40 protein-coding genes and 4 pseudogenes are annotated in these 46,667 nt (G+C 34.9%); 20 read left to right on the forward strand and 24 right to left on the reverse strand.

The genetic code is table 11. The annotated features are described in order from the left end of the window. The 13 genes and pseudogenes from C6H17_RS05390 to lysA all read right to left on the reverse strand — a co-directional run. A pseudogene (locus C6H17_RS05390) lies at window positions 1–666 on the reverse strand (hypothetical protein); the annotation flags it as partial. Further along, a complete protein-coding gene (locus C6H17_RS05395) occupies window positions 663–1,907 on the reverse strand; it encodes an exo-alpha-sialidase (protein WP_020995382.1) in 1,245 nt (414 codons plus the stop codon). The gene C6H17_RS05395 and the pseudogene C6H17_RS05390, both read right to left, overlap by 4 nt. A 169-nt stretch (window positions 1,908–2,076) precedes the next feature. Beyond that, on the reverse strand, window positions 2,077–3,276 hold the full coding sequence (locus tag C6H17_RS05400; protein ID WP_005217365.1) for a hypothetical protein: 1,200 nt from the start codon (window positions 3,274–3,276) through the stop codon (window positions 2,077–2,079). Window position 3,277: 1 nt separating this feature from the next. Next, window positions 3,278–3,367, reverse strand: a pseudogene (locus C6H17_RS13530) (type II restriction endonuclease); the annotation flags it as partial. 66 nt (window positions 3,368–3,433) lie between these two features. Continuing rightward, a complete protein-coding gene (locus C6H17_RS05405; protein ID WP_005217367.1) occupies window positions 3,434–3,661 on the reverse strand; it encodes a hypothetical protein in 228 nt (75 codons plus the stop codon). Window positions 3,662–3,706: 45 nt separating this feature from the next. Beyond that, entirely contained in the window at window positions 3,707–3,973 is a 267-nt protein-coding gene (locus tag C6H17_RS05410; RefSeq protein WP_005217369.1) for a helix-turn-helix domain-containing protein, read from the reverse strand. Then, window positions 3,970–4,289: pseudogene (locus tag C6H17_RS05415) on the reverse strand (type II toxin-antitoxin system RelE/ParE family toxin). The gene C6H17_RS05410 and the pseudogene C6H17_RS05415 overlap by 4 nt, the downstream one beginning before the upstream one ends. 56 nt (window positions 4,290–4,345) lie before the next feature. Beyond that, window positions 4,346–4,468: pseudogene (locus tag C6H17_RS13535) on the reverse strand (type II restriction endonuclease); the annotation flags it as partial. A 160-nt stretch (window positions 4,469–4,628) separates the two neighbouring features. Further along, a complete protein-coding gene (locus C6H17_RS12155; protein WP_005217373.1) occupies window positions 4,629–5,177 on the reverse strand; it encodes a hypothetical protein in 549 nt (182 codons plus the stop codon). After that, window positions 5,170–6,297, reverse strand: a complete 1,128-nt coding sequence (locus C6H17_RS05430) for a ComEC/Rec2 family competence protein (protein ID WP_005217375.1) — start codon at window positions 6,295–6,297, stop codon at window positions 5,170–5,172. Before C6H17_RS05430 ends, C6H17_RS12155 begins: the two co-directional genes overlap by 8 nt. 51 nt (window positions 6,298–6,348) lie before the next feature. After that, window positions 6,349–9,939 (reverse strand): Eco57I restriction-modification methylase domain-containing protein, encoded by a 3,591-nt coding sequence (locus tag C6H17_RS05435; protein ID WP_005217377.1) that lies wholly within the window; start codon window positions 9,937–9,939, stop codon window positions 6,349–6,351. A 206-nt stretch (window positions 9,940–10,145) separates the two neighbouring features. Continuing rightward, a complete protein-coding gene (locus tag C6H17_RS05440) occupies window positions 10,146–10,451 on the reverse strand; it encodes a DUF7149 domain-containing protein (protein ID WP_104731370.1) in 306 nt (101 codons plus the stop codon). An 864-nt stretch (window positions 10,452–11,315) separates the two neighbouring features. Continuing rightward, on the reverse strand, window positions 11,316–12,662 hold the full coding sequence (gene lysA, locus C6H17_RS05455; RefSeq protein ID WP_005217384.1) for a diaminopimelate decarboxylase: 1,347 nt from the start codon (window positions 12,660–12,662) through the stop codon (window positions 11,316–11,318). 142 nt (window positions 12,663–12,804) lie between these two features. On the opposite strand from lysA, the gene C6H17_RS12885 reads away from it, so the two are divergent. Both C6H17_RS12885 and C6H17_RS05465 read left to right on the forward strand, forming a co-directional pair. Next, window positions 12,805–13,212, forward strand: a complete 408-nt coding sequence (locus C6H17_RS12885; RefSeq protein WP_020995383.1) for a hypothetical protein — start codon at window positions 12,805–12,807, stop codon at window positions 13,210–13,212. Window positions 13,213–13,242: 30 nt separating this feature from the next. Continuing rightward, a complete protein-coding gene (locus C6H17_RS05465; protein ID WP_005217388.1) occupies window positions 13,243–13,983 on the forward strand; it encodes a sel1 repeat family protein in 741 nt (246 codons plus the stop codon). Window positions 13,984–14,199: 216 nt separating this feature from the next. Here the strand turns inward: C6H17_RS05465 and uvrC are convergent, their stop codons facing one another. The 4 genes from uvrC to C6H17_RS05485 all read right to left on the reverse strand — a co-directional run bounded on the left by uvrC (window position 14,200) and on the right by C6H17_RS05485 (window position 20,497). Then, entirely contained in the window at window positions 14,200–15,891 is a 1,692-nt protein-coding gene (uvrC, locus tag C6H17_RS05470) for an excinuclease ABC subunit UvrC (protein WP_005217389.1), read from the reverse strand. Between the two features lie 189 nt (window positions 15,892–16,080). Continuing rightward, the gene (locus C6H17_RS05475) at window positions 16,081–16,563 is read right to left on the reverse strand and encodes a KdsC family phosphatase (RefSeq protein ID WP_020995384.1); all 483 of its coding nucleotides are present in this window, start codon (window positions 16,561–16,563) and stop codon (window positions 16,081–16,083) included. Continuing rightward, window positions 16,560–17,174, reverse strand: a complete 615-nt coding sequence (gene hisB / locus C6H17_RS05480) for an imidazoleglycerol-phosphate dehydratase HisB (protein WP_005217393.1) — start codon at window positions 17,172–17,174, stop codon at window positions 16,560–16,562. Before hisB ends, C6H17_RS05475 begins: the two co-directional genes overlap by 4 nt. Before the next feature lie 221 nt (window positions 17,175–17,395). Continuing rightward, on the reverse strand, window positions 17,396–20,497 hold the full coding sequence (locus C6H17_RS05485) for an efflux RND transporter permease subunit (RefSeq protein ID WP_005217396.1): 3,102 nt from the start codon (window positions 20,495–20,497) through the stop codon (window positions 17,396–17,398). 399 nt (window positions 20,498–20,896) lie between these two features. On the opposite strand from C6H17_RS05485, the gene C6H17_RS05490 reads away from it, so the two are divergent. Genes C6H17_RS05490 through C6H17_RS05500 form a run of 3 tightly spaced genes read left to right on the forward strand, consistent with a single transcriptional unit; the run spans window position 20,897 to window position 23,107 of the window. Then, on the forward strand, window positions 20,897–21,601 hold the full coding sequence (locus C6H17_RS05490; protein ID WP_004085863.1) for an amino acid ABC transporter permease: 705 nt from the start codon (window positions 20,897–20,899) through the stop codon (window positions 21,599–21,601). Next, entirely contained in the window at window positions 21,594–22,322 is a 729-nt protein-coding gene (locus C6H17_RS05495) for an amino acid ABC transporter ATP-binding protein (RefSeq protein ID WP_005217399.1), read from the forward strand. Before C6H17_RS05490 ends, C6H17_RS05495 begins: the two co-directional genes overlap by 8 nt. Before the next feature lie 11 nt (window positions 22,323–22,333). Further along, window positions 22,334–23,107, forward strand: coding sequence for a basic amino acid ABC transporter substrate-binding protein (locus tag C6H17_RS05500; protein ID WP_005217401.1), 774 nt, complete (start codon window positions 22,334–22,336; stop codon window positions 23,105–23,107). Window positions 23,108–23,829: 722 nt separating this feature from the next. Here the strand turns inward: C6H17_RS05500 and C6H17_RS05505 are convergent. The 3 genes from C6H17_RS05505 to C6H17_RS05515 form a co-directional block, all read right to left on the reverse strand. Then, the gene (locus C6H17_RS05505; RefSeq protein WP_005217402.1) at window positions 23,830–25,314 is read right to left on the reverse strand and encodes a Mur ligase family protein; all 1,485 of its coding nucleotides are present in this window, start codon (window positions 25,312–25,314) and stop codon (window positions 23,830–23,832) included. Then, complete coding sequence (locus tag C6H17_RS05510; RefSeq protein ID WP_005217405.1) at window positions 25,314–25,586, reverse strand: acylphosphatase; 273 nt, start codon at window positions 25,584–25,586, stop codon at window positions 25,314–25,316. Before C6H17_RS05510 ends, C6H17_RS05505 begins: the two co-directional genes overlap by 1 nt. Window positions 25,587–25,727: 141 nt before the next feature. Further along, window positions 25,728–26,066, reverse strand: a complete 339-nt coding sequence (locus tag C6H17_RS05515) for a histidine triad nucleotide-binding protein (RefSeq protein WP_020995385.1) — start codon at window positions 26,064–26,066, stop codon at window positions 25,728–25,730. Window positions 26,067–26,228: 162 nt separating this feature from the next. Here C6H17_RS05515 and pheS point away from each other — a divergent pair, with 162 nt between their 5' ends. The 9 genes from pheS (at window position 26,229) to C6H17_RS05560 (ending at window position 34,292) form a co-directional block, all read left to right on the forward strand. Beyond that, entirely contained in the window at window positions 26,229–27,242 is a 1,014-nt protein-coding gene (gene pheS, locus C6H17_RS05520; RefSeq protein WP_020995386.1) for a phenylalanine--tRNA ligase subunit alpha, read from the forward strand. After that, window positions 27,242–29,629 (forward strand): phenylalanine--tRNA ligase subunit beta, encoded by a 2,388-nt coding sequence (gene pheT / locus C6H17_RS05525; RefSeq protein ID WP_104731371.1) that lies wholly within the window; start codon window positions 27,242–27,244, stop codon window positions 29,627–29,629. Before pheS ends, pheT begins: the two co-directional genes overlap by 1 nt. A gap of 56 nt (window positions 29,630–29,685) precedes the next feature. Beyond that, a complete protein-coding gene (locus C6H17_RS05530) occupies window positions 29,686–30,306 on the forward strand; it encodes an AMIN domain-containing protein (protein ID WP_005217413.1) in 621 nt (206 codons plus the stop codon). Between the two features lie 273 nt (window positions 30,307–30,579). After that, the gene (locus tag C6H17_RS05535; protein WP_005217414.1) at window positions 30,580–31,344 is read left to right on the forward strand and encodes a hypothetical protein; all 765 of its coding nucleotides are present in this window, start codon (window positions 30,580–30,582) and stop codon (window positions 31,342–31,344) included. Beyond that, on the forward strand, window positions 31,337–31,975 hold the full coding sequence (locus C6H17_RS05540; RefSeq protein WP_004085843.1) for an HAD family hydrolase: 639 nt from the start codon (window positions 31,337–31,339) through the stop codon (window positions 31,973–31,975). The genes C6H17_RS05535 and C6H17_RS05540 overlap by 8 nt, the downstream gene beginning before the upstream one ends. Next, window positions 31,968–32,690 carry a glycosyltransferase family 2 protein gene (locus C6H17_RS05545; RefSeq protein WP_005217417.1) on the forward strand — a complete coding sequence of 241 codons (723 nt, stop codon included), beginning with the start codon at window positions 31,968–31,970 and terminating at the stop codon, window positions 32,688–32,690. Before C6H17_RS05540 ends, C6H17_RS05545 begins: the two co-directional genes overlap by 8 nt. Further along, complete coding sequence (locus tag C6H17_RS05550) at window positions 32,683–33,045, forward strand: nuclear transport factor 2 family protein (protein ID WP_005217418.1); 363 nt, start codon at window positions 32,683–32,685, stop codon at window positions 33,043–33,045. Before C6H17_RS05545 ends, C6H17_RS05550 begins: the two co-directional genes overlap by 8 nt. Before the next feature lies 1 nt (window position 33,046). Beyond that, entirely contained in the window at window positions 33,047–33,367 is a 321-nt protein-coding gene (locus tag C6H17_RS05555) for a hypothetical protein (protein ID WP_005217420.1), read from the forward strand. Between the two features lie 121 nt (window positions 33,368–33,488). Further along, window positions 33,489–34,292 carry a 3'-5' exonuclease gene (locus C6H17_RS05560; RefSeq protein WP_005217422.1) on the forward strand — a complete coding sequence of 268 codons (804 nt, stop codon included), beginning with the start codon at window positions 33,489–33,491 and terminating at the stop codon, window positions 34,290–34,292. Between the two features lie 116 nt (window positions 34,293–34,408). On the opposite strand, the gene rpe is transcribed toward C6H17_RS05560, so the two are convergent. The 3 genes from rpe to C6H17_RS05575 all read right to left on the reverse strand — a co-directional run bounded on the left by rpe (window position 34,409) and on the right by C6H17_RS05575 (window position 38,791). Continuing rightward, complete coding sequence (rpe, locus tag C6H17_RS05565; protein ID WP_005217423.1) at window positions 34,409–35,050, reverse strand: ribulose-phosphate 3-epimerase; 642 nt, start codon at window positions 35,048–35,050, stop codon at window positions 34,409–34,411. A 319-nt stretch (window positions 35,051–35,369) separates the two neighbouring features. Next, window positions 35,370–36,623 (reverse strand): GNAT family N-acetyltransferase, encoded by a 1,254-nt coding sequence (locus C6H17_RS05570; protein WP_005217425.1) that lies wholly within the window; start codon window positions 36,621–36,623, stop codon window positions 35,370–35,372. Window positions 36,624–36,880: 257 nt separating this feature from the next. Beyond that, window positions 36,881–38,791, reverse strand: coding sequence for a flagellar hook-length control protein FliK (locus C6H17_RS05575; protein ID WP_005217427.1), 1,911 nt, complete (start codon window positions 38,789–38,791; stop codon window positions 36,881–36,883). Between the two features lie 204 nt (window positions 38,792–38,995). Here C6H17_RS05575 and C6H17_RS05580 point away from each other — a divergent pair, with 204 nt between their 5' ends. Continuing rightward, on the forward strand, window positions 38,996–39,430 hold the full coding sequence (locus C6H17_RS05580) for a hypothetical protein (protein ID WP_004085828.1): 435 nt from the start codon (window positions 38,996–38,998) through the stop codon (window positions 39,428–39,430). Between the two features lie 610 nt (window positions 39,431–40,040). After that, window positions 40,041–40,745, forward strand: a complete 705-nt coding sequence (locus C6H17_RS05585) for an outer membrane beta-barrel protein (protein WP_104731372.1) — start codon at window positions 40,041–40,043, stop codon at window positions 40,743–40,745. A 548-nt stretch (window positions 40,746–41,293) separates the two neighbouring features. Here C6H17_RS05585 and C6H17_RS05590 read toward each other — a convergent pair. Further along, the gene (locus C6H17_RS05590) at window positions 41,294–42,265 is read right to left on the reverse strand and encodes a transaldolase (protein WP_005217429.1); all 972 of its coding nucleotides are present in this window, start codon (window positions 42,263–42,265) and stop codon (window positions 41,294–41,296) included. A 74-nt stretch (window positions 42,266–42,339) separates the two neighbouring features. Between C6H17_RS05590 and C6H17_RS05595 the strand changes: the two genes are divergently transcribed. The 4 genes from C6H17_RS05595 to C6H17_RS05610 all read left to right on the forward strand — a co-directional run. Further along, window positions 42,340–43,539: a DegT/DnrJ/EryC1/StrS family aminotransferase gene (locus tag C6H17_RS05595; RefSeq protein WP_005217430.1), complete on the forward strand. Its 1,200-nt coding sequence runs from the start codon at window positions 42,340–42,342 to the stop codon at window positions 43,537–43,539. A 90-nt stretch (window positions 43,540–43,629) separates the two neighbouring features. Beyond that, a complete protein-coding gene (locus tag C6H17_RS05600) occupies window positions 43,630–45,021 on the forward strand; it encodes a hypothetical protein (RefSeq protein WP_005217433.1) in 1,392 nt (463 codons plus the stop codon). An 18-nt stretch (window positions 45,022–45,039) separates the two neighbouring features. Beyond that, on the forward strand, window positions 45,040–46,278 hold the full coding sequence (gene cmoB, locus C6H17_RS05605; protein WP_223808307.1) for a tRNA 5-methoxyuridine(34)/uridine 5-oxyacetic acid(34) synthase CmoB: 1,239 nt from the start codon (window positions 45,040–45,042) through the stop codon (window positions 46,276–46,278). Window positions 46,279–46,332: 54 nt separating this feature from the next. Beyond that, window positions 46,333–46,667 (forward strand): toxin-antitoxin system YwqK family antitoxin (locus tag C6H17_RS05610; protein WP_199768862.1); only part of this gene is annotated, 335 nt, incomplete at its 3' end.

Below are 46,667 nucleotides of genomic sequence, written 5' to 3' on the forward strand. Positions count from 1 at the left end.
GTTTAGGGCGTAATTTACAGAATCTAGATTTTTATCCAAATGGGCGGGTGTAGGGTGTAAGGGTGCAAGATTTATAGAATCTAGATTCTGTTTATTATCATTTTTGCAAGTGTGGGCAAGAGCTTCGCTCGTGCGAGCCTTTGAAAAAGGTGAAAAATCTTTTTTAGATTCCGTGTTTTTGGATTTTTCGCTTTTCCTCAAAATGACAGGTTTAGATTCTATGTTTCTAGATACTTCGGCTAACGCTTCAGTATGACAATTTATAGAATCTATATTCTCAACCACTTGGGTGGGTGCAGGGTGTCTTGTGCAATTTTGACTAGATTCTAGAATCTCCCCCAAATGGGTGGGTGCAGGGTTTAGGGTGCAATTCTTGGAATCTAGAATCTGGTTTTTATTATTTCGCACCCTAAAATCTACAAGTCTCAAACACGCCGCACAAATGAGCGTCATAGCAAAAAAGCTTGGTGAATCAAAATATGAATATATATGCTTTACAATGCTAACATTCTCTATTATAGGTAAAAAGCATATAAGGCTCAAAAAGCTAAATACAATAAGGACTTTACGACTAAAAAAAGTCTTAGAATCTTTTAGACTCAATCTACACGCACCATTTGAGAGTAGCAATAAGACCCCAAGCACACAAATACTTGTAACGATCATTTGCCACCCCCTTGCATACTCTGTTGTATAGAATCTTTTTTAATAGATTCTATCTTTTCTAGTATTGCGTTAATATTTAGTGCGGTATGCTTGATTGTCTTTCGATTATAAGTATAGGTAATATGCAAGAGATTATTATCGAGTATTGCCGCAGGATAGCTTACCTCGCCGCCCTTTTTAGCTGTATCAATAGTATCAATATAGACAAATTGCCCCTTTATCTTATCCGCTAAATAATAAAGGCTAAGGCTTTGTCTATCGCCCTTTTTTGTATCATTTTGCCATATGGGATTATGTTTGCCATCATTTGTGATAAGCACGACTTCATCGCCAAGCTTTACAAGCAGTATCGAGCTATCATAGTTTTTCATATTGCTTGTTTCTATGTCGTGCCAAGTTTTTGCGTAATTCTCACAAGTTTGATAGTAAGTGTTTGTATTGTAGCGATTATTTGTGCGATAAAATGCGGCACACTCTTTCTCATTTAGGGCTATAATGCTAGGCTGCAGCTGTGCTTTTAGATGATTTATAGCCTTTGTAGTAAGCATATTGCCATTTTCATCAAAGAATGCAATAAGCGGGAATTTATGCCACATTTCATGTGAGAAAGCAAGGATAAAGCCACCATTTTCAAGTGGCAGGGCTGGTGTGCGGACAAGATGAGAGTAGTTACCAAAAGGGTTTAAATGCAGCTCTCGCACATAATGGATTGTAGCTAAATCATCGCTAAAATAAAACTGATAGATTCTAGAAGTAGCCCAACCGCCAAGGCTAACCCCAACGACAAACAAATGCACTCTGTCTCTAGAATCTTTAAATACAATGGGATTGCCTAGCTTTTTTACATATCTACCACTAAGGCTTGTAAGCCTCTCTGGTGTAAGTAGCACTAAAGGCTCACTCCATTTAGAATCTAATGTCTTTGTGTCTAAAAAGCTTTGATAGATTTTCACATCAAATGCCCCCTCTCTAGTCCCCGCATAAAAAAGCGTCATAAGCTTAGAATCTTTTGCTACTATCGCACTTGCATGTGCGCTTAACTCTTTGTTTGGCAATAGCGATTGTGTAGCAATAAAGGACAGGTTTTTATCTGGTGTGTGATGCGTAGCTTGTGTGATCTTAGTTTGTGTGATAAAGAAAGGGGAATATATCTCATGCTTGATATGATTATGCTTTATAAAAGAGCATAGCATAATAATAGCAGCACAACAAAAAGCATAAAAGTTTAGAATCTTTAGCACTTAAATCCTTTTATTTATTTCGTTTGGTATTTTAGCATTTTTGGGTGTTTATTTAACTATTTCATAAGCAATAAAAGTTTTGCATATTTGGCTTTTGCTAGATTTGTTTAGATTCTAAGATTTTAGCATATTTAGCTTGGTATTATGGAAAGTTGAATAAATACTTGTCTTATCCACTAGATAGCTTCTTTTCTATATAGTCCTTAATTTTTCTTAGTGTTTCTGCAGGAAGCATATCAATCAGTTTTTCCATAGCATTTAGGCTAGGAATTTCTCCTTTCTTTTTATCAAGTGTCATACTTGGATTATACTCAGCAGAATCTAACATAATCTTTAAAAGTTTGTTTTTTAATTCTTCGTTGTTTGTTTCTTTAATTTGTGTTTCATACCCTTTATAAGTCTGATTAAGTCGTTGTTTATAGGCATATTCACTTGCCAACCTTTTGTATTCTGCAATCTGCTTTGTAGAATAGTAGGTAAAAAATCCACTAAAAACCCAAAATGGCAGTGTCTTAAGAAAGCTTATATATGTGAAGTTTTCACTGAAAGAAAAGTAAAAATATAATACAAAAATTACTATAAAAGTAAGAATCGATATAACAAAAATCCGATTCCACAAAGCTATATTATCTTGATGATCTTTATTTTCATCTTTATAAGCTTCCGATAATCCTGCAGAAGTTGCTCCTGGTAATAACTTGTCTATTTCATCATTTTTGTCTTTGTGGAGTTTTTCAAATTTATCTGTATAATTATTTAAGCAATTTTCTAAATCTTGTGTTTTATTCTTAATTAACAATTCGATTTCTTTTTGTTTTGTATCTAAATATTTTTCAAGAGACAATCTGCCGCCATTTCCATTCTCATCTGCTTCAATGTTTGTAAAAACTCTTTCATAAAATTCTTCAAATCTTTTTATTTTATCTTTATTATTCTCTATAGTATTACAAGCTTGTTCTAGTTTTGAAACAATACCTTCGTCAATGATATTACCTTGTGAATCTTTTTGATTGTAAAATCTGCGATAATCACTTTCTATTTTTGTTGCGTAATCTTTAGCTTCTTGTATTTTAGCCAAAGCGCTGCTTTTAGGAGTATCTCCGTCTTTAGTATCAAAAATTTTATTATAAATTGTATTTATATCGCCTTGTGATTTTTTAATATCGCTAACCATTTCTAACACCGACATTTGTCCATCGTTCCCATTATAAGCGGCTTTTATATTTGCAATGTTGTTTAGCAATTCATTTGTTTTGTTATTTTCAATTAAATCAATAATTTGCTCCATTTGTTTTATGGACATTTCATTGCCAACACTCTTTACAAATTTGTTAAATAGCTTTTCTTGTTCTTTTGTTAAATTTTCCATTTTATCCCTTTTCTATTATTTCTATCTCATCGTTTGTGAGATTGTAGAGTTTATAGACTAAAGAATTAATTTGGGATTCTAACTTGCTTGTGTCAAGGGTAGAATCTTTTGCTTGTAATTTTTATAATCTTTAATAAAGCTTTTTGTAAGGCTAATATTATACTTCGCCATTTTCTATTGCCGCCCTAAATTCAGCTATATTAGCATAAGTCTTTAGTGTGCCTTCCCTTTTCTCTTTTTCAAGTTCTGCTTTTGCTTTTAGAATCTCTTTTTCAAACTTTGTAAGCTTGGGCTTTTGCACCTTACATTTTGCGTTATCAATCTTTGCTAGGCTTTTTATCGCAGTGTAAAGCTCTTTACTAGCGTTTTCTATAATTAGTGTCATTTGTTATCCTTTTATGTTGTTAGAATCTATACAAGATTCTTTAGTTTATATGTCTATCATAAGCTTTTTTAAGCCTACAGCTCTAGCATAGCTTATAATTGTATTGAGATTTGCATTACTTGCTTTTTCAAACCTTGCCACAGCACTTTGCTTGACCTGCATTCTTTGTGCGATTTGCTCTTGCGAGAGATTAGAATCTATGCGTGCTTGTATCAGCTGCCTTTGCACTTGCCAAAATGCACTTTGATTTTCCCACTCTTTTTTAAACTCATCATCTTGTAAGGCTCTAGCCTTTAGCTCTTTAAAAGTCATTCTTGCTCCTTTATTGTAGATAGAATCTTTCTTGCTTGTTGTAGCTCATTTTTAGGTGTTTTTTGTGATTTTTTGATAAAGCAGTGAAACACTATGATAACTTTTTGCTTTTTATATGTGAAAAACACTCTAGCAATGCCCTCTTGCCCTTTAGCTCAAGCAACCCATCACCCAAGCTTTTTGTATGCGGTTCTTTGACTTCATTGCCAAAGCATTCTAAAAGCTCAAAGATTCGGTAGATATGGACTTTTATGCTTGTGGGAAGTGCTTCTAGTGCATTTTGCGTTGTCTTATCATAGATTTCAATCTCCCACATTTGCTAACCCTTATTCTGTGCTACCAAGCAAATTATAACATAAAAGTTATAATATCTTAGGATTCTATGGTGGCGATTTCATCATCGCTTAGGTTGTAGAGCTGATAGACTAAAGAGTCAAGTTTAGATTCTAACTTGCTTGTGTCAAGGGTAGAATCTTTTGCTTTAGATTCTAGGATTTAGTATATTTAGCTTGGTATTATGGAGTTTTTGCGTGCGGTTTTTTGGAGTGAAAATAAAAATGAAAACATTATAATGCTATACAATACAAACAAGAAATTTTCTATTGCCCCTGTTGCCTTCACACTTCCACTTTCTCCAAAATGTATTTTAAAAATTTTAGATTTTATTCTGTTTTTCCAAATAGCTTTCGATCGCTTGATGTGCATAATAACGCGAACATATACAAGTCATAATCATAGCAAAAACAACAATGCAGATATTATAACAAAAATATTTACTTGAATATGAGAAAAAACAAGACAGCAAAGATAATAAAATAGAGTTTCTAAAAAAGCCATAAGATACATTTTTCCAAAATAGTTTTGTATCATTTCTCGTAATTGCCAGTATATGATTTAGCAATTTGTCTTTGTGCTTGTTGCTAAGTTTATTATATAAAACGAAGTGTTTCTTGCTAAGATAATTAATAACAGGATTTTCAAATTTTTCCCAAATAAATTGTTCGACAAACTTAATCAATGAAGCAGAAGTAAAACCAAAAATACCAGATAGAATGATAATTAATGACATAAAAATAATACTATTATTTTCTAACAAAGAAATATCATAGCCAAGCAAAAAATATATTGCAATTACAAATAAAAATCCCGGTGCAAATCTTGCACAGAGATTGTAAGAGCCAAAAAGTTGCCTAAAATCATTCATACGATTCTACCTTATCATAAAATGGCAGTGGTTCTGCAGTGATCCAACCCTCTCTTTGTGGCACATTACCATTGCGGTGTCGTTTCGTGCTTCCTTGTGTAGCAATAACCTTGCATCCCCTGCGAATAAAAGCATTAATAACCACTCTTCTAGGATGTCTGTCATCATCTTTCCCAGCCGAAACAAAAGCAACAATTGAGTTTTTCTTGTTAGTATTTTTATTGCCTATAAATTTATTTAAGATAGACGGGCTGACATTTCTTCTGCTTCCGTGATGTGGAATTTGGATAAAGCTTAAACTTTTAGAAATATTTATATTTTTATTTAAGGCATAGTTATGGGCATTTTGCAATGCTTCGTTTCCAGCATCTCCTGTTAAAAGTATCCCCCTCCCATCTAAATTAGCATAAAGAATAACACTGCTTTCATTCTCTTCACTTGTTTTGCCTTTTTCTTTGTTATATTCTTTTAAAGTTTCTATATTCATATTTTCTGCAACATTAATGCAAACTTCTCTCATTGATTCTAGAATACTTGTTTGTTTAGAATCTTCTATTGAAATTTCCTTCGTTTTATTAGAGTTTGGTATAAGATCGTATAAGTGCCAATCTTTGTTTGGAGATAAAACTTGAAAAACACCAATTTGACACCCTTCATAAGGTTCTTTTATCTCGATTTCTTTTTGCGTGGCAATTGTTTCCAATTTCCTAGCATATTGATAATATTTCTGTTCAAACCTTTCACGCATACTATCAGTTGTAGTTCTTTTATCCCTTTTAAAATTATTACTTGGATTATCAATAAACTTGATGATTTGATCAATATAACACCAAGGTCTATGTATCCATAACTCCTTTACTTTTAGATTCTCTAATATTTCAGTTAAACCTGATGCGTGATCTTTATCGGGATGGGTATTGACAACATAATCCACGCAATCTGTCTTATAATATTTTTGGATATGTTTAACCAAAGCACCCCCAGATTCTTTTGTCCCTCCATCAATAATCATCACCTTTTGTTTGTTTCTGTCCCAATCGCCCTGCCACCATCTCAATGCGATTGCATCTCCACTATTGTTTCCATTGCCAACAGGTAAAAAATCTATTTCATAATTCACTTAATATGCCTTTATTCATAAATATTGTTTGTGATGTAGCATTATAGCACACTACTTTTCAATAATTTCTATCTCGTCATTTGTGAGATTGTAGAGTTTATAGACTAAAGAGTCAATTTGAGATTCTAACTCTTTTGTGTCAAGGGTGGAATCTTTTGCTTTAGATTCTAGGATTTTATCTACACATTTTATAATCTCATCGCACAAGGGCTTATTAGATTCTGTGATTTGTGGGATAGGGAGTCTTTCTAATGCGTGTTTGTTGTATTGATATGCCGTATTGCCTAAGATACAACCACCGCAAAATTTTTTATAATAAAAAGTGAGTGCTTTGCTATTAAGCAAGGCTAATAAAAACTTTGGGTTAGAATTAGTTGTTATTATAAATGCTGTTTTTTCTGCATATATTTTTTGATTATCATACATAAAATACGCACCTTGTGAAGTCTCGGGATATACAATCTTTTCTTTTTCAAACTCTTGGTAATACGCAATATTATCTTGCGTTTCAAACCATTTGTTTGAAGTCTTTTTTCTGCACCCTTTTTCTCCGCTTTGGTCTATGCGTGGGCGGTAAGATTCTAAATAATTTCTTAGTGCTGGATAGTCATCAATGTTTAATTTTAAAGCTGGGAAAGTGCCTATTATCCACAATCCTGCCCACTCATAGCTATACCGCTTAATATCCCTGCCACGCAAAATGGGCTTGATAAGCTCACTTGTCCTTTGTCTTTCATTTTCACTCACACAATTCCTTAAAATCTCATCTCTTTTTGCAGAATCTATAATAAAGGCTTCGTTATAGCCTGTTTTGATTCCATAATTTATAGAAATATCCCATTCTTTTAGCGGTGTGCCGATGGCTTCAATCTTAGCTTTAAGGGCGGCGTTGGTGCTATCTTGGAAAATAAAGCTTTCTTTAGTTAAGCTAGATTGCAAAAGGCTTTGTGGTGTGATGTATTCTTGCAGTGGGGCATTGGCTTTAGTATCGTAGTCTTTGGGGTGTGCGAAGTCAAATGTATGTGTAGAATCTGGCGTTGTTTTGATAAAGCTTAGGATACTTGTATCCACAGAGGCGGAGTCAAAGACTTTTATACCATTTAGTTCTATGTAGTAAAGCAGGGCGGTGGCTTCAAGCAAAAACTCTCTTAAAGGTTCGCCATATCCTGCTCGGCAGTATTTATTGCTTGTGATAAAGCTTAAGATTCCATTGTGTTTTAGAATCTTGTGTCCTTGCTCGTAGAAGTAGGTGTAAATATCGCTTGTGCCTTTGTAGATTCTAAAGGCTTTTTGAAGTTGTGGCTTTAGGTGCTTTATCTCTTCTTGGCGGATATAAGGTGGATTGCCTATGACTAAATCAAAGCCTAGAAAGTCGCCATTAGAATCTAGCACTTCAGGGAATGCAAACCGCCATTCAAATGCGTTTGTATCGTTTATGAGATTCTCATATTCTCGCATAGATTCTATAAGTGTTATAAGCTCTTTTTCTACAAAACCTTGCGGCTCTTTGGGTATGTCTAGGCTCTTGTGGAAGTTAAAGTTTATCGTGTAGTCGTTGAGACTTTTTATAAGGGCAGAATCTAGGCTTTCGTTTTGCAGAGTGGCGTTATCAATGCCATTGTAGCCATAGCGTTGCAGGTAGCTAGATAGGGCATTTTTGAAGTTTTGGTAGGCTTTGCTTGTTTTGTGAAATATGGCGATGATAAAGCTTTGTGTTGTGTGGATTTTTTGCTTATGGAGTGATTTTAGCTCGGCGTTTGTCTCGTTTTTGTAAGCACTCACGGCGTCTTTGTAATCTTGTATAGTATGTGGGAGCTTATTTTGTATATCATTGATTGTAGATAGAATCTCATTTGCAGATTCTAGGGTGGCGTTATCATTGAGCCGATTTTTTAAGTCTTTTTCTAAGCTTTCTTTTGTCATATCTAGGGCGATATTGCTTACAAGCGAATTCCCACATTTAATATTTATATCAATGTTTGGCAGGGTTTCTAAATCGCCTGTATTTTTACCATTAGAATCAAAGATATAAAAGCTGTATTTGAGTAGCTCTATCCATAGTCTTAGCTTTGTGATTTCACAAGAGTTTGGGTTTATATCCACGCCAAAAAGGCAGGATTCTATCAAAATGCGTTTGTTGTGAAATAGGGCTTTTTGGATTATGTGAGATTCTAAATTTTCGTGGGCTGGGGTTTGATAAGTATGCAGGGTGTTATTAGAATCTTGTATTAAAATCTCATCATTTTCTAGGCGTAATCTTATGTCTTTTAATCGCTTGTAGTCTCGCTCTCCATTATCATCAATGTGAATCTCGCAGAGAATCTTAAGGCGGAATTTTAGCTCTATCATAGCATTTAGCATAGATACAAGGAAGTGTCCGCTACCAACGGCTGGATCGCAAACCTTTATAGAATCAAAAATGGCATTTGCCTCTTTATAGCCATCTTTTGAATCTGTGAGTTTGTCTAGCTTTTGTGCTAAAGATTCTAAGCTATCGCATTCCCACGATTTTCTTTCATTAAACTTCTCTATAACGACTTTTTCTAGCGACTCTTTACACATATAGCTAGTGATAAAGCTAGGCGTGTAGAAACTGCCCTCTTTGTAGCCATTTAGCTTTTCAAAGACTAGTCCTAACACGGCGGCATTTATCAGCTTGTCGTGGTTTGTTTTGATATGGTCTATAATATCTTTTGGCGTGGTGGTGAAGTCATAGGCGTGTAAGAATTTAAAGAGATATTCTAAAAGGGGCAGGGATTGTGTGTCTTTATAATCTTTGTCTTTTTTAAGGATTGAGTGCTTGAAAATGGCGAGATGATTAGAATCTAGTTTGCTTATTTCTTTATTTTGCTTTTCTAATTCTGTTTTGTCAAAAAGGCTTGAGTTAAGATAAGGGATAGAATCTTTTAGCTTTAAGTCGGTTTTTCGCTTCTCTTTTTTAAGGGCTAATATGTCAAAAAAGAGTGTGTTTAAGTCTGTGAAGTTTTGCAATGTGTCAATGTCTAAAAAGGGCTTTTTAATATGCTTGAAACTTAAAAGCATAGATTCTAAAAGTCGCAGGAATAATATGCGGTTGTTCCAAGTGGTAAGCAGGGAAAAGATTGTCTCAAAGTCTTTGTCTCTATCAAGTCCTAGTTTGTTGCAGATAGAATCTAAAAGCGTGTTTTGCTCTGTGGTTGGGAGGATTAGAATCTTGCCTTTTTGGTCTATCTCTTTTAGCCCTAGAATGTAGAGCAATTCATCATAAAAGCTTTGATTGAGTGTGTTTGCGTCAATGCAATTTTTTTGTTTGAGTAGCACTTGTGGGCTTAGGGCTTGATAGAGCAGGGGCAGGGGTGTAGTCTGTATATGAAAATGGGTAAATTTTAGTGTGGAGTTAAGGGAGGGCAAATAGTCTTTAAGTGTAGCGTAAAACTTGCTTGTGCTTGTGTCTGTGCCTTGATTCTTATCGCAGTTATCAAAGGCTTTTAGGATTGTTTTATCTTTGGCAAATATGAGATACTCTCTAGCGTCTATGAGATAGAAATCTCGTGTGTTTGTTAGGATAATGTGCTTTATGTCGTTGTTGTTATGGGTTTTATACTCGCGTAAAAAGTAGAGAATGGATTCATAAAAGGCTTTGGATTCTAGATTTTCTACCAAAACTGGGTGGGTGCAGGGTTTAGGGTGCGTTATTTTAGAATCTAGATTCTTGTCATTTTTGCAAGTGTGGGCAAGAGATTGTTTCGTGTGAGCCTTTGAAAAAAGCGAAAAATCTCTTTTAGATTTCAAATCTTTAGATACTTTTGCTAACGCCTTAGTATGACAATGTGTAGAATCAAGACTATATTCTGGTGTAAAGAGTGTTGCTACCCCCCCCCCCCATTGTTAGAGTTTATAAACTCTGCTTTATTGTTTAGACTTTTGACTTCAAAAAGCACTTTAGCTTTGTTGTCTTCATAAATGCTTAAATCAATGCGATTTTTGGTGTTGCACTCATAGGCAAAGCTTTTGGCTAGAAACTCTATCAAAGCGATTTTTTGATGCTCTTCACTCTCATTTTCATTTGTGTGTAAAAGTTTATCCCTATGTTTGCTAAAAGATTCTAGCTCACTCTCACTTGGACTATGGGCGTTTGATAGAAAGTCTTCTAAGGGGATAAGCGTGTAAGTCATTGTAGCTTCTCTTTTGTGGGGTTTGTAAAGTGGATTATAGCAAAGATAAAAGGTTTTTGCCTATATATTATTGATATAATCCATACTTGCATTTTCTAGGTCAAATATAAAAGTTTTTTAGATATTCTGCTTTTTTGGAGTTTTAGCTGTGGGAACATTTTTTAGAATCTTATATGCGGGGTGGCTTGGCTTTTGTGTATTGGTATTTATTGTATCCTTATCAATGGCGTATCAACCTAGCTTTTTTGAAAGTATTTTTATGGCATCTCTTTTAGCTATTACGCCTTATTGTTATTTTCTATGTATTTTTAAGATTCCAATTGATTTTGAAGTGTGGTGCATTCATCACAATCAAAATATCAATGATTTTATATTGTTTTTTAAAAAATATTGGTTGTATTATATTTTTCCTTTGTTATTTCTTGTTAGCGTATTGTTGCTTAAAATGGATTTATCGCTTCTTTTATTCTTGTTGCCATTTATTTGGCTCTATATCATTTTGTTTAAGAAAATGATATGTTTCATTGTGGATAAAATAAGGGGGTAATGCTTGCAAAAATGAAAAGTTATAATGAAAGACAAATTTCAATGGGGTAAATTTATCCTAGATTGTTTTGTTTGTTTTTGGTTAATGGTTATATCTGCTATTATATTCTCATATCCATTTTATAGATTATACGCTAAATTGCAATTTTGTGAAATAGCTTTTATGCCACACCACAACAAGCTAGATTTAGCACATACCGACTAAATGGGTTGTATGACAAGAATTAAAAGAAAGTTGAAATTATAGTGAGATGAGAATCTAAAATTTTGTCATATTGAGTGCGTGAGTGCAAAATATCTTTTTAGATTCTATACATTCTAATTTGTTTTAGAATCAAAACTTGGTAATTTCTCTAAACATGAAAGCTCATTTTGCACACTTAAATCAAAATTTTCTCTTTCTTTTATGAGATAGGATTCTCCATTATATATTGCGATTTCAGCGGGTCGCATACGAGAGTTATAATTACTTGACATGCTATATCCATACGCCCCAGCACTCTCAATAAGTAGTAAATCCCCGCTTTCACAATGTGGCAATTTAATATCTTTTCCTACATAATCCCCGCTTTCACAAATCGCCCCAACAACATCGCATATCTGCGTGGAATCTGTCTCTTTCTGCGTAATATGGCTAATATGATGATAGGCATGATACAAGCTAGGACGAAGTAGGTCATTCATCGCACAATCCACAATGACAAACCTCTTATTTGCGGTTTGCTTCTCACCTATAACGCGTGTAAGCAATGCCCCACTATTCCCCATGATAAAGCGTCCGGGCTCACAGATGGCGGTAAAATCTAGTGCATCAATCTTTCTTATAATCTCATGGATATAGTCTTGTATCACAAAGCTTTCTTCATTGTTGTAAGATATGCCAAAGCCACCGCCAATATCAAAGAATTTCAATGGAATCTGTAAGGCTTTAAGGCTCTTTGCAAGGTCTAGAATCTTTTGCGTAGATTCTAAAAGCGGGGCTTTATCTAGAATCTGTGAGCCGATATGATAATGTATGCCGATAGGATTTAAAAACTCGCTTTTATGGGCGTATATATACAACTCTTTTGCACTCTCTATATCTAAGCCAAACTTGTTTTCATGCAAACCTGTTGAGATATAGGGGTGTGTTTTTGCATCGACATCGGGATTTACACGGATAGAGATTCTTGTTTGATATTGCATAGATTCTGGCGTAGTTAAAGGCAGGGAATCTGCTTGGCTAGTCTCTGTTGTATGTGATGATTTTTTTGCAATACTATCACCATAGAGTCTCTTTGTAATGGCTTCAATACGATAAAGCTCCATTTTAGATTCTACATTTATGAATAATATCCCAAGTTTTATTGCCTCTTCTATCTCATAATCTTCTTTTCCTACACCGCTAAAGATAATCTTATATGGCGGGATACCAGCTAAAATAGCGCGTTTTACTTCATTTAAACTCACACAATCAGCCCCACTACCAAGCTTTGCAAGAGTATTTAGAATGCTTAAATTAGAGTTTGCTTTGAGGGCATAACACACAAGCGATTTGAAACCACCAAAGGAATCTTTTATTTTAAGATATTGTTGTTGCAAAGATTCTATATCGTAAATATAGAGTGGTGTGCCATACTCTTTTGCAAGTTTCTCATAATCACATTTAGCTTTAAAATGTTTCATTCCATTATCCTTTTAATTTTAATGACACAAAAAATAAGCAATTCTAGCAAATAAAAAATAATTAACTTTGGAATTCAGTAGAAAAATATGTTAGAATACAAACTTTAATTCTTACAAAGGGTTACTTGCCAAAGGGATTTATATGGAAACAAATGTGATTGTTATCGTTGGAAGTTTTGTCGTTGTTGTTGTGCTGTTTATCTTCGCACTTTTTAAGTTTGTGCTATCGAATAAGCCAAAAGAAAGAGAGTTTGACATTGATTTAACAGGTGGATTTAGTGTTGAGAGCGTTATGATGGTGCTAGATTCTAGCTCTAGCTCACTAGAAGATTTACAAGAAGTGCTAGATAAGCTTTTTAGCGAATATGATAAATTGGAACTAAGCAAACTACAAATTAAAAACATTCTCATTGCCCTATCTCTTCATAAAAACGCACAAAAAGATATTATCATTGAAACTCAAAAAAGATTTGAAGAAAAACACCCAGAACTTGCTATGGAGTTTGAACGATCTGTAAAAAAAGGACTTGATGCAAGGGGGCGAAGATAGTTTTAGAATCTGTTCAACTAAAGGAAAATTATGCTTCGGTTAATATGTATATGCTTATTTCTTGTTGGTTGTGCGACAAATACGGCAGATGTAGCAGAAAAGTCTCAAAATTCTTTCGTGCAAAACCCTGATTTAAAATGGACTAGAGTGCAAGCCCAAACACTAAATGACACGCAAAAAGCACAAAAGGTAAATCTGCTTGGCAAGTGCTACTATCTCGAAGACAACAAGGTGTGCGAAACAATACTCGCACAATTTAATAAGGAATGTAACGCAGGTGTTGGACTAAGCTGTGGTATGCTAATCGTTGCAAGTAAAGATGCGCGTGGTGTCTCACGAGATCCTAAAAAAACGCTTTCTTACATGCGGCATGGTTGTTATTTTAATGATGAGTTAAGCTGTATGTATATGCGACAGCATTATCTCAGCAATAATCAAACACAAGAAGCTGATAGGATTCTAAAACACATACAAACACAATGCGATAAAGGCGGAGTTTTTGAGTGCTTTTTGCTCTCACTTGTATATGAAAATAATGATTCTTTTGAAAAACAACGCGAACATATCTTAGAATATCGCAAAAGGGCATGTGATAAAGAGTTTGCCATCGCTTGTGCTTATATGGATTCTAAATCTCTTAGTAAGCAAGACTATGAACATTACCAAGAAGTAGCATGTGAGTTAGGCATGCTTGCAGCATGTGATGCAAGAAGAGAATCTATTGAGCTAAACTCGCGTATGCAACATGGACGACTTTATCGCATTTGGTAGCAAATTGTTTGAGATTCCCATTAAAAAGTAAAAATCTTATTTAGAATCTAGGCTTCAAAATACTTCACTTTGCCCAATACTATAAGTTGTTATAGAATCTAAAAGCTGTGCGACAACAGACTTTTATCTTTTTTACAATTTAACACGGCAATTGCCTATATTTCACACCCTTTCATATCTTAATAATCCAAAAGACCACATTACAACCGCAAGAATCTACCCCTTTCTAATATCCCCAACCTTTTTGTTACGATGAAAAGTGATAGCAAATCTATGTGCTTCATCGCGTAGCTTTTGTAAGAATTGAAGTCTGGGATCATTTGCTTGTAATCTAAACTCTACATGCTTTGAGCGGACAATATCTTTTGCATGTCCTTTTGCGCGGTAAGCTTTAGAATCTCTTTTTTCCTTTGCGATAGCTAGGACACTTACTCTAGCCCCACTTGATTCTAGAATCTCTAAAGCGAGATTAATTTGAGCTAATCCACCATCAAGCAGCCATAGGCTTGGGGCTGGATTTTCATCAAAGCTTTTAGCGCGTCTTGTTAGCATTTCTCTCATTTGCGAATACTCATCTTTACCGCTTAGATTATAGTGTCTATATCCGGGTTTATAAAAATCATAATCTACATAGCTTACCATACCGCCTACGATAAAACTACTGCTATGATGGCTTGTATCAAAGACCTCAATGCTTGTAATCTCATGGTCTAGTGAAAAAAGCTCTTTAATCTCTTGCAATACTTGCTCTTGCTTTGCATATAGATTTGTCTTATGTGTGAGTATATGCAGGGCATTTGTGCGTGCGAGTGTGGCAAGACGGAGTTTTTCACCTTTTTGCGGGGCAAATAGCTTATTAGCAAACTCTGGTATAGAATCTTTTAGTGTTTGCAAACTCTCTGTGCTAATATCAGCAAGGATAATGTCATCACAAAGTGTGCCTTCTTTTAGAATCTTTAGTAAAGCTTGAGTGTAAATCTCACATGCCAACTCTTCTCTTATCAACTCTTTTTGCGATGGGTTTTCTGCGTCATTTGTCATATTTGGTTTTACAAACTGATGATGTGTGCTTACTACTTTACCATCTCTTACAAATAGCTTAAATAATATCGCATTACTGCCTTGTAGCACAAAGCTATACACATCAGCGTTATAAAGCTTTTTCATATCCACCGCACAAAATTTCGTAGTCTCTTGCAAGACATCAATGCAATCTTTACATATCTTTGCTTGTTCAAAAAGCTCTTTTTCTGCAAATGAAAGCATGCTAGATTCTAAAACTTTTTGCATTTTGCTTGTATTTTTCATAAGTATTATGGCTTGTTGTATATATGAGTCATACTCTGCTTTTGTGTTAGAATCTTTTATGCTGCATACGCCAAGGCATTTGCCTATTTGATAATAAAGGCATGGTTTTTTACCTTTGAGACAACTTGCCTGTTGGACTATGGGGAAAAGCTCATAAAGGCTTTGTAATATCTCTTTTGCCCCCTTTGGATATGGACCAAAATAGAGTGTATCTTTATGCTTTATGATACGCCTTGTGATACTAAATCTAGGGTAGCAGTCATTAAGATTAATCGTAATATAGGGATATGTTTTATCATCGCGTAAGAGAATGTTGTATTTTGGATTCTGTGATTTTATGAATGAGTTTTCAAGGATAAGGGCTTCATGTTCGTTTGCTACAATGATTGTGTGAATGTGTGCGATTTGTGCGACCATGTGCTGGATTCTAAGGCTATTTTTTGGATTTGGACTGCATTCTTTTGTGAAGTAGCTTTTCACTCTTTTTTTAAGATTCTTTGCTTTGCCGACATAGAGTAATTTATCATCTTTATCATAGTATTGATAGATTCCGGGTTCATTTGGAATCTTTTGTAGTTGTGATTGCAGGGTATTATCCATAGAGTTCCTTAATGGAGATAAAATTAGAAACTAGGTTTCTTTTTGCCCATACAACCCAGTAACCCAGTAGTTTCAAAGATAAATTCTAAAGCAATTGGTATTAACAAAAAGTTTATAAACAGCAAAACAAGAAAGACAATTTCACAAAGGTTATAAAGCGCTATAAAACCACACAGAATGCGCCACAACCTAATCCCTTATACTCGCCAACATATCAATCATTTCTCGCACTGCACCTTCACCGCCTTTTGCATGTGTAACAAAAGAGGCACGCATTTTATTAACATCACTTGCATCAGCTGGAGCAAAGCTATAACGACAAAACGCATACATATTCAAATCATTCACATCATCGCCGATACACGCCACATTGTCAGGCAAAATCTTATATTTTTTGCAAATCTCTTTCAAACACGCAAGTTTATCCTCAACTCCCAAATGCACTTCATGTATGCCAAGCTCCTTTGCCCTATGCTGTGTCAAAACACACTGCCTACCACTAATGACACTCACAAATCCACCGCCTTTAATCCACTCGCTAATACCCATGCCATCTTTCACATTAAAGCTTTTTGTCTCAACAATCACACCATTTACATGTAATAGCCCAATCTGCCCATTTGTCAAAGTGCCATCGACATCTAAAACTATCATTTTTATCATATCACTCATAAACACCCCTTTGTGCTTGGAATCTGTATGGAAGCATTCTTTGTCATCGCTCGTCTTAGGCTCACCGCAAATGCTTTAAAAGCGGCTTCTATAATGTGGTGCAAATTTTTTCCTCGCTGCAAAACTATATGTGTGCTTATCCCAGCCTGCATGACAAGCGCACGGAAAAATTCTTCTACCAACTCCACATCAAACTCCCCCACTTTACCATAGAATCCATTCTGTGCGGCTTGCATATCAAAGAGTAAAAATGCACGATTGCTAATATCAATATCACACGATACACAAGCTTCATCCATCACAACAGAAGCATTCCCAAACCGCTCGATATTTTGCACAGGAAATATAGCCTTATGCAATGCTCCTCCAAGCGCAATGCCACAATCCTCCACGCTATGGTGCATATCAACTTCTAGATCACCCTTGCATATGAGTTTTAAATCAATAAGTGAATGTTTTGAAAACGCCTCAAGCATGTGATTAAAAAAGCCAATGCCTGTTTGTATATCGCTTGTGCCACTCCCATAGAGATTAAGTGTTAAATTAATCTGTGTTTCTTTTGTGTTTCTCTCTAGTGATATTTGCTCTTTTTTTTGTGTGCTTTCACTCATATCCGTGTCCAAAACTTTAAAAATAGCTAAAAATTGCATTGTAGCATATTTTTATTGAGATGGGATGACGATAAAACTAAAAGTGGGAAAATATGGGGATACTTTTTTGTTATTTTATGTCAATGCGAAAGCATTGTTGTTTGTGTAATCTCTACCAAAATTTTGCTCTTACTTCGCAACACACTAGCACAAACAATCTTTATTTCCCATCTAGCACATCTTCACCTTTTAGGTTTATAAAATCTCTGGAATCTCTCATCAAGTGGGGCAATGATTCTATAAAATATTGGCACAACAAGTAGGGATAAAAACATAGATACTAAAAGCCCACCTATCATAGAAATGCCAATAGGGGCTTTCATCGCACTGCCATCGCCTGTGGCAAAGGCTAAAGGAAGCATACCTGCTACCATTGCGATAGTTGTCATAAGGATTGGTCTAAGCCTTGAGTGTCCAGCAAATTGTATAGAATCTGCTATGCTTTTGCCTAGCTTTCTTTGCTCATTTGCTACATCTACAAGCAGAGTTGCGTTTTTGCCTACCATACCAATAAGTAGTATTAGCCCCATCATAGAGAACATACTCATAGACGCATCAGCCCCACCTGTAAGCTTTATCGCAAAAAATGCACCGCTAAAGCTAAGTGGCATTGTTATCATAATGATTAAAGGTTGGATAAAGCTCTCATAAAGGGCTGCTAAGATAAGATAGATAAGCACTAATGCCATTAAAATCGCTGCACCAAATGCCTCTTGACTTTCTACCTGACTATCTGCTTGTCCCATAAACTTATATCCAGCTCCACTCTCAAGCCATTTTGCACCCTTTGTTGCATTATCCTGTATAGCCTTTGTCATTTCGCCCACACTAAGCCCACTATGCTTTATAGGCTCTACTGCAAGAGTTATGCTTCGCTGTCTATTGTATCGATTAATCGTTGTAGCAGTAAAGCCTTCTTCAATCTCTACTAAGCCATCAAGGAATACCAAATCACCATTTTTTGTTCTCACTTGGATTCTTTGTAAATCTTTAGAATCAATGCGTTTAGAATCTGGGGCTCTCAAAGTAATATAGTATTCTTTCCCTGCTTCTTTATAGTAGGCAACCTGCATTTCCCCTGAAAAAGCACTAGAGAGAGTTTGACCTATATCTGTTGTGCTTATGCCAAATTGTGCTAGATTCTGTTTTATCGGCTTTAGCCTATATGCTGGCATAGAATCTGAAGTATTTTTATGATAGTTTGTGATTTTCCCTTGAAAGCTTTTTTCTGTTTCATTGATAAATCTCTCTAGATTCTCTACACTTTTTTGCATGATAGAATCTATTGGAGAAAAGACTACGACTTGCACTGGTGTATTATCCTGCCCACCGCCAACAAGTGGCACTTCAGAGCCATAAATATCAAGCCCTTTTGCTTCTTCACTCGCCTTTAGTTCTGCTAATATCTGTTTTAGAATCTCATCTTGACTATTATTGCCTTTTTGCTTTTTTCTCTCTTTTAGTGGTTGCAAGGATACATAGATTTGTGCGAAAAAGGCTTGGGCTAAATCACCCGGTCCAACTTGAAGTGTAGTGAATTTTACAAAGGGATTCTTCTCTACTATTTTTGTAAAGATCTCTGATTTGCGTTTCATTTCTTGGATTGAGATTCCGGGTTTTGCCTTGATTGAGATTTGGAACTCGCTTCTATCTTCTTTTAGCATAAATTCATTTCCTAAAGTCCCTTCTACATAGAGTGAGAATATAAAGACTCCAAATACACAAAGAGTGGCAAGAGTCATATTTTTCTTACTACGCATAAGAAATGCTAGAGTATTTGCATAGATTCTATCTATCTTTTCAAAGAAAGGCTGTGTGGCATGATAGAATCTTGATTGTTCTGCTTTTACTACAATAGAGCTACACATAGGAATGATAGTTATAACAACAACATAGCTTATAGCAACAGCTACTGCAACGGTTAGCCCAAAGCTTGAGAGAAATTTTCCTGCGATGCCACTCATTGTCCCAACAGGGATAAATACTGATAAAAGCATCGCAGAAATTGCAACAATAGCAAAGCCGATCTCTCTTACACCTTCATAGGCGGCTTGTCTTTTTGTCATGCCATGCTCTAGCTTTTTATGTATGTTTTCAATCACAACAATGGCATCATCAATGATTATCCCAATCGCAAGAGTGAGAGCTAACATTGTAAGCATATTAAGCGTAAAGCCCATAACATGCACGAAAAAGAAAGTTCCTAAAACTGACACAGGAAGAGAGATAGCAGAAACTAGTGTAATTGTCGCGTTGCGTAAAAATACAAATACAATAAATACTGCTAAAACACCCCCTAATGCTAAGTCAAACTGAATATCTTTGATTGATGAGCGAATGTAGTCTGTGGTATCCCAAAAGGTTTCTATATCATATCCCGGGCTTACTAGCTTTATTTGCTCTATTGCTTCTTTTACGCCATCTGCTATGTGAATCTCATTTGCACCAGTGATTTTTTGCACTTGTAGAATTACACCCTTTTTGCCTTTATAGGTCGCATAGGACTTTTCTTCTGCTAGTCCATCTTCTACTAATGCCACATCTCTTAGCTTTAAGCCGTCTTTAATGGTAATATCACCTATTTCTTCAACGCTTATGCTATTAGAATCTGTGATAATGTAAAATTCTTTTGTGCTAGATAAAAGCCTACCGCCATCCATTTCTCTATTTTCTTTGCCTATTATGCCCGATAAATCTGTAAAAGTGATTCCATATTTATTCATCAAAGTTGGATCTGGGAAGATTTTAATCTGCCTTTCACGATAGCCGCTAAGCTGCACATTACCTACGCCACCTATGCGTTGCAGGATTGGAGCTACGACGTTATTTGCATGTCGCATAAGCTCTGGGGCGCTTTTATCTGTGGATAAAAAGAGTGAAACAATAGGAGTGCTGCCCGTATCTAGCTTTTGCACACTTGGTTTATCAATCTCTGAATCAAGCACAATCGCATTGACTTTATCACGCACATCATTGACTGCTACTTCAATGGGCTTTTCTAACTCAAACATAACAGTTACTATGCTAATATTTTTTGCTGATACTGATGATACAAATTTTAAACCATCAATAGCTAATACCGCTTGTTCTATCTTATCTGTAATCTTTGTCTCAATCGTATCTGCACTAGCCCCTTTATAAGTCGTCTTTACCACAACAACAGGGAAATCTACATCAGGGAATAACGCCTTTGCCATGTTATTTAACGCATAGAATCCAAATAGAATCAAAGCCATAGCAAACATAAAGGTTGTAACCGGTCTTTGTATCGCAATTTTATACATAAAGATAGCCTTTTATGCTTAGTGTTTATTAGAGTTATGAAAATCAAATTCGTATTATAATCAATGTGTTGTGAAATAATGTAAAAATTATTTGCTATTGCAAATATTTTTTATAAAGAGTGCCTAAAATTACCCATTTATGCTACTTTGAATAGCGGGTTGTGCTTAGAATCTTGATATATGTGGCTACACTATTTCACCATCTCAACGCAACAAAGACTTTCTGTATTGATGTAATGTGAAGCGAGTTTTATTTAAAAATATCACAAAGCATTGTGAGTTAAAATTAGCTTTTGTTAAAGAGAGATTTTGTATTCATTTAGAAACTTAAATAAACATTTACCAAAAATGCAAATTTTTAGATAATATCGAAATTCTAAGATTTTATAAGGTTTTTATTTGGAAAATTTCTTTCGCTTTTTTGTTTTTTGTTTAATCGTAGGACTTGGATTCTACTTTACTTTTCCTTATGGTTTGAGTAGTGCGGATTTAAATGCGACTTTTAAAAGCATTGGAATCACGCTTATACTTACTACTGGTGGGGTTTTTATAGGTATTGTGGTTGGAGTTTTACTTGCATTTTTAAGAATGCTGCAAATTCGCATTTTAAACTTTCTTATTGATGAATACATTGATATTTTGCGTGGGACACCTTTGCTTATACAGCTTTTAGTATTTGCCTATATCGTATTTGCGACATTGAATGATAACTTTTTAGCCGCCCTTGTTGCTATTGGATTAAACTCATCGGCATATATCGCAGAGATTGTAAGGGCTGGGATACAAAGCGTAGATAAAGGGCAAATGGATGCTGGTAGGGCTATGGGGCTAACACATTCTGCGACAATGAGGCATATCATCATGCCACAAGCTATTAAAAATATCCTGCCTAGCCTTGCGAATGAATTTATCGTTGTGTTTAAAGAAACTTCTGTCGTGGGGCTGATTAGTGTCAATGACTTGACAATGCAGGCAAAGGCATTGCAAGCGGTTTTGTATAATCCAACGCCATATATATTTGCTGGGGTGTTTTACTATATGTGTGTGAAAATCTTTTCATGGCTTACAAAGCTTTTAGAAAGGGAGTTGCATAAACATGATTAAGGTGCATAATCTCGTAAAAAGCTATGGCGAACATACAATCCTGCATGGAATCACAACGCAGATTAAAGAGGGCGAGGTAGTCGCTATCATTGGTCCTAGTGGTGGTGGGAAAAGCACTTTTTTGCGTTGTCTCAATCTACTTGAGATGCCAACAAGTGGGCAAATCATAGTCGATGGCATAGACATTATGGATTCTAAAACAGATATTAATAAAGTGCGTCAAAAGGTTAGCATGGTCTTTCAGCATTTTAATCTTTTTCATAATAAAAATGTGATAGAGAATCTCACATTAGCCCCTATCCAAACAGGGATTATGACAAAAGATGAGGCAATGCAAAAGGCTAGAAACTTGTTGCAGCGAGTAGGGCTTTTAGATAAAGAGAGTGTAAAGCCCTCAAAGCTTTCAGGCGGACAGAAACAACGCATTGCGATTGCTAGAAGCTTATGTATGAATCCTAGCGTTATTTTATTTGATGAGCCGACTTCAGCCCTTGATCCAGAGATGGTAGGAGAAGTCCTAGCGTTAATGCAAGAGCTTGCAAAAGAGGGCATGACAATGGTTGTTGTTACGCATGAGATGGGCTTTGCAAAGAATGTTGCGAATAGAATCTTATTTATGGAAAAGGGGCAAATTGTCGTTGATGATAATCCCAATAAGGTTTTTAATACACCAGAAAATGAGCGTTTAAAAGAGTTTTTAAACAAGGTTTTAAATCACTAGAAAGGAAATTTATGAAGAAAATTTTGTCGTTATTATGTGTTAGTTTTGCGTTATTTTTTGTCGCATGTAGCAAAGAAGAGGTATGTGGTGGAAATGATAAGGAATTAAGAGTTGGCTTAAATGCAGAGTATCCGCCATTTGAATACAAACAGGACGCAAAAATAATAGGCTTTGATATAGACATGCTTGATGCAGTGAGCAAGAAAGTAGGCTTTAACTATACGCTAAATCACATGAGCTTTGATGGTCTTATACCCGCATTAAAGGCATGTAAAATCGATATGATTATCTCAAGTATGAGTGCGACACAAGAGCGTATGAAGCAAGTAGATTTTAGCATTCCTTACTACGAGGGTGAGACTTTGTATATAAAGCGAAAGGATAGTGCTGATATAGTCGATAAAGATTCTATTAAGGGTAAGAAAGTCGGCGTATTTCTTGGCACGGTGCAAGAGCAAGCCGCACAGAAAATGAAAGATGAATACAACATTAAAGTGGTAATGAGTGAAAGCATTTTAGGTGCGATACTAAACCTTAAATCGGGCAAAGTCGATGTGGCATTAGCCGATTATGCAACCGCACAAGGCTATCTTAAAGAAAATGAAGAACTCATTGGATTCTATCATGAAAAAGATGGCAGCGAGGGACTATCTATCGCATTTGATAAAGGCAAACATGCAGAATTACTCGCTAAAATCAATGAAGCAATAAAAGAGCTTAAAGAAAGTGGCGAATATGATAAACTTTTAATAAAGCATAACTTAAGAAATGAGAATTTAAAGTAGCTATTGTATATTGCCGTATTTTATTTGATATGTATTAGATTATATATAGAATCTGGCGATAATCTATTGTAGATTCTAAGCTATATTACTAAATATTAGCTGATGATATAGCTTTGTCTTTGAAATTGATTAATGCTGGTCATTACAATGGTTTTTGCAGATTGCTTGGTATGTTTGGATTTTACCTAACAATTCACAAAAACATGTTGAGTGTAAATCTAGAGAATATTAGCCTTGTAGGTCAGCGTTAAGTGAAATACAGCATATAGCACAAACATATAATCTTTGAACTTTACGAAGCATTGCATTACTAAGTGATGTTTTATAATGCCTAAGCCATCCTGATTACACTATAGATACCCTATACAAATTAAGACAATGCAAGCAAAAATACATTACTTTTTGTATTTTTTATGTATCAAATATTTGAAAAAATCGACATGTCGTTTTGATACTTAATGGGTCTAAAAATTGCATAAACATACACACATTAATAAAGTTTAAAAATCCGTAATGTAAGGCGTTTGTGCGTTAATATAGCTCTTTATTGGCGATAAGAAATATAACTTCAGAATCTAAACTTTGGCATGTAATTGATTCTATCAATCACATATACAAATAGTGAAAACAAGTAGCCTATGGGTTAGTCGCATGGTATTAAGCCGTGATTTACAATTTGACGAAACATAAACCAAATGCTATCTCATCACACATAACCCTATTTAAATATAGTTTGGTGCATCATTTGCAAACAACACTAAATCATTTTGTTTGCCACTCTCGGCTAGAATCTCTTCTAGTTTTGTTTTGTCTTTGAGTATGATTTTTTGCGGTGTTGTTATGTGTGTATCAAGGATTTTTGCGTTTAAATCCCCTGTGATAATTGCTATATCAAACACTTTATCTATTTTTTGTGCTAATTCTATATTACTTGCTTCATCATGCTCGACTAAACCCGGCGTTACGATGATTTTTCTACCATTATGAAGTGAAGCAAGGCGGATAGCCTCACTCATACCCTCAAGATTCCCATTAAAACTATCATCAATGATAACCTTTTGTGCTGTGTCTATGCGTTGCAATCTATGCGGGATAGGTGTGAGTTTTGCTACCGCCTTTTGCAAAGCGTTTATATCCATGCCTAGCGTTTTTGCAATCATGATTGCCACTGCGATATTATCGATATTAAACCGCCCTAATATCTTGCATGTAAATGGCACAAAAACAGAATCTAGCTCTAAGCTAAATGAAGTCTTTTCAAGTGTAGATTCTATATCTTTAAGCTTTGGTGGATAGGCTACAATCTTTTTCATATTTGCTTCAAACTGCGGTGGCAGGACATTTGCATAGCTATTATCTTTTTGCACAAACGCATGTGTAAGCCTTGTTGAATATAGCAGTTCAAACTTTGTTTTTGTCGTTGTCTCAATATTTTTAAAATACTCAATATGTGCGTGTCCTATCTTGCCTATCACTGCATAATGATGCTGCAGTAACTCTGCAATCTCTTTAATATCCCCGACTTGCCTAGCCCCTGCCTCTGCTATATAAATCTCATGTGTAGCATTAATATTTTGATTAATATCTGCGACTAAGCCCTTATAGGTATTCACACTGCGTGGCGTTGCATAAACGCTAAATTGCTGTTGCAAGATTTGAGCGATAAAGTTTTTTATACTTGTTTTGCCATAGCTTCCAGTAATTGCAATAATCTTTAGATTCTGTAATTGTTGCAATTTATTATGTGCTTTTTTCGCATAGATTCTAAAGAGCAAACTCTCACACATATTCGCACATAAAAAGCCCAAAATAAGCGGCACTAAAGCATATATATGTGTATGAAAAACAAACACACACAAGCACACACTAAGGATAGTAAAAAGCAATATAAATGCAAATAATCGCTTAACCCTTTGTGTCCATACAAGCTTTTTATCAAGGCTTTTATACCACAAAAAAAGCAGGGGCAAATACATCAAATAAAAATATCCATAAAAAAGCATACCATGATAAAACATCGATAGCCCCGCATACATAACAAGCGGCACAACAAAATAATAGATATGCCATATACCTTTATGATGTTTTGTAAGGATACGCAAAAAGCTGTAATTATACCATTGAAGCGTAGTCGCAAGATAATGAGATAATGCGAATACAAAAAGTATGTAAGTAACAATATCAAAAAGCGATAAAAAAAGATTCATTAAGGTAATACCTCAAAGCTTGAAAACTCCATTGAATCAAGTGAGTCAAGGTGTTCTATCTCAAAAGAACTCGCTTTCATTCTGCCATTACCCTTTTGCAATGCTGCTAGAAAATCACCTAAATCTTCAAGGCTGACAAATATTTCTACATGCCCGTTAGCAAGGTTTTGCACACTACCTTTATACCCTTTAGAATCTGCATAGGCTTTCGTAAAGTTTCTAAACCCTACACCTTGTACCTTACCCTTTGCTGTGATTTTGTAATGTCTCATATTGATCCTTTATGTGAAAATGTGGGAATCTAGATTCTTGTCATTTTGAACCTTTAAAATAACCAAGTTTCTCTTTTGGAATCTAAGATTCAAAATGTTTTATTATACTTAATAATCATTGGCAACCAAGCTTTTATCAACTCACCCAAAATGTGGTTCTAGTTTGCGTTTTGCAAGTAGGTGAAAATGCAGGTGCGGGACCTCTTGTCCGCCATCACTCCCGATATTAGTTATTAATCGATAGCCACTTTCACGCACACCAAGAGTATCTACTACACGCAGGATAAATGCACTCATATTTCCCATAAGATTCGGTGTAACGCCATTAAAATCTTTTACCCATTTTTTTGGGATAATAAGCACATGTATCGGGGCTTTTGGGGCAATATCATGAAATGCCATAAACTCATCATCTTCTAGCACAATATTTGCAGGGAGTTCTCTATCAACGATTTTTTCAAAAATGCCTTTTTCTGCCATGCTATATCCTTTTCTAGTTTTATTTGCCATAGTTGTATTTTGAATGTATCATTCTAGCAAAAAATACATACTTTGTAGCAAAAATCCATTTTCTTTAGATAGAATAAAGCTTTCACGGAAAATATTACAAGATAAAAACCAAAGAAACACTAAGGGCTTTGCATGTTGGAATTAAAACAATGTATAAAAGACACGCTTGCAAAAATAACACAAGCAGATAATAAAGAGATTCTAGAATCTTTACGCATTGAAATGAGTGGTAAAAAAGGCTATATTACACAAGCATTCAGTAAGCTTGGCACACTTCAAGGCATTGAGAAAAAAGAAGTAGCAGCAGAATTAAACACGCTTAAAAAAGAGTTTGAAAACATCTTTCATATTAAAAAAGAAGAGATTAGCCTAAAAGATTTAGAACAAAAACTAAAAAGTGAAAAGATTGATACAAGCCTCTTTAAAAAAGCTAACTTTGCAAGTAATGGACACCCTGTATATCAAATGCGTGATATTATCATTGATTATTTTGTAGGATTAAATTTTTCCCTGCAAGATGGTCCTTTTATAGAAGATGATTTTCATAACTTTGAAGCATTAAACCTGCCAAAATATCACCCCGCAAGAGATATGCAAGATACATTCTATTTTAAAGATTCCATGCTTTTAAGGACACATACTTCACCTACGCAAATACGCACAATGGAATCTAATAAGCCACCAATTCGCATGATATGCACGGGGGCTACTTTTAGGCGAGATTATGATATGACACATTCGCCTATGTTTCATCAATGTGAAGGTTTAGTGGTAGAAAAGGGGGATCATATAAGCTTTGCACATTTAAGATATATTTTAGAAGATTTTGTAAAGCATATCTTTGGGAGTGATGTGAAAGTGAGATTTCGCTCATCTTTCTTTCCTTTCACAGAGCCTAGTGCTGAAGTCGATGTGAGTTGTATGTTTTGTAAAGGGGAAGGATGCAGGGTATGTTCGCATACAGGCTTTTTAGAGATACTTGGTTGTGGTGTGGTAAATCACAATGTATTTCGTGCGGTGGGCTATGAAGATGTGAGTGGTTATGCCTTTGGCATGGGGATTGAGCGGCTTGCTATGCTGAAATGGGGGATTAATGATTTACGCAGTTTTTATGAAACAGATTTGAGAATCTTGGAGCAGTTTTAATGATAGTTACAAGTGAGAGTTTAAGCCATTTTATTCAATTAGGTGGAATCGATTGGAAAGATCTTGTGCGAGTGTTAAGCAGCATAGGCTTAGAAGTTGAGAGAGAATATGAGACTACAATCCCGCAAAATGTTGTCGTAGCAAAGGTATTGAAAAGGACACAACACCCGAACGCTGATAAGCTAAGTGTATGTGAAGTGGATATTGGCACTGAAGTATTACAGATTGTATGCGGTGCGAAGAATGTGTATGCAGGGCAGTATGTAGCTTTAGCGCTTATAGATTCAGTCCTTCCTTTTGGTAAAGATGGTAGCACTATTATTACAAAAAGTGAGATAAGGGGCGTTGATAGCTTTGGTATGCTTTGTTCTAGCACAGAGCTTGGATTGCCAAAATTAAATGATGGAATCTTAGAGCTTGATTCTAGCATTGGTGAGCTTGTGCTAGGCAAGGAGCTTTATACTTACTCAATATTTCACCAAAGTGTGCTAGAGTTAGGCATTACACCAAATAGGGGGGATTGTCTATCTGTGCTAGGTGTAGCAAGAGATATTGCAAGTGTGTTTAATCTTATTCCTAAAAATATTGTCGCAAATGAGCCAAGCATAGCACTTGGTGTAGGCAGATTCTTACAAGTTGTGCCGCATGGAGATTTGCATTCCTCACTTTTATATAGAATCATTGAGATAAAAGAGGGCTATACACCACTTGCCATTGCTCTAACACTTGGACTAAATGGCAGATATAAGCAATGTCCTATGAGTAACTTTGCTGAATATGCGACTTATATGACAGGTGTGCTATTTAATGTATATCCTATGGATTCTAATAATGTCTCAAATAATGGGAAAGAAGCAAAGCTTTTAATAAAAGCAGATGAAAATGGCTTGGAATCTGTCTATGCAGAATTTCATGAAAACGAGACTACAAGACACACTAAACTCACAAGTATTGGTGCGACTTTCTATGAAGTAGAGAAGCATGATTATCCACGCACTTTTATACTAGAGGCAAGCTTTATAGATTCCGTATTAATTGCTAATAATACCTATGGCATGGATAAGACAAAGCTAACACATGAAGTATTACACCGCTCTGTTAGGGGTAGTAATCCAGATTTAGAATTAGGTATGAATTTTATGTGTAAGAGTTTAGAATCTCTTAATTCAAATCTTTATTCCGGTGTGCAAGAAATACTTAGAGCTTATCCTCCAACAAATATACAAATGACTTTTGAATACATTTCAGACTGCATTGGAAACACAATAGAAAAAGAAGAAATAGCCCTTTTACTCAAGCGATTAAATTTTAGAATCCAAGCCACTTGCGATGAAAATTTCTTCATCGCCCAGCCACCAGCTTTTAGAAATGACATTAAAAGTAAGCAAGATATTGCTGAAGAAGTGCTGCGTCTATATGGTGTTGATAATATACAGCCAAAAAAGCATATTATAGAGCAAATACCACAAACCACACAAGCCTACATCACGCACCAAAAGACAAAGAAGCTACGCACAAAAGCACTAGCACATGGCTACATTGAATGTGTGCATTATGTATTTGATGATTCTAAAAAGCTAGAGAGTTTAGGTTTTGAGCCTTTAAATGAAGATAAAAAGCTTTTAAATCCTATTACAAGTGAGCTTGACACATTACGCCCCTCACTTATCCCGCATATTTTAGAGAGTCTATCAAAGAATAAACGCTATGGATATGAGGGCATACGACTTTTTGAGATTGGATATGTGTATGATAAAGATAGAAATGCGAGACAGAATCTTGCCTTTGCAATGAGTGATTATCTAAAAACGCCAAGCTATCCAAACCCTAAGGGAATAGGGCTTGACTTTTTTAACTTCGCACAAAATGTGAGTGAGATTATCGGTAATTTTGAGTGTATTAATACAGCAAGTAAGTTTCAAAAATCAAGGCTTATCCACCCATATCAAAGTGCAAATATGCTACAAAATGGCGTGATTATCGGCGTAATGTCAAAATTACACCCAAATATTGCAGAAATGTATGATTTAGGAAATGTATATTTTTGTGAAATCGATTTTGCCTTACTACTCGCACAACAACAAGATGATAAACTTGCAAAAGAGTTTTCAAAATATCAGGCAAATAAGAGAGATTTAACGCTTTTACTTGATAAAAATGTAAGCTTTAGCGCGATAAAATCAGAGCTTGAAAAGGCATCATTGCATGATATAAAAGAGATTTTACCACTTGATATATATCATGAAAATGATGATAATATAGCCTTAAGCATTCGCTTCATCTTTCAATCTATGCACGACACACTTACAGAATCTCAAATGCAAGAGAGTTTGCAAAAGATTCTAGACATATTAGAGCAAAGATTCCATGCGAAACTAAAGCTTTAAAATTAGGCATGGAATTTTTTTTGCTACATTGACTATAAAGTCAAAAAGGAATATAAATGAAATTTGCTAAAATTATTGCTATTTTTGGGATAAGTGTGTTTTCTTGTATGATTTTGTATGCTAGTCAAAATCCATTTATGATTAATGCAAATCAAAGGGATTTTCAAGCACAGCAAAATAATAAAGGTAAAAAGCATTTAACGACAGAAAGCGTGCAGCTTCCAAGTAATGCAAGGGAGCTAAAAAGTGTTACACTCACTTTTCAAAATCTTGATGGCACGACTGAGAGCAAACAGCTAAAAGTAGATAAAACAATCGATTGGCATTATCCCATTAAAATTACACAGCAAGAGGCTATAAGAAATATTTCCAAGCGATATTTTAGCTTGAATGATTTTGAGTTTTACATGGAGGGCAAAACCTTTGTGATAAGCTCACCAAAGCATAGAATCTTACGACACTTTTTACTTGCAAATCCTACGACTATTGTAGTAGATTTTAGCCGCGATAAAGGTGCAGCCTATGATGGCAATATCGGCACAGGTGAAAAGTATTATGCAAAAGTTGGCGTAAATGCAAAAAGCAATCTCTACCGCGTAAGCATAGAACTCGATGGTATCTATCAATACACATTGAAAAGCGCTAAGAATAATACACATACGATACAGCTAAGATAGATTCTTGTTGTGGCTTAAACAGAAAGAATCTAAAAATTCCTAAATTTATCAAAACATAGGCATGAATTGCACATTTACTCTAATATACAAACATTTCTTTCTTCGTATTAATATTTTAAAAACTTAGGCACTTTATGCAATCGCTTATTTTATGTAAAAATAAGCGATTGCAACCCAAAAAAATAATAACCATAAAAAAAATCAAAATATTTGCAAATCGTTTTTTTTTTTTTGTAAATTGCGGCATGAGTTTATAAAGAGAGAATAGAGGCGATGATTATCTTAGCACATAGGGGTTTGAACCATTATATAAAGGCAAATGCAGTTATAGAATCTAATGTGAAATCTAACATAAAAACAGACATAGAAAGAAAAAACGCATTTTCTCATAATGAAAATAACGCAATAAAAAGAAACATAGAATCTAACATAAAGGCACATAAATCTGGTAATAGTTTGCAAAATTTTCATGAAAGTTTTAGTTTGGGTTATGGTGTTGAGACAGATATTAGAGATTATTGTTTGGATTTAGTGATTTCGCATGATATGGCAGATTCTAATGCAGAATCTTTTGAGACTTTTTTGCAAACATATCAAAAACATGGTAATAATCTCACACTTGCCCTAAATATCAAAGCAGATGGGCTTTGTGTGCCACTAAAAAAGGCGTTGCAACAATATGGCATTAATAATTATTTTGTCTTTGATATGTCCTTGCCAGATATGCTTAGCTACATAAAGCATGATATGAATGTATTCACAAGGCAGAGTGAATATGAAAAAATACCTGCATTGTATGATAAAGCAAAAGGTGTATGGCTTGATGAGTTTTGTAATCATTGGATTAGTGAAGAAATAATTCTTAAACATTTGGATAAAAATAAGCAAATTTGCATTGTATCACCAGATTTACATAAGCGAGATTTTTGGCGTGAATGGGACGAGTATAGATACATTATAAATAAGCATAAATTGCATAATAAAATCATGCTTTGCACGGATTATACACAAGCAGCAAAGGAGTTTTTTCATGGCTAAGATAAGAGCGGTTATTTTTGATATGGACGGAGTGTTGATTGAAGCAAAAGATTGGCATTATGAAGCGTTAAATAAGGCATTAGGGCTGTTTGGCATGCAAATTAGCCGTTATGACCATTTAGTTACTTTCGATGGATTGCCAACAAAGAAAAAGTTAGAAATGCTATCTATGGAGAGAAATCTACCACAAGGACTTCATAATTTTATCAATCAAATGAAGCAACTCTATACCATGCAGATTGTCTATACCTCTTGTAAGCCAACTTTTATCCATGAATACGCTCTCTCAAAGCTAAAATCAGCGGGCTACAAACTTGCCGTATGCTCAAACTCAATACAAGCAACCATTGAAACCATGATGCAAAAATCAGCTCTTTTACAATACCTTGATTTCTATCTCTCAAACCAAGATGTAAAAAAGCCAAAGCCAGACCCAGAAATCTATAATAAGGCAATAGGACGACTTCAGCTTAAACCAGACGAAGTGATGATAATAGAAGATAATGATCACGGCATTAAAGCAGCTAAAGCTACAGGGGCAAATGTGATGATAGTCCAAAGCGTTTTAGATGTGAATCTAGACAATATTCAATCACATATAGATCGTTTTGAAAGGAATGCAAATGATTAATGTGCTTATACCTTTGGCAGGAAAAAGTATGTTTTTTGATGAAAGTGTCAATATTTTCCCTAAACCACTTATTGAGATTTGCGGTAAGACTATGATAGAGCATTGCTTAGAGAATCTTGCTTTAATTCCTAACGCACGATTTATCTTTGTGTTGCGTGAAATGTATGTGAATAAATATCATTTAGATAAAACAATCAAGCTATTAAGTCCAAATACAGAATTTATCGTGCTAAAAAATGATACTGCGGGTATGGCATGTAGTGCGTTATTTGCGATTGAATACATTAATAATGATAATGGGCTTATTATATGCAATGCAGATCAAATTTTAGATTGTGATTTATCTAAGATTCTAAAATATTTTGCAGATTTTGATGCAGGTGTTATTACATTTCCCTCCATTCATCCACGCTACGCTTATGCGTGTTTGGATAATGATGGTTTTGTCGTGCAAGTTGCTGAAAAAGTGCCATTAAGTAAAAATGCCATAGCAGGATTTTTCTATTTTAAACACGGAAGATATTTTGTAGAATCTACACAAAGCATGATTTATAAAGAAATAGCACATGAAGAAAAATATTATATTGCCCCTTGTCTTAATGAAATGATTTTAAAAAATCAAAAAATTGCCGTTTATAACATACCAGCAGAACAATATCATACTTTTTATAGTCCTGCTAAGATTACAGAATTTGAAAGGATACACAATGCTTAAGCAATTAACACAAGACTACATAAAAGCCTTTGGCACAAAGGATATAAATGCGATTTCTAATATGCTATGCACAGATTTCACACTATGCGATCCAGAGATTAAAAAGAATGCAGTAAATGGGATTCAGGGGAAGGAAGCGTGTTTAAAAGCAATGCAGGGCATTTTTGATGGTTGCAAGGCATTAAATTTTAAAGCAAGAAACATCTTTGTTTGTGAAAATACTACTTTAATCGAGTTTTCTTTGCAGATAGATTCTGTCTTACTAGAGGGTGTGGATATTATAGAATGGGAAAAGAGCAATGAAACTTTTTTAATGAAAGAATTGCGTGCATATCTTGACATGCCAAAGGGATAATATGCAGCTTTATAGTTTAGATTCTATGATACGGGGTTGGTTTGTGGGTGATTTTACCCCATCAGTCATTCAAACTAAAGATTTTGAAGTAGGTATCAAATATTACAAAGAAGGTGATTATGAAGAGCGCCATACTCACAAAATTGCCACAGAAATCACCGTGATTGTAACGGGAAGCGTTCGCATGAGGGGCAAGGAATACAAGCAAGGTGATATTATCGTAATAGAGCCAAATGAGTCTAGCGACTTTTTAGCCTTGAGTGATTGCATTACCGCAGTTGTGAAAACACCCTCAGTTACAAACGATAAATATAAAGTATAGAATCTTTGCTATGTGTAATTTTATCTTAAAGCCCATTTTCATCACATTTCACATACATGTAATTTAAAACTTAATATCTAAGCAATACAATATCAGTTTAATATAACAAAAGGATTCTATAATGATTTGTGTTTTTGATATTGAGAGTGTGCCAGATGTCGAGCTATTGCAAGAGATTTATCATTATGAAGGCGATGCTATGGAGATATGCAAACAGGCATTTGCAGCACAAAAAGAGAGTAGCGGGAGTGAGTTTTTACCGCTTAGTTTTCATAAGATTGTATCTATTGCAAGTGTGTTAGCAGATGATTTTGGTAACTTTATCAAAGTGGGGCATTTTGCAAAAGATGTGCCTTTGGAGAATAGAGAAGAAAGATTATTGCAAGAGTTTAGCAGCTTTTTAAACAAGCAAAATCCACGACTCATAAGCTTTAATGGCAGGGGTTATGATATGCCACTTATTGGCATTAGATCATTAAAATATAATGTCAATCTATCAGGATATTATGAAACTGATAATCAGCAATTTGGGAAAAATAAATGGGAAAATTATCGTCAAAGATATAGCGAGAGATTCCATCTTGACCTCTATGATACATTGGGTAATTATGGTGCGACAAGAACGCTTAGCCTTGATGCCCTTTGCAAGATGGCAGGTATTATGGGAAAATATGAAGTGAGTGGTTCGCAAGTGCATGAGCTAATTTTTCAAGAGAATGATTTAGCAAAAGTTGATTTCTATTGCCAAAGCGATGTGTTAAATACCTACTGGTTATTTTTAAAATTCGAGCTTACAAAGGGTATGCTACAAATGAATGATTATCTAGCAAACCTTGCGTTAATGAAAGAATCTTTACCTGAAAATGCCCCGTATAAAAACGCTTTTATAGAATCTTTAGAGAAAGAGTTAGGGCGTTACAGCTAAGGCATAGTCAATGCAATTTGAATTCTAATCTCATTTATGGTGTTAAAGGTAATCCAATAAGACTGGGTTTTGCACCTCAAATAAAGACCACATGGCTTACATGCCTTGTCATAAATTTACACCTTTAGTTTCTGTATAGCCAACTTTCTGTCCTTTTGCTTAAAGATATAATTACCAGCGACAGCTATATCAACACCGACATTTTTTAGGGCATGGATATTTGTATCATTGATACCGCCATCAACTTCTATAAGGCATTGCGGATTACGCATTAGAATCATATCTTTTAAATCGGCTATTTTTTCTATCATATTTGGGATAAACTGCTGTCCGCCAAAGCCCGGATTCACACTCATGATAAGCACCATATCAATATCAGTAAGAATATATTTCAATCCATCAAGTGGTGTGTGTGGATTGAGAGCGATAGCAGGTGAGATTCCATAAGATCTAATTTTTTGTATAAGTCTGTGCAAATGCTTTTCACTCTCAATATGCACACTCATATATTTTGGTGCTAAAGACGCGTATAAATCAACAAAAAAGTCTGCATCTTCAACCATAAAATGTATATCTAGCGGGATCTCACTTATGTCCTTAATCCCCTCTAATACGCAAGGTCCAAGTGTCATATTTGGCACAAAATGCCCATCCATTACATCAATATGTAAGAGATCGCACCCCCCTTTTACAACAGATTCTATCTCTTGTGCTAAGTATAAAAAATTTGCGGATAAAAGACTTGGGGCGACTTGCATGAAAGCACTTTGGGCTTGTGCGTTATTAGCAAATTGTGGCTCACTATAATCTTCTGAATCTATATTTTTCATAGATATTTTTGCTAAATCATCAATATCTCGTGCTTGTTTTAATGAATGGAGTAATTTCTCAAACTTTGGATCTAACATGCCCTATCCTTGCAAATCATTTGAAATATTCTTACCAAATAATCTTGTAATAATACAAAATAATCGTTAATTTCAAAATAATCATTATTGTAGAGAACATCGCATGTTAAGGCAAGTATATAAAAACATGGAATCTAGTCTCAAAAATCTATATATTGCATCCAAGCAATTAGAAATAATCACTAAAATACGCTTTCCCCTCCGGGATAATCTCTTCTAAAATATCAATTGTTATGTCGTCTGCATCAAGCCTATTAATCTGTCGTAAATATAGCGGTCGCTTATATCCCATAAGCATGGTTGTGAGTGTTTGGATATTAATATGTAGCGTATAGATAGAATCCCCTAAGTCTTCAAGGCTAGAGTTAGTCTCTCTTTCTATAACCTTTACTTGCTTTACATTTGGGCTAAACTGCACGATAAATTGCTTATTATTCCACTCAAGCAAAGGATCACTCACAATAAAGCAAAGCATAACATTCATATTGATAGAATCAAAAGGATATTGTGATAAAAACTGCATAACATCAACGATTCTTGCCATGATATAGGGCTGTGTAGTCTCTTTTATATGTCCATCTTCTAGCAGGAATGCAAGGTTATGATTGCTATAATTTGCTCCTTTTACCTTATCAAACATAGATTGATGGGCGTTTATATAACCCCAGATTCCATAATGGGCTTCTTCATTGAGATAGACTAACTCTTTGATTTTAAACACATCATTTTCTAGCAGATACACAATGTAGCCTGTGGGCTTGTCATTGCTATCATAATAGATTGCGATCACCTCATCATCGACATCCCACCGCCAATACTCATCCCATGCGAGTTTATTGCGGATAAGACAACCATGCGTTTGTTTTGCAAACTCATCGTGCAGGGCGATTAAATCCTTATTATCACAATCTACCCTTTGTATGATTCCATCGACTTTTGGGACTTTTGGCGTTTGGTGATCTTTCATGCTAAAAGTCATTTTATCACTTACAATCTCCCAGCCACGAGAGCGATAATAGGGGATTGAGTAAGGATATAGGCAGGATATACTTTGCTTATTTTTCCGCATAGTTGATAGAATCTCTTTCATTAAATCTGCCATAAGACCAATGCCAGAATACTCCGGATAAGTCGCAACGCCTGTTATACCACCCATCTCAAAAATGCTATTATAAATGTTTATTTGCATAGGATAAAGTGCGATTTGAGAGACTAGTTTGTCTTTATTAAACCAGCCAAGCACATAGGCATTTTTTAACACAGGGTATTTTGACTGCTTAATAGCGGCATTATTCCAGCCAAATGTCAAAAGATCCTTTTCTGTTACTTGAAAGGCATATCGCAAAAGCTCATTAAACTCTTCTACATCATCTGCTACAAGTTGTCTTAATGTGAGTTCTTTTTTTAATTGTGATTTTTTCATAGCTTTCCTTTGTTTAGAATATAGAATTATAGTTTAGATTCTCATATTTATCATTTTAAGCAAAGAAAAACTTTGTAATTTTATTTTATAAGAGATTGTGCTGTGGATTATGTAGGTCTAAAACTTAATGGCATGACTTTGAGATTAGCAGAGATTAAAGCGGTTCAAATCTTCTGCATGTCTTGTATATTTTTTTGCTGTATATAATCCTGCGTCAAATCTAAACAAGATTCTAAAGATTACTCAACAATCTCTCATCACGCATATTGCGGTAATGCAATCTCAAGTGATTGTGGGATATTGCCAAGTTGGGTTTGGGCTTCGGCTTCTTCAATGCTTTGAAGTTTAAGGTTATTTTCCTTTTGGTCTTTAGAGTCATTTTGTCCAGCATTACTGCCACCTCCATCATGTGTGCTAAAATTCAAATCAAGATTATTAAAGCCTATTTGCATAAGGTTTTGTCGCAATTCTTGTGCGTTTTGCACAAACATTGTCATCACATTCGCATTTGAAGTAATGCTTACTTGTAGGTCTTTGCCCTTCTTAGAAATAGTCATCGCCACTTGCCCTAGATTTGCGGGATTAAGCTCTAGATTAATGCGTGTAATAGGCGGTTTATAGTTTAGAATCTCTTCTTTAAACTGACTTGCAAAATGCTTCATAGCTTCCCTTGCCATCGCATTTTTCATATTCACTTCTTGCTTTGTATGCACAGAACCCACTTCCTGTTTTGCATCGACTTTTTCTTTTGGTGCTTCTTCAACCTTTTTATCCATTTTGCTTATAACTTCTGCTTCTTTTGCTTTAGAATCTGTCTTTAGATTCTCTGCAAATAAAGCATCAAAAGGCTTTTGCACATCCATTTCAAAGGCTACATTTTTAGAATCTTTGATTTCTTTTGGGTCTAAAAACTGCCCTTGTTGCGCCCAGCCTTGATAGGTTTTTTGTATCATAACAGAATCTTTGCCATTAGCAATTTTTCCGCTTTGCTGTGCTATGTGTGCGGTGATTTTTGCACGATTGACTTCAAGTATATCTGCTAAGTCTTCATCACCTGTAATACCCTGCAATTCTTCTAAAAACTCTTGCTCCATAATCTCATTGCGGACTTTAGATTCTGTAATATTTTTTGGTTGAATATGTGTGCGTTCAATCACCATAGATTTATCGCCATCACCGATTTTAAACTGCAATTTTTCCATTTCATTTTGTGCTTTTCGTTTAGCATTGGCATTTGCGTCATATCGATTTAATAGCTCTGCTAATAGTGCATCTTTTTTTGCTTGTTCTCCCATGTCCTGCATGTTTGTTTTAGCAAGTGAAGTGCTTATTGCCTGTCCTTTATCCTGCAAGGAAAATGCAAGTCGTTCTTTATTGCCCTCAAGCAGACTTCTATCCATTAAATCTTGCGGATTTATGGGATTTTTCTTACCATTTTCTATAATCTCCATTTTTTGTAGATTGAGATTTCTTGCTTGTGCTTCCTTTTTTACATCATTGAGACTTTTTAGTTGAGATTCTTTTTCTTGTGCTACATTTTTTGCTTTAGAATCTGCTGGTTTTACTTCATCTTTTTTAGTGCTTATCTCTTCATCTACTTCAGCTACATTTTCACCATTTTGCTGCAAAGATTCTGCTGCAACATCTAGCTTATTCGCATTATCTTTTTTATCTTTAGCTTTTATAGAATCTTCTTTTTTTGCGATTTTAGAATCTTTGGGGCTAGATTCCATTTTATCTGTTTTGCCCTCTTTTGCTTCTTTTAGCTTGTCTTGCAGGTCTATCCCTTGTGCGTCTATTTCTTCGCTAGATTCAGTATCTTTATCTTCTTCTTTACTCTCTTTCAAAGCTTTAGCAAGTGTTGCCTCATCTTGCTTTTTATTTGGCTTTGTTGTGAGTGGATTTGGCTCACTTTCTTTAGCTACATTTTTAGAGTCTTTAGAATCTTTTGCTTCTTTAGATTCTTTCATGTCTTTTTTATCTGTCTTTTTTTCACTCTCTTTTGTTTCTTTTGAGTCTTTTATCTTTGTAGAATCTTTTTGCTCTTTACTTGCAAGTGCTTCAGAAAATGAGAGTGTTGTGGTATCTGTATCTGCTTTTTGCTTTGGACTATCTGTGGGCGTTGCTTGAGATTGGCTTATCCCAGAAACATTCATATCAGCGACCATAAAGCACCCCTTATAATTTGTAAATATCGCTAAAGTAGAAGCAAAATTTATTCCCAAATAGTGTATTTTTAATACAATATGATACAATGCTAACTTTCAAAATGTTTTGATTATAAAAATAGGAAAAATATTGCAAACATTTTATTTTATTGCATATAATTGCAGATGGATAGTCAATATTTGATAATTATGCAGGAGTGATGTATGAGTCAGAAAAAAGCTGATTTTTTGGTTGATTTGCCTATGGTTTTTTCGGTGGTGAAACCTGAAGAACTTGTTGCAAGTGCGAATGAATTTTATGGCACAAATATGATTTTGCCAGAGCCCGGCAGCAAGTTTGATGCGCGCACAGAAAGGGGCATTATCCATGAGTTTCATCTCTATAAAATTACGATTAATAAACTTGACAAAGATGAGAGAAGTTTAAAAAACAATGTAAGCGGGTTTGAAACTTTCATGGAAAAAATGGGGATTTTTACAAACCTTTATGAAGTTATGACTTTTACAGAAACTATTACGATTTTTTCTAGCCTTGAAGAAGCTGATGTATTTTTACGCGCATGTTTGCGTTCAAATTCAAATCTAAAAACAAAAAGTGCATTCTTATGCACGGATACAGAGATAGAGGGACTAGATTAATTGTTATATTTATCCTAAAGATTCTACTTTTAGATTAACATGTCTGCTTGGCATAAAGATAGATTTAATATGGCTTTTAATGTAGGGCTAGAATCTTTCATGCTGAAATCTTAATTATGGTTTTGTTTCTACACTCTCTAGTCATAGTAAGTTGTGATACGATTTTTGTAAGAGTTCATATTATTAAATGCATATTTTACTGATGATTCCAAAGTATAATATTTAGAATCTAAAAATTGTCATATTGAGCATAGCGAAAATATCTAATACAGAATCTAACAAAAAGATTTTTCACCTATGGTTCAAAATGACAAGAAAACTAATTTCTTACTATTTTTTGTGCCACAAGCCATGCATTCCAATCATAAGGCAGAGAATCTTAACTTCTACAATACTTAAATAAAGCTTAAAAATAAAACAAGATTTCATCTCATTTTATGTAAAAATATCGTTAAATCCCATAAAAATGTTACATTTTTTCTATTGAAATGCAGAAAAATCGTTTTTTTTTTTTTGTAGTTTGCGATTTGTTTGTTTTTATTAAAATCTTAAATCCTTTGAGCTTTTTATCAAAGTTAAAGGAAATTTAAATTATTTTAAAGGATAAACAATGAGAAAAACTCTTAGTATAATAGCTGCAAGCACATTACTTGCAGTAGGGCTTAGCAATACTGCCTTAGCAGATGAGGGTGGAGAGAAAAGCGGTCTATTTGTAGGTGTGCATGGCGGTGTTTCACTCTTTGGTGTGGGAATGTATGATGAGAAAGGTAAAGCGGAGAGCAATCAAACCTACAAAGACAGGGGAATTGATAAATCGGCTACTTCATTTAATGTTGGCTTAAAAGCTGGTTATCAATACTTCTTTATGCCAATAGTGGGTGTGAGAGGTTATCTAGGCTATGACTTTAATGGCAGTAGAGTGTTTGGAAAAGGCTCAAAATTTGGAGAAGGCGTGAAAGATGTAAGTATATCATTCCAAAATATTACATTAAACGCTGATGTAATGGTGAATTTCTTAAATACAGATAGCTTTACACTTGGTGCGTATGTAGGCTTTGGACTTGGCTATGGTATCACTGGTGTTACAGGTCAAAAAGCAGCGATTGATATGTTTCTTGGCGATATGAACTACAATGGATTCAATATCCCTATCAATGTAGGTATCGCAGCAACTTTTGCAGGATCTCATAAAGTAGAAATCGGTGCAAAAATCCAAGCCCTATCAGCTGGATATAGCTCAAAGACTAAGAATGATAAAAGCGAAATACTAATGAATACACATGTGATTAATGTAGGTTATTCTTACATTTTCTAATGTTTTATTAGATTGTTTTTACATAATCTAGTGTTTTTATTAGGATATTTCTATATCCTTTAATGTTTTTATAGGGCTTATTCTTACATTGCCCAGTGTTTTAAGGGCATAAGCCCTTTTGTTTCAACCTATTTGTTCAGTCTTACAACCTTACATTATTAAAATTCCATTCCCACTTTAAAAGTGGGAATCTTTTGTATTTCACAGATATATTTTTGTATGTATCTTAGATAAAAAACGCTTTGTATTTTTACAGAACATATATATGAAATAAATCAAAATCTATTTACATAAGCACAAAGTTTAGCGCGTGAATGAAGAAATTTTAACTCCACAGATTCTATATCCACGCAATTTTATAGAATCTATAGAATCTGCACCACAAGCAAAGCATGAAATATAGAAATTACAATCCTATCAAGTCTCTACAATAGGTGCAGTGTATGATGTCTTATTATTGCATGAATGTGAGAATGGATTATATTAACTGCTTAAATTAAGATATAAACCACAAAGGTGCATTTTAAATTACGAAGTTATTTGCAGTATCACGCAAGTGAATCTAGCATTAACTCAAAGCTTTGCTCAAAGCTTTTTAGTCCATCTTGCAGCAGTTGTTCTTCAATAGCCACGAGATTAATATCCATCTCTTCTAGGCTTGCAGCGATTTCTAAATCATCAAATGAAGCGATTTGCTGCATGCTTGGAGCTTTTAGATTCTGCATTTGTAAGGCATGGAGTGTAGGTAAAGGGAGCGTATTGACACAATTTTCAAAAGCAAGTGGATAAACATAATAGCCCTCGTCATTATATATCGCATTTTTCTCTTTGACACCTGTGCTAGCAAATAAGATTCTATAATTTTGCTGTGGCTTTTGGCTTAGAAAGTCTTTATAAATTGCAATAGCATTGGCGATGCCATATTTTCCGCATAATTTTTCATCTTTTAGTTGCGGATCAATTACCCTATCAAACCTTGATACAAATACGCTGATTACACCTTGTGCTTGTGTGTTTGCCTTTTGAAATGCTTGTAATACTCGTCTGCTTTGCTCCTTTGTAAAAACTAAAGTTGCATTCACATTAATGCCCCGCAACATTAAATGCTCCATTATGGTGTATCCGCTTTGTGTTGCTGGGACTTTAATCATTACATTTTTTGCGTTTATCTCATGCCAAAGTCGCACACCCTCATCAATACTTGCGTTTATATCATTGGATAAAAATGGATCGATTTCAATGCTTATTAATCCATTTTGTGGATTCTCTAAAAAAAGTGGCATGAGAATCTCACTCGCAGTTTTAATATCTTCTATGGCAAGACTTTCATATATCTCTTTTGGTTCTTTGCCTTGTTGTTTTAGCTCATTGATACTCTCTTTGTAGCTTTCACTCTTTAGTGCCTGTGCGAAAATGCTAGGATTGCTTGTTGCCCCTTGTATTTTGCCCTCTCTCACAAGCGTTTTAAACTCATTTTGCAAAAAACTTCTTTCTATAAAATCACACCAAATGCTTATCATATTATTCCTTAATTTATGATATATTTCCATGTTTATAACTTGAGATTATAACTTGTTTTTAAAAGGTTTTAGCAATGTTAGAAAATTTTATTCCTTATAGCACACAATCAATTAATGATGATGATAAAGAAGCAGTGCTAAATGCGCTTTGCTCCACACACCTAACACAAGGGGCTTATACAAAGCAGTTTGAAAGCGATATTGCCGCATATATCGGCATAAAACATGCTATAAGTTTTAATTCCGCTACCTCAGCATTATATGCCGCATTTTACGCCTTAAAAGAATATGTCATAAATAAGAAATATAACTCTAGATTCAAAAATGCACCAAACTTAGACTATGCAGCTAATAATCATTCATTTAGCATTATCACAACGCCAATAAGCTTTGTCGCTACTACAAATATGATGTTAGCAAACAATATTACGCCTATTTTTGCAGATATTGATAGTAATGGTAACTTAGACTTATCGAATTTAGAATCTTTACTCCGTGAAGATACTATTGCAGTCTGTTCTGTGGATTATGCAGGTAATAGTGTGGATATGAAAGCTTTTAGTGAGTTTGCAAAAACGCATAATTTAATATGGATTTCAGATTCTAGTCATGCTTTTGGGGCAAGTTATGATAATGTTAAAGTGGGCAGTCTAGCGGATATGAGTATATTTAGCTTTCATGCGGTAAAGCCTTTTACTACTTGTGAGGGCGGGGCATTGGTAAGCAATGATGACTTTTTTGCTGAAATCGCCTCTCTTGTATGCAGTCATGGCATTATAAAGCATACACCCTATAATCATGATTGCATAACGCTTGGATTTAATTTTAGACTGCATGAGATAAGTGCTAGTCTTGGAATCTCTCAACTAAAAAGATTAGAATCTTTTCTTGCAAAACGAAAAGAAATCGCACTTTTTTATGATAGCTACTTTAAAGATAATCCCTATTGCAAAACACTGCATATTAAAGAATGTGTAAAAAGCACATATCATCTTTATCCGCTTTTATTAGAAGATTCTCTAGCTACAAAAAAAGAAGAGATTGCAAACACACTAGCTACATATAATATCGGCGTGCAAGTGCATTATAAGCCTATTTATAATTTTACAAGCTATAAACATTTAGGGAGTCCAAAGCTACCAAATGCAGAATCTTTTTACAAAAAAGAGTTATCTATACCATGCCATCAAAATATGACATTACAAGAAGCAAAAACGACTGCCGATTATATCAGCAAAACTTTTGAAGATTATGTAAAAAATAGCATTTTGTAACGCTTCTACCGCAATTTTTTGGCAGTTTTTGCAAAATCTATGTTATTATTAAGCTATTTTAAAGTTTATTAGATTCTATAAAGAAAAACAATGAGATTAGAAAAAGCACTTGATATTTTATATGGGGAGTTAGTGAATACGCCTTTTATTAGTGCTTTTAGTGGGGTTACTTATAATGTGAAAAAAGTAGTGAGTGGGACGCTTTTTTTTGCATTGAATCCAGATGATATAAAGAGGGCAATAGCAAATGGTGCGTATGGTATCGTTTTTGAGGGCGATATGGTATGCAGTGATGATACAGAGATAGCATGGATTAAAGTGCGAAGTATTGACCAGAGCATGCGGAGATTTGTGCGCTATTTTCTTTTGGAATCTAAATATACGCTCGTTATGCTTACACCCATTGAAATATCTCTAGCTAAAAGTTTGCAAATAGGCTTATCAATATTGCATAGCATAACCCTGCAAGACTGCCTAGAAGAGATATTTAAACTATACAAAGACCAAGATAAGAGTAAAGATGAAAATACTCTGCCTTTTTGCAAGATTCTATTAACAAGCATTCAAGCCTTAGAAAACCTACAAATTCACACTTGCTATTCTGTGCAGTATGCAAGGCAGAGAGTAGAGAGAAGTAGAAGTATCTTTTCACAGCATGATTTAGAAAAAGAGATTCCAAGACGCTATCATAAGCATTGTAGCGTGATTAGCTATACGCTTTTTGAAAGCAAGGTTATTTGGGAGAATGCAGTCTATAAGCTTTCCTTGCCCTATATTTTACTTCCATTTGTAGAAAGCCTTATGGCGACTTTTTCATTTTTAAAGCAAGAGTATTGGCAATCCTATATAGAATCTATGGGCGGTTTATACGCAAGGGAATCAAAGACTACACGCATTGTATCAGGAAAAGAGATTAAACCCTTTAATCCTAGATTGCCAAAATATATGCAAGGTGATATAGGCATTAAGGGGCTACATGTAGAAGAGCTAGGTTATTGCTATCTTGATTCTAATGAGAGACTTAGCTCTAGTGTGAAAGATAAGATTCTGCTCTTTTGCACAAATCCTAGTCTTTTTGCATGTCCTAGTCTGCAAGAAAGAGATTTGGGCTATGACACTGAAATACAGAATAACGCCCACATTATCTTTGAATCATTGCGAAAAAGTCGCGATTCTAATGTCTTAATGGAATACTTAAAGGTAGAAGCAAGACATCTAAAAATGCTATCATGCTATGCAAAAGGCATAAAGCTGCCAAGAACAACGCAAAAAAATATCACCATTCCCTACGCACATATAAATCATCTCACACAGATTCTAACCAAGACTTCATACCACCTAGCAGTCATTTATGGAATCTCAAAAAAAGCGTTTGAAAAGAATGCCGACTTGCCAAGACAAAGCAAAAGGCAAGACCAAAAAACAATCCATGCTATCACCCAGCCACCAGATCTATTTAGCGCACATGGCATACAAATATAGAGATTAAATTAAAAAGAAGTGATTTTGAAAAAAGATTTAGCAGCAAGAGATTCTAATTTGAAAGATTTATGTAAAAAAGATCCTATACTCTCAACATGGAGTGAAAGAGAGCTAAACGCACTAAAGCCATATAGTGAGATTCTATATAAATTACTCACGCTAGAGACAAAAGCAAGTTATAGCATTTCAAGATTATGTGATAACAATAGCTTACTCTATGATTCAAGTAATAATAAGATTCTAGATTCTATAAAGTTTGCACCCTTACACTCTGCACCCGCCCATTTGGATAAGAATCTAGAATCTACACCAAATCAGGGTGGGCTGCGGGGTTTAGGGGTGCAAAATAGTGAGAATTTAGAATCTAAAACAACTTGTCATATTGAGCGTAGCGAAACATCTAAGAATCTAGAATCTAAAAACCACAACCAAAACTCCACAAACCACACAAAAGAAGCCCTTAGCCTGTATTTTCACAACATTTCATCTAATGAATTTCAAACCTTGCAAGATTTAGCCCTAGACTTAAAGCCATGGAGAAAAGGTCCTTTTTGCTTATATGGTGCAGAGAATAATACGCAATTTTTCATTGATTCTGAATGGCAGAGTAATAAGAAAATGAAGCTTATCCTACAAGCCCTAGACATAATAGGCTATAACCTCAAAGATAAAGTCGTGCTTGATGTAGGTTGCAATAATGGCTATTATATGTTTGACTTAGCACTACGAGGGGTAAAGCACATTAGCGGCATTGATCCCATTGCGATATTTTTTCTACAATTCTACTTTATCCACAAACTCACAAATATTTCACATTGTGCTTTTCGCCTTTTAGGTGTGCAAGATGTAATTATGCTTAATGCAAAATATGACTTGATTCTATGCTTAGGTGTGCTATATCACAGAAAAGAGCCCTTGCAGACACTAAAACAACTAAAAAGCATTTTAGCCCCAAATGGAATCTTATTGCTTGAAACACTCATATTGCAAGATAGCAATGCAACCTGCCTTTGCCCCTATCCCACTTATGCGAAAATGCCAAATGTATTCTACATATTCAGCCCACAAGCCTTGCAGAATCTAGCCTTACACGCAGGGTTTAAATCATGTGAGATTCTAAGCTATTCATACACAGATAACACAGAGCAAAGAAGCACAGACTTCATAGACAAAAAAAGCTTAGGCGACTATCTCACCCCCACACAAACAATAGAGGGCTATCCCCCAGCCTGCCGAGGTATCTTTGTGCTATCTTAATTGGAATCTTAAAAGTGTGATATAACCAAAGCTATTTTATTGCAAAGGATAATCATGGCAGAAATTTATGTTGAAAAAGCATATTATGAGAATGGGAATGTAGAAATGGAAATTCCATTTAAAGATAATATAGTGCATGGCATTGTAAAATATTATGATGAAAATGGAAATTTAGAATCTGAAATGCCATACAACATTGGTGAGTTGCACGGCATTGCACGATCTTATTATAAAAATGGGAATCTAAAAATGGAAATACCATTTAAAAATAATAAGAAACAAGGCATGAGTAAAGGATATTATGAAAGCGGAAAACTCCAGTATGAAATGCCATACAAAAAAGATATATTGCAAGGTATTGCAAAAGGCTACTATGAAAATGGGAATCT

This window comes from Helicobacter rappini, assembly GCF_900198625.1.
Classification (GTDB): Bacteria; Campylobacterota; Campylobacteria; order Campylobacterales; family Helicobacteraceae; genus Helicobacter_A; species Helicobacter_A rappini.

Bases quoted from the DNA above. Each gene is read 5' to 3' on its own strand.
- C6H17_RS05545 (WP_005217417.1), top strand. From the start codon at position 31,968: ATGATTAATGTGCTTATACCTTTGGCAGGAAAAAGTATGTTTTTTGAT.
- C6H17_RS05530 (WP_005217413.1), top strand. From the start codon at position 29,686: ATGAAATTTGCTAAAATTATTGCTATTTTTGGGATAAGTGTGTTTTCT.
- C6H17_RS05550 (WP_005217418.1), top strand. From the start codon at position 32,683: ATGCTTAAGCAATTAACACAAGACTACATAAAAGCCTTTGGCACAAAG.
- pheT (WP_104731371.1), top strand. From the start codon at position 27,242: ATGATAGTTACAAGTGAGAGTTTAAGCCATTTTATTCAATTAGGTGGA.
- C6H17_RS05465 (WP_005217388.1), top strand. From the start codon at position 13,243: ATGCTTCGGTTAATATGTATATGCTTATTTCTTGTTGGTTGTGCGACA.
- C6H17_RS05405 (WP_005217367.1), bottom strand. From the start codon at position 3,661: ATGACACTAATTATAGAAAACGCTAGTAAAGAGCTTTACACTGCGATA.
- C6H17_RS05440 (WP_104731370.1), bottom strand. From the start codon at position 10,451: ATGACTTACACGCTTATCCCCTTAGAAGACTTTCTATCAAACGCCCAT.
- C6H17_RS05485 (WP_005217396.1), bottom strand. From the start codon at position 20,497: ATGTATAAAATTGCGATACAAAGACCGGTTACAACCTTTATGTTTGCT.
- C6H17_RS05540 (WP_004085843.1), top strand. From the start codon at position 31,337: ATGGCTAAGATAAGAGCGGTTATTTTTGATATGGACGGAGTGTTGATT.
- pheS (WP_020995386.1), top strand. From the start codon at position 26,229: ATGTTGGAATTAAAACAATGTATAAAAGACACGCTTGCAAAAATAACA.
- C6H17_RS12155 (WP_005217373.1), bottom strand. From the start codon at position 5,177: ATGAATGATTTTAGGCAACTTTTTGGCTCTTACAATCTCTGTGCAAGA.
- rpe (WP_005217423.1), bottom strand. From the start codon at position 35,050: ATGCAAGTCGCCCCAAGTCTTTTATCCGCAAATTTTTTATACTTAGCA.
- C6H17_RS12885 (WP_020995383.1), top strand. From the start codon at position 12,805: ATGGAAACAAATGTGATTGTTATCGTTGGAAGTTTTGTCGTTGTTGTT.
- C6H17_RS05600 (WP_005217433.1), top strand. From the start codon at position 43,630: ATGAGATTAGAAAAAGCACTTGATATTTTATATGGGGAGTTAGTGAAT.
- C6H17_RS05555 (WP_005217420.1), top strand. From the start codon at position 33,047: ATGCAGCTTTATAGTTTAGATTCTATGATACGGGGTTGGTTTGTGGGT.
- C6H17_RS05590 (WP_005217429.1), bottom strand. From the start codon at position 42,265: ATGATAAGCATTTGGTGTGATTTTATAGAAAGAAGTTTTTTGCAAAAT.
- C6H17_RS05575 (WP_005217427.1), bottom strand. From the start codon at position 38,791: ATGGTCGCTGATATGAATGTTTCTGGGATAAGCCAATCTCAAGCAACG.
- C6H17_RS05595 (WP_005217430.1), top strand. From the start codon at position 42,340: ATGTTAGAAAATTTTATTCCTTATAGCACACAATCAATTAATGATGAT.
- C6H17_RS05410 (WP_005217369.1), bottom strand. From the start codon at position 3,973: ATGACTTTTAAAGAGCTAAAGGCTAGAGCCTTACAAGATGATGAGTTT.
- hisB (WP_005217393.1), bottom strand. From the start codon at position 17,174: ATGAGTGAAAGCACACAAAAAAAAGAGCAAATATCACTAGAGAGAAAC.
- C6H17_RS05515 (WP_020995385.1), bottom strand. From the start codon at position 26,066: ATGGCAGAAAAAGGCATTTTTGAAAAAATCGTTGATAGAGAACTCCCT.
- C6H17_RS05570 (WP_005217425.1), bottom strand. From the start codon at position 36,623: ATGAAAAAATCACAATTAAAAAAAGAACTCACATTAAGACAACTTGTA.
- C6H17_RS05500 (WP_005217401.1), top strand. From the start codon at position 22,334: ATGAAGAAAATTTTGTCGTTATTATGTGTTAGTTTTGCGTTATTTTTT.
- C6H17_RS05475 (WP_020995384.1), bottom strand. From the start codon at position 16,563: ATGAGTGATATGATAAAAATGATAGTTTTAGATGTCGATGGCACTTTG.
- C6H17_RS05585 (WP_104731372.1), top strand. From the start codon at position 40,041: ATGAGAAAAACTCTTAGTATAATAGCTGCAAGCACATTACTTGCAGTA.
- C6H17_RS05535 (WP_005217414.1), top strand. From the start codon at position 30,580: ATGATTATCTTAGCACATAGGGGTTTGAACCATTATATAAAGGCAAAT.
- uvrC (WP_005217389.1), bottom strand. From the start codon at position 15,891: ATGGATAATACCCTGCAATCACAACTACAAAAGATTCCAAATGAACCC.
- C6H17_RS05505 (WP_005217402.1), bottom strand. From the start codon at position 25,314: ATGAATCTTTTTTTATCGCTTTTTGATATTGTTACTTACATACTTTTT.
- C6H17_RS05400 (WP_005217365.1), bottom strand. From the start codon at position 3,276: ATGGAAAATTTAACAAAAGAACAAGAAAAGCTATTTAACAAATTTGTA.
- lysA (WP_005217384.1), bottom strand. From the start codon at position 12,662: ATGAAACATTTTAAAGCTAAATGTGATTATGAGAAACTTGCAAAAGAG.
- C6H17_RS05510 (WP_005217405.1), bottom strand. From the start codon at position 25,586: ATGAGACATTACAAAATCACAGCAAAGGGTAAGGTACAAGGTGTAGGG.
- C6H17_RS05495 (WP_005217399.1), top strand. From the start codon at position 21,594: ATGATTAAGGTGCATAATCTCGTAAAAAGCTATGGCGAACATACAATC.
- C6H17_RS05580 (WP_004085828.1), top strand. From the start codon at position 38,996: ATGAGTCAGAAAAAAGCTGATTTTTTGGTTGATTTGCCTATGGTTTTT.
- C6H17_RS05560 (WP_005217422.1), top strand. From the start codon at position 33,489: ATGATTTGTGTTTTTGATATTGAGAGTGTGCCAGATGTCGAGCTATTG.